Here is a 55,066-nt window from a genome sequence, read left to right on the forward strand (position 1 = left end):
GTCCCGCTCGGTAGGACCGGGGACGTAGTTGCCGGTTCGCGTGCCGAGCAGGAGGGCGTAGCTCACCGAGATATCGGCAGCAGTGAATCGGTCGCCGGCGAGATAAGGGCAGTCCGCGAGGCGGCGGATAACCAACCCCAGCCGGCTCTCGAAGGTCTCGAGAGCCCAGCAGGTAACCCGGGCATCTCGCTCGGCTTCGGGCGCCAGTTGGCGACCGACAATGACGGCGTTCATCGGCCCGGCGAGCCCGGCCTCGCCCAAGTGGAGAAATTGCAGATAGGAAGCGAAGGCGGGATCGTCCGGGGTGACGGCAAGCGAACCTGAGCCGTGGCCAGCGAGCAGATACTCAAGAATCGCGATCGATTCGACCATGATCGTCTCGCCGTCGTGCAGTACGGGAATGAAGCCAGCGGGGTTGATCGCGAGGAAATCGCGATCATTCTCGACTGCGAGCAGATCGACCGGGCGCAGCCGATAAGCCAATCCCAATTCCTCGAGCAGCCAAACAACGCGGAAGCCACGACCTTCGCCATAGACGGTGAGCATGGTTGAGCGTTCCTGGTAGATGTACTAACTCGCAGAGGTAAGCCTGCCGCGCAACGGATGATCGATGGCGCGGCGCGAGGGGACATTTGAGGGCAATTTCTGAATATTAGAAAAATACACCTGAGTTGCCCGACGTGTCAAGCTGCTTGGTCGAACCTCGGCCGCCGCCGGCTACTTTGCATGGGGTTGTTTTCGATATTTTGACAGCGCCCTGCTGCGACGGCCCCATAACTTCATCTTGCTTTAGCCGGAGCCGCCCGGCTCCAGCGCTTCGCCGAGTTCGAGCGGATGCGCCATCGTCTCATGCAGCGCGTCCTTGTCGAGCTCGCCCTCGGAGAGGCTGATCACGACGCAGGCGACGCCGTTGCCGATCAGGTTGGTGAGCGCGCGGCACTCGCTCATGAACTTGTCGATGCCGACCAGGATGGCGATCGACTGGATCGGAATGTCGGGCACGATCGACAGCGTCGCGGCGAGCGTGATGAAGCCGGCGCCGGTGACACCGGAGGCGCCCTTCGAGGTGATCATGGCGATGCCGAGGATGCCGAGTTCCTGCCAGATCGTCAGATGGGTGTTGGTGGCCTGCGCCAGGAACAGCGTCGCCAATGTCATGTAGATGTTGGTGCCGTCGAGATTGAAGCTGTAGCCGGTCGGCACCACGAGGCCGACCACCGAGCGCGAGGCTCCGAGATGCTCCATCTTCTGGATCATCTGCGGCAGCACCGTCTCCGACGACGAGGTGCCGAGCACGATCAGGAGCTCGTCCTTGATATAGGCGATGAAGCGGATGATCGAAAAGCCCGCCAGCCGCGCGATCGCGCCCAGCACGATCAGCACGAACAGGATGCTGGTGAGATAGAAGGTCGCGATCAGTGCCGCCAGGTTCACCAGCGAGCCGAGGCCGTAGGCACCGACCGTGAAGGCCATCGCGCCGAACGCGCCGAGCGGCGCGACGCGGACGATCATCCGGATGATGCCGAAGAACATCTTGGACGCCTTGTCGATCGCCTCGGCGATCGGCTCGCCGGGCTTGCCCATCAGGGCAATGGCAAATCCCGAGAGGATCGAGATCAGCAGCACCTGCAGCAGGTCGCCGCGCGCCAGCGCACCGAAGAAGCTGTCGGGAATGATCGCCATCAAATGCGCGACGATGCCCTGCTCCTTCGCCTGCGTCACGTAAGTGGAGACCGATTTCGGATCGATCGTGGCGGGGTCGATGTTGAAGCCACGACCGGGTTGCAGCAGCTCGCCGATCAGCAAGCCGACCGCGAGCGCGACCGTCGACACCGCCTCGAAATAGATCAGCGCCTTCAGCCCGACCCGGCCGACGCGCTTGAGGTCGCCCATCGAGGAGATGCCGTGCACCACGGTGCAGAAGATCACCGGCGCGATCATCATCTTGATCAGCGCGATGAAGCCGTCGCCGAGCGGCTTCAACTGCTTGCCGAGGCCGGGATAGAAATAACCGATCAAGACGCCGGCGGCGATCGCGATCAACACCTGGATGTAGAGGATTTTGTACCAGGGCTGATGCCTGTGATGGGCGGCGGGCTTGATCGCGTCTGTGGTCATGAGGTGCCCCGAGCTAGGATTTGACACAACGAGTGGTGCCATCTTGGCGGAGCCGCGCGCAAGCGACAATGGCCATTCGCGCCCGCCGCGAGCGCACACGAATCTGTCATAGACTACAGCCGGCTCGCATCCGGAGGCTGAGATGGAATTCACCGCACTGTTTCTCGCCATCACCATTGCTATGCTGGTGGCTTGGCGAGGCCCGCGTCCGGTCGCGGTCGGACTGTTCGCGGTGATCCTGGTCGCTTGCATCGCGACCTTCCTGCACCACGCCACCGATCGTCTCACGCTGTCGTTCTGAGACAAGCCATGACCGACACGCAGGCAGTGACCCTCAATGCCCTCGCGCTCTATGGCCTTGCGCTGTTGCTGGCCGCAGCCTTTGCGGCGCAGCTCGTGCTGCACGAGCTGCCCTGCCCGCTGTGTTTGCTGCAGCGCATCCTTTTCGCGCTGCTGGCGATCGGACCAATCCTGAACATCCGCTTCGGACCGCGGCCGAGCCATTATGCCCTGTCGTTGCTGACGGCTGTCCTTGGCGCCTCGGTGTCGACCCGGCAGGTCCTGCTGCACATCCTCCCCGGCGATGCCGGCTATGGGTCAGCGCTGCTCGGCTATCATTATTATACGTGGGCGCTGATCGGCTTCATCGCGGCGATCGTCCTGCTCGCCGCCATGCTGCTGTTCGACCGCCAGTTCGACCACCGCGCGGCGCCGGGCACCTCGCCCGGCAAATTCGCACAAGGTGCAGTGTGGCTGGTGGTCGGGCTGACGGCGCTGAACGTGCTCTCCACCCTGCTCGAATGCGGCCTCAGTGCCTGCGCCGACAATCCCGCCGTCTATGAGCTGCTGAAGCAGGCGAGTTAGGGGCGCTTCGGAATATTCAACCCGCGCTCCACCGCCGGCCGCTTGAGACCGCGCTCTAACCAGGCCGCAACGTCCTTGAACTGGTCGAACTCGACGAGCTCGCGCGCACCGTAGAAGCCGATCAGGTTGCGCACCCAGCCGAGCATCGAGATGTCGGCGATACTGTATTCATCGTCCATGAACCACTGCCGCCCGGCAAGATGCGTTTCCATCACGCCGAGCAGGCGCGCGGACTCGGCGACATAGCGCTCAAGCGGCCGCTTGTCCTCATAATCCTTGCCGGCGAATTTGTGGAAGAAACCGACCTGGCCGAACATCGGTCCGATGCCGCCCATCTGGAAATGCACCCACTGGATCGCCTGGTAGCGGCGCGCGGCATCCGCCGGCAACAGCTTGCCGGTCTTCTCGGCGAGATATTGCAGGATCGCGCCGGACTCGAACAGCGGCAGCGGCTTGCCGCCCGGACCGTTGGGATCGAGGATCGCCGGGATCTTGCCGTTCGGGTTCAGCGACAGGAACTCCGCCGTCTTCTGGTCGTCCTTGTTGAAGTCGACGAGATGAACCTCGTAGGGCAGCCCGATCTCCTCGAGCATGATCGAGACCTTCACGCCGTTCGGCGTCGGCAGCGAATAGAGCTGCAGGCGGTCCGGATGCTGGGCGGGCCAGCGCTTTGTGATGGGAAAGGCTGACAGATCGGTCATGTCGACATTCTTTGCACGGTTGTTGTTGGCTGGCTAATGTACGGAGCTCATTGAAAGCCGCAAGGTCTGCAACCGGCCATGAACGATCAACAGACAGAGACAACGCTCGGCCCCTCCGACGACGAACTCGCAACACATCCGACCGTGTTCGCGGCGGATGCGTTGGCGGGTCAGGTGGTGGTCGTATCCGGCGGCGCCGGCGGCATCGGCCGCGCGATCGCATGGCTGTTTGCCCGGCTCGGGGCGCATGTCGCGATCGCCGGACGCAGTGCCGACAAGCTCGATGCGCTCGTCGATCATCTCGGCCGTCGGGGCTTGAAGGCGTCGGCGCATGTCGCCGACATCAGGGATCCCGACGCGGTCAATGCGATGTTCGACGCGCTGTGGGCCGCGCATGGCCGTATCGATCATCTCGTCAACAGCGCCGGCGGCCAATTCCCGCAAGCCGCGATCGATTTCTCGATCAAGGGCTGGAACGCGGTCATCAACACCAACCTCAACGGCACCTGGTACATGATGCAGGCCGCGGCGCAGCGCTGGCGCGACCGCAATCATCCCGGCAGCATCGTCAATATCGTCGTGGTCACGACGCACGGCCTCTACGGCATCGCGCACACGATCGCGGCACGCTCCGGCGTGATCGGCCTGTCGCGCGCGCTCGCGGTCGAATGGGCGCCGCTGAACATCCGCATCAATTGCATCGCGCCGGGCGCGATCGAGTCCGAGGGCTGGAACGTCTACAGCGAGGCGGCGCGCGCCGCCTATCCACGTTCCAACCCGATGATGCGTCCGGGCACGCCCTGGGACATCGCCGAGGCCGCCGTCTACCTCGCCGCGCCCTCCGGAAAATTCATCACCGGCGAGACGCTGACCGTCGACGGCGGCGGCCAGCATTGGGGCGAGACCTGGACGACCGGTAAGCCCGACTACTTCAAGGGCGACGAATAACGCTGGCATGCGCCGCCTACAGCTCCCTCGATTATTTGCCGTCGTCGAAGCTGACGATGACAGCGGCATTCGCAATCAGGATCGGGTCGTTACCCACATCGGATGGAATCTCGAGCCCGCCTGCGATCGCCTTCACGGTCTTGGTGCCATAGGGCAGTTCCCTGGCGACGGCTTCGGTATCGACCGCTTCGGGATTCGGCACGGCGATCGTGACGTCGACGAACATGTCGTTGGCGGTCTTGCCGAGCATGCGGAAGAAGCCGAGGCTGGAATGGCGGATCGCATCCGAAACCGCACGCTTGGCGGCCTTGGTGGCATCGCGGCCGTGGACGTCGACGCCCATGCCCATTTCGGTGATACAGCGCACGCGTGTCATGAAACTTTCCTGTTGTCGTTGGCGTGAGAGACCTTCACTCCTTCGCCCCCGGCACGCGCGGCGTCAAGCCGGGCCCCTCGCCTCGCTGACGCCGTCGTGATCGCCGCGCGCCAGCATCCATGCCGCAAGACCGGCAAGGATCGCAGCGCCAACCACCATGACGCAGGCCGCGCTCCAGCCCCACGCCGAAACGACCGCGCCGACTGCGATCGGTGCGGTTACCTGGCCGAAATTGCTGCCCGTCATCAGGAGGCCCATCATGACCGGCACCATCGTCGCCGAACGCGCCGCCGCGGGTGCGCTCGCCAGCAACGTCGCGGGGATCAGGCCACCCGTCGCGGAGAACAGCAGGCACAGAATGAATGCGCCCCTGCCGCCGAGCACCGGCAGGAAAATACCGAGCGCGGATGCGCCCATCACGACTGCCGCAACTGCAATCAACCCAGTCCGGCTCACACCGCGCGCGAGCAGATTTCCGGCTGCGAGATTGCCGACGACGTTGGCGGCCGCCGCCAGCGCACTGAGTCCGCCGGCGCTCTGGCTGGAGACGCCGAGCCGCTCGGTCAAAAGGATCGGCAGGAAGCTGAACACCGCAAAGAACATCAGGCTGTAGAGCCCAAACAGCACCATCAGAAGCGCCGGCGTGCGGCGCCGCGCCAGCGCGGTGGCCTCGTGCATCAGGCCGGCGCGCGCCGGGCCGGTCCGCGATGCCACCTCAGGCACGATGACGCTGGCAAGGACGAACAGCAAGGCGGCAAAAGCTGCACTGGCCCACCAGATCGCGCGCCAGCCGTCGAACATCGGCCCAGCGACCAGAGCCAGCGCGATCCCGAACGGCATCACGCAACTCCACACCGCCATGGTGACGTCGCGCGCGCTGACATCGACGACACGATCCAGCAGGACGGGCGATGCCACCATCACCAGCAGGAAGCCAAGCCCTTCCAGCAGGCGCGATCCCAGCAGCACCGCAAGCTGCGGCGCCAGCGCGCCCGACGCCGCGCCGAGCGTAATGGCCGCAAGCCCGCACAGCAGCACCCTGCGCGCGCCGACCGCGGCGATCACGACGCCCGCCGGAACGCTGCCGACAAGCCCCAGCACCGCAAAGATGCCGGCAATCGTTCCGACCGCAGCGAGGTCGATGCCGAGGTTTTGTTGCAGCATCGCCGCGGCAATCGGCACCTTGCCGACCTGGAGGGCGGCGCCGATCCCGCAACCGGTCACGACGGCGACCGTCGTCCATCGCCTTGCCTCGCTCTGCTGCACCACGGCCGTCTCGATCGTCATGCGTCCACTCCGCCAGTTCGGCCACCACAGATAGCGGTTCCCGATCATCGACAGGAGTGATATGTTTTGCATCCATTTGATCGATTTCATAGATCATGCTCGATAACCTCACGCTCGACCAGATCCGGGTCTTCGTCACCATCGCCGAGAGCGGCAGCTTTCGCGCCGCCGCGACGAAACTGGCGCGGGTGCAGTCCGCGGTCAGCCATGCCATCGCCAACCTCGAGGCCGAACTCGGTCTCGTGCTGTTCGACCGCTCCGGCCATCGCCCGGCGCTGACGGCCGAAGGCAAGGCACTGCTCGGCAACTCGCGCGACCTGCTGCTCCGTGTCGATGCCATGCGGGCGCGCGCGCACGGCCTCGGCGAAGGAGTGGAATCGGAACTCTCGCTGGTGGTCGACACGCTGTTTCCGATCGCCGCGGTCGGTGCAGCGCTGACGGAAATGCGCTCAGCCTATCCGTCCGTGAGCGTGCGGCTCGCGGTCGAACCGATGGGCGGGCCGATCGCCGCCCTGACCGAACGGCGCAGTGCCCTCGCCGTCACGGTCGGCGAGGATTTTCGCGATCCCCGCCTCGCGCTCGATGCGATCTGCGCCGTACAGATCATCGCCGTGGCCTCCGCGGGCCATCCGCTCGCGCGCCGCGGCCGCAAGAGCGTCGCCGACCTCGCCGATCATCTGCAGATCGTGCTGTCGGATCCGACGCCGCTGTCGGAGGGCCGCAGCTTCGGCGTGCTCTCGCCGCAGATTTGCCGGGTGAGCAATCAGGACACCAAGCACGCCATGATCCTGGCCGGGCTCGGCTGGGGCCGACTGCCGCTCTGGCAGGTCGCGCGCGATCTCCGCGATCGCCGACTGGTGCGGGTCGAAACCGGCGCACTCGGCCGCAACGCGGCGCTCGCGATGGAGGCCTATCTGGCGCACCGGCTCGACGAACCGCTCGGCCCCGCGGCGCGTGCATTCGCGGATGCGTTGACGCGGATCGCCGCGCAAGGCGGCGCGCCGGCGCGCAAGACGAGAGCGCGCAAGCAGCGCTGAAGTTCTCTCGGCGCGATCATTTCCCTTGTTGACATCGACCAAGACGAGGCGTATGTCCCGCAACCTTCGCGAGCGCTGTCGCTCGCGATCAAACATGAGCACGATGATGCAATACGGATTTGAAAAATTCCGCAGACTGTCGAACGGCCTTCGGCCGAACGATAGCGTGTGCCCGGCTCATGGGAGCGATCTCGCATAATGCGAGGTCGACAGTCCGCCTTAAACGGACCCTCCCGAGCCAGCCGCTCCGGAGGGTTTTTTGTTGTCCGAAGCACGGCTCATCTGAACTGCCCGGCGCAAAGCCGGAACGGGAGACCCGGATCCCGGGGCTCGCGCGGAGACGCGCGTGCCCAAGCGCGCGGGGCCTGCCGGAGGGAACAAGGCGATGAGCCGGACACCGATGGCAGAGCGAGCTCCAAGGAGTTCGCAACGGCGGCGCGTCGACAGCGCCGCGACGAAATTTTTGAAAACGGTTGGCCGCATCGCTGCGGCTCAACCGACGCTGGTGGTGAAGATGTCGGATACTTCGCTCAACTGGAAAGAGCGGGTTCGAATCCCGCCTTTGACACACGCACCGGGATGCGGCCTGGCAAAGGTCCGCACGCGGCCCGGCGCAGTTTCTCGCCCGCAAGGCGAGGCGCTGCGTTGTCGTCACTGACACCGATATCGCCCGTTCCCCAGCGTACCTATCAATGGCCGGCGTCGATGCGCCGGTCTGGCGGTGGTGAAGATGTCTGTTACTTCGCGGTAAGGCACTTCGGTGCCGAGCGGGTTCGAGGCCCGCACGCCGAAAGGCGGTTCGCCCGCAAGGGCAGCAACAGCATCGCTTGTTCCCCGCCAACCCTCTCCACGCCCCGTGGTGAAGATCGCTGTTACATCGTTTCCCACACGAGAGGTCGCGGGTTCGAATCCCGCCCGGTGTCATGTGCACCGGTAGCTCAGCGGATAGAGCGCTACCCGGCGGGCCTTGGCTTGCCGGGGTCTCAGCAATCGCCTGTTCCCGGGTCGTGGTCTTCAATCGCCGGCATGATCCCCGCGCAAACGCGTCGTGTTTGTCGCGAGGACCGCGCCGACAGCCGGTGGTGAAGAGCGCTGTTACTTCGTGATCGCAGGGTCGAGGGTTCGAATCCCTCCGGACGATCTTCGTCCGTAGCTCAGTGGATAGAGCATGCGAAGCCCGCATGGGCAGTGCAGGCTCGCTTGTTCCCCGGCAGCGCTTTCAAATCCAAACTCACCCAGAAAGGAGGCCATCATGGCCACGATCAACAAGATCATGCGCGCCTTCACCCGTGAGGGCGCGCGCGGACAGCGCTTCACGCCCGAGATGGAGCTGCGGCGTGCGCTGCTGAACTGCCTCCTGTGGGAGAACCAGTTCTACGAGGACGGGGTGGCGATCGCCGATCGCATCAAGGCATTGGTGCCGACGGTCGATCCGGAGCGGACGGCCGAACTTGCCATCGCTGCGCGCGAGACCATGAAGCTCCGGCATGCGCCGTTGCTCGTGGTCCGCGAGATGGCGCGGCATGCGACGCATCGCGGCCTCGTCGCCGATACGCTCGCCCGCGTGATCCAGCGCCCCGACGAAATGACCGAGCTGCTTGCGATCTACTGGGCGGATGCGCTCGGCCCGCAGCAGCAGCGCAAGCGTCAGCCGGTCTCGGCGCAGATCAAGAAGGGGCTGGCGCGGGCGCTCACCAGGTTCGACGCCTACCAGCTCGCGAAGTACGATCGCGACGGCGCGGTGCGGATCAAGGACGTGCTGTTCCTGGTTCACGCCAAGCCGAAGGGCGCCGCGCAGGAGACCGTGTGGAAGCAGCTCGTCGACGGCGAGCTGGCCTCGCCCGACACCTGGGAGGTTTCGCTCTCGTCCGGCAAGGACAAGCGTGAGACCTTCGAGCGGCTGATCGCCGAGAACAGGCTCGGCGGGCTGGCGCTGCTGCGCAATCTGCGCCTGATGCAGAAGGCGGAGGTGCCGCGCCGGACCATTGCGGACGCGATTGAAGCGATGCGGACTGATCGTATCCTGCCCTACCGCTTCATCACGGCGGCGCGTTATGCGCCGGACTTCGAGCCCGAGCTCGAGGCCGCGATGCTGAAGTCGGTCAAGGACTACGCGCGGCTGGTCGGCCGCACGCGGCTCCTGATCGACGTGTCGGGATCGATGTTCACTCCGCTCTCGGCCCAGTCCGAGATGACGCGGGCGGAAGCGGCCTGCGGACTTGCGATCCTCGCCCGCGAGGTCTGCGACGAGGTGGAGATCTTCACGTTCAGCAATGAGGTCGTGAAGTTGCCGCCGCGCCGCGGCTTCGCGCTGCGCGATGCGATCATCGGCTCGCAGCCGCATGGCGGGACGTATCTCGGCAAGGCGGTGATGGAGATTGACCGCAAGGGCGATCGCCTGATCGTCTTCACCGACGAGCAGAGCCATGACCAGGTGCCCGCGCCCAAGGGACGCGGGTACATGGTCAACGTGGCGTCCTACCAGCACGGTGTCGGACACGGCCCGTGGACGCGGGTCGACGGCTTCTCCGAGACCGTGATCGCCTGGATCGCGGCGTCGGAAGCGACGATGCACTGACCTGCGTCACACAACAACGGACCCGGACGCGCGGACCACCGCGCGCCCGGGTCTTTTCACGAGCGGCAACCAATATATTTGTGATCGCCCGGCGGCGATCTTCATCACGAGGTCGAGAGCCCTCACGCCAACTCCTCGTCATTTTGCTGCGGTTCATCTCGGCCGGCAGACAATGTGCGCAATCAACTGCGGTTCCAGAGGGACTCGTGTGCCCATGCCGATCAGCCGCCGGCGAGCGCTCATGCTTGCCTCGTTTGCCGCAGCGAGCCCGTTGCTCGGCAGCGAAAGCCGTGCCGAACCGACGACCGTTGCCGGCGCGGCCACAATTGACATGGCCACCTTCACGGCCACCTCCGGCGGCGACGCCGACGTGGCCTTTGCCAAGGCGCTGGCCGCCATCGCCAAGGCAGCGGCTGATGCGAGCAAGGCGGGACCGGTTCACATCGTCCTCAATCTGGAGAAGAACGCCAGCTACCGGATCAAGCGGCCGCTCGCGTTCCGGCAATTGCACGGCTTCGAGCTCAACGGCAATGGCGCACAGCTGATCAACACGGCACGTAGCGGGACTTTCGCGATCTCGGGCTGCAACCGCCTCACCATCCGCGATCTCACCATCGACTACGATCCGCTGCCCTTCACCCAGGGAACGATCACCGCATTCGACAAGCAAGCGGTCGACATCACGGTGAAGATCGACCCCGGCTATCCCGATGATGCCGCACTGCTGGCCACCTTTACGGATGGCTTCTTCAAGGTGATGGACCGCCGCAACCGCGCGCTGAAGACCGGCGCCAGGGATTTCCTCTCCCCGGCCCATGCCACGCGCCTCGGCGACGGCCAGATCAAGGTGCATCTGCGATGGAGCGCGAACGATCGCTTCCCGAGCCAGCTGCCGATCACGGTCGGTGACGTCGTCACCATTGCAAATAGCGGCGCGCAGGCCATCGCCGTGGACTCCAGCGTCGCCACCAGCCTGATCGACCTGAAGCTGCTGGCTTCGCCGGGCATGGGCATCATCGAGAACAGCGGCGAAGGCTCGATGATGCTGCAGAAAGTCTCGGTCGTTCCGGGACCCCGGCCGAAGGGCGCGACGACCGACCGCCTGATCTCGACCAACTCCGACGGCTCGCACTTCACCGCGGTCGCGCGCGGGCCGACCATGGAGGACTGCAGTTTCGCCAACACCTCCGACGACGCCATCAACGTGCACGGCTTCTACTACTATGTCGTGGCGAAGACCGCGGCGCGGCGGTTTCTGCTCAGCCCGAAATGGGACGTCGGGCTTGCGGCCGGCGACGATGTCGAGAGCTGCGACCATGCGACGTTTCGCTCCCTCGGACGCGGCAAGGTCGCGCAATTGACCAAGCGCCATGCGCCGGAGCTGAAGGCGAAGATCGCCCAGCTCTGGAAGAACCGGAGCCCGACCACCCAGCCGGACCTGATCTACGACGTGGTCCTGCAGCAGGACCTGCCGCTCAAGATCGGCGATGCCATCAGCTCGCTGACGCACGTCGGATCCGGCGCCACCGTGCTGCGCTGCAATTTCCACGCTTGCGGCCGCGTGCTGATGAAGGCGCCGAACGCCATCGTCGAGAACTGCCAGTTCACGTTCTCGACCGGGGTCGCGCTGCAGGCAGGCAGCGACATCGGCTTCTGGTCGGAGTCGGGATTTGCCGAGAACCTCGTGTTCCGCAACAACCGCTTCAGCCACTGCGTCAACGGCGCCAATGAGCTGACCAGCGGCAGCGGCACGCTCGGCACCATCTATGTCGGCATGGTGCCGCCGGAAGGGGCCAAGGGATTTCAGGACAATTTCCAGAACCGGCGCGTCATCATCGAAGGCAATCACATCGACGATTCCTACATCTACGCGATCTTCGTCAGTAATGCCGACGGCGCCAAAATCGCCGGCAACGTGATCGGCCAGACATTCCTGCGCGGCGGCGCGTTCGGAGCCGGCGACTTCTTCCACATCAAGCCCGCCAGCGCGATCTTCGTCGGCCGCGCCAGAAACGTCGAGATCAGCAACAACGTCGCCGCACACGGCCGGATCGCGACCAATGCCGTCGCGATCGATCCCAGCTGCGACAAGCACACGGTGCGTCTCGCCGGCAACAGGCTGGCCTGAGCGAGCACAACGCCGCTCAGGGCGTCATGCCGAGAGCCCGCCACATCGCGCGGATGATCCGGAACGAGCGCGCGTCGCCGACGAGGCCTCGCTGCATCCGGTTCATCGCATAGGCGAACGTCATCCGCGCATCGGTATCGACCAGCACGAACGAGCCGCCGCCGCCCGACCAGAACAGCGTGTTGGGGTTGGGCGGCACCAGGCTGAGGATCGGGCTCGGCAGACCGAAACCGAGGCCGAAGCGGACGGAGATGCCGCGCATCACGAGGTCCGGGCCGTCGATCTGTACCTCCAGCGCCTTGCGGCAACCGGCCTCCGACATGATCCGCTTTCCTTTCGCGATGCCGCCGGTCGCGAGGACGGTCTGGATGGCGGCGATCGATCGCGCGTTGCCATGACCGTTCACCGCCGGGATCTCGGCGCCGCGCCAGGCGCGCGTGCGGGTCGAAGGCACGTCGGTACGGGTGTCGCTGAAGGTGATCCTCTGAATCGTCGTCATCTCGATATCGGTCGCGGCCGCTGACGGCAGGAATGGCACCACATCGGCGACGCGATGGTCTTCCGATGCGGGCAGGCCTATCCAGAAATCCGCATTCAAGGGAGCCGCGATCTCCTCGCGAAACACCGTGCCGAGCGTCTTACCGGTAATGCGACGAACGACTTCTCCGATCAGGAAACCGAAGCTGTAGACGTGATAGCCCGACGCGGTGCCCGGCTCCCAGAGCGGCACTTGGGCGGCAAGCGTCGACGTCGCCTTGTCCCAGTCATAAAAATCCTCGCCCCTGATCGCTGGATGCCAGCCTGAGAGGCCCGCCGAGTGGCTCATCAGCTGCGCCACGGTGATATCGGCCTTGCCGCCGGCTGCGAATTCCGGCCAGTAGCGCGCCACCGGTGCCGCGAAGTCGAGCTCGCCGCGGTCGGCGAGCCACAACGCGGTCAGCGCGGTCATGGTCTTGGTGATCGAATAGACGTTGACGATGGTGTCGCGCGTCCAGGGCCGCAGCTCGGCCTCGTCGGCAAAACCGCCCCACAGATCGACCACGGTCTCGCCGTCGATCGTGGCGCAGAACGATGCGCCGAGTTCCTCCCCGTCGACGAAATTAGCCTCGAACGCCTCGCGCGCCGCCGAAAACCGCGCGTCGGCAAATCCGTCTGATGTCGCAACTGTCATGGCTGTGCTCCCCGCTCCGTCCCCAGGCTTTGAGGGAGGCGGGACATACGCGGTGAGAGGCGCGCCTGACAATTCTTGAACTGAACTGTTTCGTCCCCATCTATTTGAGTAGAGACCTTCCCCTTCAGTCCCACCCTAACCCTGCTTCTGCAGCACCGTGATGTGCAGACGGCGGCGGATCTCCATGCCTTGACGGCGGTAGAGCGCAATTGCCGAGACGTTGCTGGTGAAGACGTGCAGGAACGGGATCTCGCCGCGCGCCACGATCTGGCGGCCGACCGCCGACAACAGCGCCTGCGCATAGCCGCGGCCCCGATGGTCCGGATGCACGCAGACCGCGGTCATCTCGGTATGGTTCCCCGGCTTCATCCGTTCCCCGGTCATCGCGACCAGCTCGCCGCCATCGCGGATGCCGAGAAAGGTGCCGAGCTCATGCGTCCGCGCGCTGAACGGTCCAGGTTTTGTCATTTCCGTCAACGCCATCATCGCGGGAACGTCGGCGGCGCCGAGCGTGACGATCTCGACGCCGGGCAGAGAGAACTCCGCCGGTGTGCCGATCATCTGCTCGCCGGTCTCGGCCAGCAGCACCTTGAACTCCGGCGGCACAGGGACAGGATCGGGCGTGAACAGCACCGCGATGTCAGGTCCCGACAGCAGCGCGCCGAGCGCGGCAAAACTATTGGGCGACATGTCGGCCATGTCGGCGAAGGGGGCGATCGCGACCGGAAAGCGCCTTGCCTCGGCGCCGCCCTCCGCCAGGTCTCGTTGCCGCGTGGTCAGCGCACTCCAGATCGGACGATCAAGCGGATGGATCGGAGGGACTTCGGACATGCGGCGCTTCGCTCCTGATTTTCCTCGAACAGAGCAAGAAGCGCCGCCAAAATCCAGCGTGGCGTGATGCCGTTGCGGCTCACAATCACGCCAGCAGGATTTCTTCGCCGTGCCGGACCGATCCTCAAGCCACCTTCAGGCAGAGCTCGGTCCCGCCCTTGAGCGGCAGCGTGATCGACACGAAGCCATTTTCGGGATCGCGCACGAACTCCAGGAAATCCGCCTCGGCATTGTCGTTCATGACATAGCCGCCGACGCGAAGCTGCGGGGCAACGATCTCGATCACCTGGCGCGCCAGCGTCGGTCCCTTGTCGCCCGGCCAGCCGTCGATCAGGATGAAGTCGACGGGACCACCGAGATCGCGCAGCGTCTGGCGCGCATCGCCCTCGCGGATCTCGGCGTAGTCGGCAAGGCCGGCCTCGGCAAGATTGCGCTTCGCGGCTTGGACCTTGGCCGGCACGATCTCCGAGCCGATCACGGTGCCGCCGCCATTGTCGCGCATCGCGGCTGCGAAATAGAGCGTCGACATTCCGACGGAGGTCGCGAACTCGGCGACGCGTTTGGCGCGCAGGCCGCGGCACAGCAGATAGATCAATTCGCCCTGCTCCGGGTGGATCGAGAATCCCTGTTCGGCATAGTCGTTCGGATCGCGGCTCATCGTCGGATTGCCGCGAGGACCGCCGGCGGCCGGCGTTCGGCGCGTGGCCTGCAGCCGCGCGATGACGGCGGCAATGCGGGCGTCAGCAATCGCGCTGTGCGGTTCAGCGTTGTACATGAAGGATCTCCCTTGCGATTGCGTCATTGCTGCAGGATTTCAGCGGCAGCGCGGTCGAGGATCTTGGCGATGCGGCGCGCCTCGGCGGCATCGCAGCCGCGCTTCTGGCGCAGCGCGCTCTTCAGCGCATGGCGCGCGCGGTGCACATCGTCGGACGCTCCGCTATCCAGATCGCTGACGCCGGCGAAGGCTTCGCGCACCTCCTCCATGCGGCCGCCGATCCGCGACAGTGCTGCGAGAATGGTGTCTGCGGTGGCGCGGTTCTCGGCGAGATGCGCCTTGCCCTGCTCGGTAATGTTGTAGAGCTTGCGCGCCGCGTCCTGGGTGACGCTGGCATGGCCGATCTCCTCGAGGAAGGTCAGCGCCGGATAGATCACGCCCGGGCTCGGGCTGTAGAAGCCGTCCGACCGCTCCTCGATTTTCTTGATCAGCTCATAGCCATGCGCCGGCTGCTCGCCGAGCAGCGCCAGGATCACGAGTTGCAGGTCCTGCGACGAGAGCCGCCGCGATCCCGGAAAGTCGCCGCCGCCACCCCGCCCGAAGAAGCCATGGCCGCCGCGGCCAAAGCGATGGCCACCCCGGCCATGCCGTCCCATGGCGAAGAACCCAAACCGGAATCCGTCATCGTCCCGGCCGCCAAACATCGATCGTCTCATTGTCATTTCCTTACTTAAAACATATCTTACGATATATCTACAGATGGATTGGCGACAACCCACATTTTCGTGAGCTCCCGCGGACGAAGCGGCGGCTGGAACCGGCCCGGGATTGCCGGCTCACGCCGGGCTTGTCGATGATCGCGCGGCTGGCATATGGCTTTGAAGCCCTCCAGCCCCTCCGATTCATGCGTCCCAAAACCTTCGAAGCTCATTGCCTGCGCCTGCCCGCCGCCACCAAGGTGGTGCAATGGGAAGGCACGTCGGTGTTCAAGGTCGGCGGCAAGATGTTCGCGCTGGCCGGCGGCTTCATCGAGACCACCGGCGGCTTCATGTTCAAGACCTCGAACATGGCCTATCAGCTTCTGATCGAGCAGGGCCTGGCGCGGCCGGCGCCGTATCTGGCACGTGCCAAATGGGTGCAATTGATCGGCAACGACGCCCTGCCCGACGCCGAACTCAAGGCCTATCTCGATCAGGCGCATGCGCTGATCGCAGCCAAGCTGACGCGGAAGTCGCGCAAGGCGCTCGGGCTCGACTGATCGGCGCAGCCGTGACGCTGTTCAGCCACCCAGCGGCTTCTCGGAATCGCCCGACAGCAATTTCGGAAACAGCTCCTTGAAGGCGAACTTGTCGTCGCCCTTGGCGCGCTCGAAGCGCAACACGACGTCGAACCGGCTGCTCTCCCATTTGGTGGGCGGCTTGCCCTTGCTGACCGGGATCAGCGGCAGGATGTCTGCGATGATCGCCTTGTGCTCCCAGCACAGCAGCACGACGCCCTTCAACGCCAGCACCGCCTGCATCAGCGCCGGCTCGTCACCCTTGCCGAAGCCTATGTTCGGCGTCAGCTCGCGGCGCGCAGCGAGCGCCGAGATCGTCTCGGCCGGACGGCTCGACGGCGGCTGATTGGGCGTGGTGCCTGGCGTCGCGGCGTAGATCGCGTCGGGCTTGGCATAGTCACCGCCGGTGAGATCGGTGCCGAACAACGCGGTCCACGCGCCGGCGCGCTGCCAGCCGCGGAGCACCAGCGACTCGGTATCGGACACGCCGTCCGCGGTGAAGCCCGGCCCCGGCCAGGACTCGCCCGGCTTCTCGGCATGACGGATGATGAAGAGCGTGAGGGCGTCCATGGCAGCCTCGCGGAACAGTTGCATGATTGGAAATAATTTCGGACAGGTTGATCCTATCCCCGATCAGGCCTCCGCTTCATGAACGGCGTCACAATTTGCGAAAACTCGACCGGTACTGCGCGGGCGACACGCCGAGCCGCTCGGTGAACACGATGCGCATGCGGTCGGCCGAGCCGAAGCCGCTATCGAACGCAACCGCCTTGAGCGGCCGATCGCTGCCCTCGAGCAGCCGGCGCGCGGCGTCGACCCGCGCGCGTTCGACGAATTCATGCGGTGTGATGCCGGTCTCCTGCGCGAAGCCGCGGCCGAAATTGCGCACGCTCATGCCGACGGCCTCGGCCAGCGATTGCAGGGTGTGGCGCTCGCCGACACGCTGCATGACATGCGCCTGCGCGCGCGCGATCGGCGAATCCTCGTCGACCGGCGCGGTGAGATAGGGGCTGAACTGCGACTGCCCGCCCTGGCGTTGCGCCACCACGACCAGCCGCTTGGCCACCGCGACCGCGACCTGCGGCCCATGGCGCTCTGCGACCAGCGCGAGCCCGAGATCGATGCCCGCGGTGACGCCGGCGGAGGTCATCAGTCTGCCGTCGCGAATATAGATCCGGTCGAAGATCACCTCGGCGGCCGGAAAGCACGCCGCCAGACGCTGCGCGTTCTGCCAATGCGTCGTCACTTTGTGGCCGTCGAGCAGCCCGGCATGGCCGAGCGCGAAAGCGCCGGTGCAGATCGAACCGTAGAGCTCGGCGCGCGCGGGCGCGCCGCGCAGCCACTGCGTCAGCGCCGGATCCGGCTCGGCATCGGGCAATGCCGGCCCACCTGCAACCAGCAGGATGTCGAATTTCTCGTTTGCCTCATCGAAACTGAGGTCGGCCGATATCTTCATGCCGTTCGATGCGCGCAGCGGTTCGCGGCTGGCGCCGACCAGCACCGTCTCGTAGCCGTCGCCATCGGCGACAAAACCGTTGGTCTCCGCGAACACATCGACGGGACCGGCGACGTCCAGCGCCTGCACCCCTTCGTGAATCGCGATTGCCACCTTCTGAACCGCCATACCCTCTCCCTGCCCGCTGGCGCGAAACGATGTCTCGTTGGCCCGATCCGGCGGCGCACGAGCGTTGCGGGATCAGGCCGAGACGGGCGACAAACACACCACGGATCACGCCACCAAGCGATCCGAACTCACCGCAGAGACGAGCGCCGGCGCCCCGCGTGTTTCGCACGCCACGGCATCGTCTTGCCATATCGAGGAGCGTCTTGAAATGACCGAGATCATCGCCGGCATCCGTGTACCCGACAGCGCCATGGCGCGTGCCGCGACCCAGCTGGTGCGCGATACCGAGGACGACCTGCTCTACAACCACAGCCGCCGCGTGTTCTTCTGGGGCGCGCTGACCGGCAACCGCCGCAAGCTGAAGTTCGATCCCGAGCTGCTCTATATCGGCGCCATGTTCCACGACATGGGCCTCACCGCCAAACATGCGAGCCCCGATCTGCGCTTCGAGGTCGACGGCGCCAACGCCGCACGCGACTTCCTCAAGGGCTACGGCGTCGCCGAGCGCGACATCGAGGACGTCTGGGCCTCGATCGCGCTGCACACCACGCCCGGCATCCCCGAGCATATGCGTCCGACCATCGCGCTGGTCACCGCCGGCGTCGAGATGGACGTACTCGGCATCGCCTATGACGATTTCTCGCATGAGCACCGCGACCATGTCTGCGCGCACCATCCGCGCGAGGCGAACTTCAAGGAGAACATCATCGATCATTTCGCGGCCGGCACCATTAAGAAGCCGCTGACCACCTTCGGCAACGTCAAGGCCGACGTGCTGGCGCTGAAGGACATGAACTACACACGGGTGAACTTCTGCTCGATCATCCTCGGCTCGAAATGGCCGACATGACGCCGCGCCGAATTTCAATCCGAACCGCGAAGGAGAAGACTATGACCATCGCCGTCAACACCGGCTTCGCCGAGGCCGAGCGGACGAACATCGCGGCGGCGCTCTCGACGGTTCTCGCCGACACCTATGCGCTGTACCTGAAGACGCATGGCTACCATTGGAACGTCACGGGTCCGACGTTCCAGGCCCTGCACACGCTGTTCGAAGGGCAATATCGGGAGGAATGGCAAGCGCTCGACGATATCGCCGAGCGCATCCGCGCCCTCGGCGAACTGGTGCCGCAGACCTATTCCGCATTCGCCAAGCTCACGGCGATCAAGGACGGATATGCCAGCCTCGACTCGGAGGCGATGGTGGCCGAACTGCTGCATGACAACGAGACGGCCGTGAGGACCATCCGCGATGCTTTCACCGTCGCCGAGTCGGCTGGCGATCAGGCGACGATGGACATGCTTAACGTCCGCACCACGGCACACGAGAAGCACGCCTGGATGCTGCGCGCGACGCTCGACGTCAAATGAGCGAACGGACTGAACCGCACCAGCGTGGCGGTTCAGCCGTGCGGACCGCGGTCGGGGCCTGGAGCTCGCCCCGCTGCCGCGAGCGCGAGCCTGGCAAGGTAGTGCGTCCAACCCCTGCTATGGCTCGCGCACTGCTCCGCGTTCGGCAGGCCGCTATGGGTCATCCGCAACAGCGTGCCGGCGTCCTTGTTGATCAGGTCGATCTCGATCAGGCTCGATCCCGGAGGGACCTCCGCGCCGCCCTCCCAGCCAAAGCTGTAGGCGAGACGGTGCACCGGCACGACTTCGCGGAACGCGCCGCGCGCGGCGCGGTCGCGGTCGTTACCGAGGCCCTTCAGCAGATAGAGCCCGCCGGGATGCAGCTCGGTCTCGGCCTCGAGCCCCATCCAGCTCACGATCTTCTGCGGATCGGTCAGGAAGGCGAACACGGTTGCGGGCGGCGCTGCGATCTGGATCTCGCGTTGAACGATGAAGGCTTCAGTCATCGATCCTTCCTCCATTGACGGTGGGTCTTCAGGGATAATTCGTGACAAGGGTGGCGCATCAACTCCATGATGGGGTGATGCGATTGTCCTCGACACTGAGCTGGCTGGTCGACGCCGCGGCCGAGACCGCGGGCGCCAACCGGTTGCTGGCGGATCTGGGTAGCCATCTTATCACGGATCGCCTGCCGCTTGCCGGCGGCGCGCTGACGCTCGAAGTTCCACACCCGCTGATCGCCAGGCGCACCTGGCTGTGGCGCGCCGGCAATGGCGAGGTCATCGAGGCGCTCGGGTTCGCGCCGGAACAACCGTTTGCCATGCCCGGTATGGTCGGATCCGGCGATGCGGGCCGGCGCTGGCTCAATGGCCTCGCACCCGGCCCGATCCACGAGGACACGATCGGAACGCGGCCGGATGGCCCGACCCTCGGCTGGATCGGGACCCGCGCCTTCACGCCAACCGAGACGGATCAGTTGCGCGAGGCGGCGCGCTTCACGGCCGCACCGCTCGCCGCGCTCGCGGCGCGCGCGACATTGACGGCGGCGCTGGAGGCCTATCTCGGGCGGCGCAGCGCGGCGCGCGTCCTGGCATCGCCGTTGCGGCGCAACACCGGCGAAACCATCCGGGCGGCGCTGCTGTTTGCTGACTTGCGCGGCTTCACCGCGCTCTCCGAAAGCCATCCGCCTGCCGAGGTGATCGCAGCGCTCGATGCCTGGTTCGACCGCATCGCCGGCGCGATCCACGCCTTCGGCGGCGAGGTGTTGAAATTCATCGGCGACGGGCTGCTCGCGATCTTTCCGGTCACGACCAGCGCGCGCAGCGCATGCGAGGCTGCATTGCGCGCGGTGTCGGCGGCGCGCGTCGGCATGGCGCATCTCGATACCGAGCGGCGCAAGCACGGCCTGCCGCCGCTGCCGTTCGGCGTGGCGCTGCATCTCGGCGAGGTGCACTGGGGCAATATCGGCGCCGCCGACCGCCTCGACTTCACCGCGATCGGCGCCGCGGTCAATCTGGTCAGCCGGCTGGAAGGCCTGTGCAAGCCGCTGGAGCAGACCGTGCTGGTCTCGGGCGCGCTCGCCGCCGAGACCGAGATGCCGCTGGTCGCGCTCGGCACCCATGAGCTGCGCGGCATCGCACGGCCCTGCGCGGTCTTCACCCTGCCGGGGGGATGAGCCGGTCATCGGAACAGGCGCAGCCACGGCGCCAGATGAAATGCGCTCATCAGCGCGTACATCGGGACCATCCCCTGCAACGAGAACGGTCCCTGCATGGCGCCGCAGATCATGTCAGCCGGCGCCAGCGCGGCCACCAGCGCCATCACAGCGAAGGTCGGCGCCGCCGCCAGCGACAGCCAGCGCGCGACCATGGCACCGCGGCCGCCGAACCGACCCTTCAACCAATCCTCATGTGTCTCGATTCCGGTCGTCATTCGATCTCTCTGGAGATGATCCATGTCGTCATGTGCTAGGTTAGAGCCGGGCCTCGGAGGGCGAGAGTGACAAGTGTGTCGGGATTCGAATGGATTCGCTGATTACGGCTGCGGCGCGCGCGCTCGCGGCGGGTGATCCCCTCGGCGCACTGAAACGGGTGGCCCTGCGCGACGATGCGCCGGCGCTGGCCCTGCGCGGCATCGCGATGGCCCGGCTCGGTGATTTCACCCGCGCCAAGGAGCTGTTGCGGCGCGCGGGCCGCGCCTTCGGCCCGCGTGAAGCCATCGCGCGGTCCCGCTGCGTGGTTGCCGAGGCCGAAATCGCGCTGGTGTCGCGCGACCTTTCCTTTCCGAGGAAAAGCCTCGCGGCAGCGCGCGCAACGCTCGCGGCGCGTGGCGACGCGCTCAATGCCGCGCATGCCGGCTATCTCGAAATCCGCCGCCTGCTGTTGATCGGGAGCCTCGATGCGGCCGAGCGCATGCTTGATGACCTCGACCCGGCACCCTTCCCGCCGGCGCTGCGGGTCGGCCATGAACTCGTCGTCGCCGGGATCGCGATGCGGCGGCTGCGTACGACGCCAGCTCGAGAAGCGCTGGCACGGGCAAGGGATGCCGCGCGCCGCGCCGGCATCGCCGAGCTTGCGGCCGAAGTGGAGAGCACCGCGAACCTGCTCGCCACGCCGGCGGCGCGCCTGATCGCGCGCGGCCACGAGCGGCCGCTGCTGCTCGAGGAGGTCGAGGCCCTGATGGGTTCGAAGGCGCTCGTCGTCGATGCCTGCCGCTACGTCGTGCGCGATACCGGCACCACGGTCTCGCTGACGCGGCGGCCGGTGCTGTTCGCGCTCGCCCGCGCGCTGGGCGAAGCCTGGCCGCAGGACGTGTCGCGCGGCACGCTGATCGCGCGCGCATTTCGCGGCAAGCACGCTGATGAATCACACCGTGCGCGGCTGCGGGTCGAGATCGGACGGCTGCGCCGGGCCTTGCGGCCGCTCGCCGATCTCAGCGCGACGCCCGACGGCTTCGTGCTGGAGCCGCATGGCCGCCGCGAGGTCACCGTGCTGGCGCTGCCGGTCGAGGAGGAACACGCGGCGGTGCTGGCCTTCCTCGCCGACGGCGAGGCCTGGTCGAGCTCGGCGCTATCGGTGGCGCTGGGGGCGAGCCAGCGCACCGTGCAGCGCGCGCTCGACGCCTTGGCCGCCACGGGCAAGGTGCAGTCGGTCGGCCGCGCCCGGGCCCGGCGCTGGATGACGCCCCCGGTGCCGGGATTCACGACGACGTTGTTACTCCCCGCTCCGCTGCCGAACGGCTAGAATCAGACAGCCATCACAGGAGCGCCGCATGAAGAAGTCCGAGGCCGAGATCATTCGGGAATATGCGTTCGAGGGCGTCGAGAGCGTGGGCGGCGTCAGCTTCGACGGCGAGCAGGTCTGGTTCGCGGCCGGTGGCCGGCTGGTCGCCTTCGATCCTGACAGCGGCAATACCACCCGCACCCTCGATATCGCGGCCCACGCCGGCACCGCCTTCGACGGCAAGCACCTCTATCAGATCGCCGAGGACCGCATTCTGAAGATCGAGCCGAACAGCGGACGCGTGGTGTCGACGATCCCCTCGCCCGGCGGCGGCCGCGACTCAGGTCTTGCCTGGGCGGAAGGCTCGCTGTGGGTCGGCCAGTATCGCGACCGCACCATCGTCCAGGTCGATCCCGAAACCGGCAAGGTTTTGCGCACCATCGAAAGCAACCGGTTCGTCACCGGCGTCTCCTGGGTCGATGGCGAACTCTGGCACGGCACCTGGGAAGAGGACCAGAGCGATGTCCGGCGCATCGATCCGCAGACCGGCGAGGTGATGGAACGGCTCGAGATGCCGCAGGGCGTGTTCGTCTCCGGGCTCGAGTCCGACGGCAAGGACCGGTTCTTTTGCGGCAGCGGCTCGACCAACAACAAGGTGCGCGCCATCCGGCGGCCGAAGCGCAGCCGCGCGTGAAGCGGTTGGCTTCACGCGCGCACCGGACTTACGCCGGCGCGGGCACCGCTGAGGACCGCGCCGCCGGCATCGGCCGGAACGTCATCATGATCAGGAACGCGCCGAGGCCGACGGCCCAGGAGCCGACATAGAGCCACGTGTAGCTCGCAAAGGTGTCGTAGATCAGGCCGCCGGCCAAAGGTCCGGTCGCCATGCCGAGGCTGCCGGCCATCGCGGTGCCGCCGATCACGGTGCCCAGCATCCGCAGCGGGAAATTCTCGCGGATCAGCACGGAGTACAGCGGCATGGTGCCGGCATAGATGAAGCCGAAGATCGCCGCGACCGCGTAGAACGCGGCCAGCTCACGCACGAAGACATAGCCGAGCGCGCCGAACGCCTGCGCCAGCAGCCCCAGCACCAGCACGCGCTTGGCACCGAAGCGATCGCCGAGCAGGCCGAAGGCGATGCGGCCGCCCATCCCGGCGAGCCCTTCCACGCTGTAGATCGTCACCGCCGCGACCATCGGAATGCCGCAGGTGACCGCATAGCTCACCGTGTGGATGATCGGCCCGGAATGGGTGGCGCAGCAGAAGAAATTGGTCGCGATCAAGATGATGAATTGCGGCGAGCGCAGCGCCTGCGCCAGCGACATCGGCGGCTCACCGTTCGTGCTCGCCGCTTCAGCGTGGCCGCCTTGCAGCGCCGGCGGGCGACGTACGAAGAGCGAGACCGGGATCATGATCGCGCCGACCACGCCTGAGATGATCAGCATCGACGTCCGCCAGTCATGGTAGGAGATCAGCCAGGCCGCGAGCGGCGACATCGTCATCGGCGCCATGCCCATGCCGGCCGACACCAGCGAGACGGCAAGGCTGCGATGGGTGTCGAACCAGCCGGTGACGCAGGCCATCATCGGGGCGAAGATCGCCGCCGTGGCCGCGCCGACCAGCGCGCCGAACAGAAACTGAAATGCCAGCAGCGACGGTGCCTGGCTTGCCAGCGCAAGGCTTGCCGCCAGCACGATCGATCCGGTCAGCACCACCGGGAGCGGCCCGAAGCGGTCGGACAGCGTGCCCCAGATCATGCTGGTGAAGGCCATCGCGAGGAAGCCGATCGTCATCGCGCTGGAAATGCCGGTCACCGACCAACCGGTCTCCCGCGCCATCGGCTGCAGGAACACCGGCAGCGAGAACATGCCGCCGATCGCGACGCAGCCAAGCAGGCCGCCAGCCGCGACGATCACCCAGCGATAGGTCGAATTGGCCATTCCGGAACTCCCATGCAGTGCGCTCTGGCTGAAAGACGAACGGACCTGGGTGGAACCGACAGTGGACGACCGCCCTGGCTCACTTTTTTGCGACCGTGGCAGCCTTCAAGGCTCATGCGCGGCCTACCCTCACCGGCCAGCCAGACTGCATCCGGGCTGCGGCGCGATCTCGCCAAGCGGCCGGACCTGCACCAGCTCGGTACCTTGCGTCCTGGCGATGAACATGTTCATCGCCGCGTGGTGATCCTGGCCGAGCGTCACGGGGCCGGTCGGCGACGCAATGACGAGCCCCGCCATCGCATCGATGATGGCCTCCTTGTCGAGCTTGCCGGCCTTCTCGACCGCGGCCTTGAGCGCGATCAGGGTGTTGTAGTGCGTCATCACGTAGTTCGACACCGCGACGCCCGGGTTCGCCGCGGCGCGCGCCTTGGCGACAAACGCCTTCACGGCTGGATCCTCGCTCGCTGCGACCGCCGGCACGACGGTGACCATGTTCTGGCCCTTGCCACGGAAGATGCCGAGATCAACCTCCGACAGTCCGAGGAACGCGACGGTGATCTCCTTCAGCAACCCGGCCTCGTCAGCTTGCCGGACGAAGTCCATGCCGTCGCCCTTCAGCGCGAACAGCAGCACCTTGGCCCTGCTCGCCGCGACCTCCTTGATCAACGGAGAAAAGTCAGTCTCGGTCCCCAGCGTGTATTTCGTCCCGACCACCGTGCCGCCGAGTTTCTCGATCAAGGGCTGCGCGATGCCGAACATCTGATGCGGCCAGACCCGGTCGGCGCCGAGCAGGAAATAGGTGTTGCCGAAGGTCTGCGTCATGTAAGGCAGCAGCTGGCCGAGCTCCTGGTTCGGCACTGCGCCGAACGAGAACAGATAGCGGCTGCATTTGCCGCCCTCATAATTGGTGGCGTAGAGCAGCGGCGTCTTCGAGCTCTCGGCAAGCGGCACCAGCGCATTCAGATTGCGCGAGGTGATCGGACCGACTACCGCCAGCACGCCGTCCTTCTCGACCAGCGAACGCATGGCCTCGGCGGCCGACTCCGGCCGCGTCTTGTCATCGGCATAGATCACTTCGACCGGCCTGCCGAGAATGCCGCCCGCCGCGTTGATGTCCGCGGCGGCAAGATCGAGCCCGAGCCTGGCCTGCTGGCCATAGAGCTCGACGCCACCGGAGAACGGCAGCACCGCGCCGACGCGAATCGGTCTGTCGGATTCCGCCGCGTGCGAAGGACTTGTGCCCGCCAGGCAGACGAGAAGCAGCGACGCCATGCAGATGATCGGTCGTCGCGACATACGTCTTCCTCCTATCACCCCGGCCGAGCGAACCGGCTCAACATCTCATGGACGTCATAAGTCATGATCGCAAGCAGCGCCGCAAGTCCGAGATAAGCGGCCCCGTATTCGAGCTTGGTCTGAAGCGGAACGCCGTAGTAGGCGATGTTCTCCGGAGCATGAGGATCGTAGCGCCACGCCTGCAGCAACTGGGGGGCGGCAAGGATCGCGACGATCAGGAGCATCGGGCTCGGCCGGTACAGCATCAACGCCAGCAGGATCGGCACCCCAACGAACCAGATCCGGGGGCTGAGCACCGCCGTCACCCTGCCGCCATCGAGCGGCGACACCGGCAGCAGATTGAACAGATTGAGGAACAGGCCCGAATAGGCGATTGCCAGCAGAAGGCCGCTGTCTTCGGATCGTGCCAATAGATAGACCGCCAGCGCTGCGACCGTTCCGGCCACGGGACCTGCGATCGCGACATAGGCCTCGGTCTCGACATCCTCCGGATGGTCTTTCAGTGCGATAAAGGCGCCCATGAATGGGATGAAAGCCGGCGCTCCGACATCGAGGCCGCGTTGCCGCGCGGCAACGTAGTGCCCCATCTCGTGCGCAAACAACAATGCAATGAAGCCCGCAGCGTAGCGCCAGCCCCATATCGTGGCGTAGACCGCGAGCGACAGCAGCATGCCGCCGCCGCTGGCAGCGAGCTTGCCCCATTTGAGACCCGAGAGAAGAAGAACCAGCAGCGCCTTCACGTCACGTCACCACCCACATCGGTGCGCGGCTTGCGACGGAAGAACTTCATGATGCCGGCGCCGAATGCCGCAACGGCGAGCAGGATCACCTTGGCGAATTTCAGGACAAACGCCGTCACGATCGCCAGCAGCCCGAGCTTCTTGGCGGCGACCCCGCCGATCAGAGCAGCGAGGCCGTATGCGGCAACGCGATCGGTGCCGGCGCTGAAATCCTCGTAACGCTTGCCCTCATTGTAGGACAGGTCGCCGAGCAATTCCCGCGCGACCGGCTTTTCGCTCTCGATGCGATCGGAGTTCGACAGCAGGTTCAGGCTGAAATAGCCGTCTCGTCCGAGCGCATAGGTGTTGAAGTTGACGCCCTTGGGCTGGTTATCGGGCTGTCCCTTGTCCTTGCCCAGCATCGACCACACCAGGCGGTGCGCTCCGGCATCATAGGCCGGCGGCTGAATCCATCCCACCACCTCCAATTCGGGGAAGCCGCGCGCGACGCGATCCTTGTTGCTCTCCTCCACGCCTTCCTTGATCCCGCTCAGGAGCTCGTCGGCATTCCAGTTCTTCGCATCGTCGTCCTTGATGTAGCCTTCCTTGACGTAGCGAATGACCACGATCCACTGATCGTTCTGGCGCGTGCCGACGACAAGACCAATAAAGGTCTCGTCGTTGACGAGATTGCCGAGCGCGCGCAACACGCGCGTCCCCTCGGTCTTCGGGACGAAGAAACGTCCCTCCGGTAGCTTCAGCCTGGCTTGATCGATCAGCGTCACGTCTGCGGGACCGGCGGTGCCGGCCTGACTCGCGGCCTGCCAGGCGGCAACCAGTTCGGCTTTTCGTGCGGCTTCACTCGGCGGCGAGCTCTGCCCGAATACCGGTAACGCCGCGAACAGGACCGCCAACATGATGGCTGCGACGGAAATCAACTTTTGCACGAGCGCGCCCCTCTTGATCATGAACTGGACCGGGTGTCCGGTAACAACCCTAAATAGCAGTGTTAGACGACAAACTGCATAAGGGATCGGCGCTTTTCCAAGGCGCCGCCCTGCTCCAATATCGCCGGTCGCGCCGGCCCGAATGCGGAATCGCTTCACATCACGAAAGCGCGGCGCGATCACACCAACCGCTCGTGTGCGCCACTTGACATTCAGAGGTTGCAGGCGTATTTCGGCGGCCCTCGCGAGCTCCATGTTCGCGAACCATTGCGAGCAAGCCAATGCAACCGAAACCGCAGCACGGATACGAACAGATCCGCCGACGATCAGCCAATCTACGGCCGATCGTCTGTGCATGCCCGGTTCATGGGAGCGGTCTCGCTTAAGCGCGATCGACAATCCGTAAGTCACGGACCCTCCCGAGCCAGCCGCTTCGGAGGGTTTTTTGTTGCCCACGCGCGGTCTGGTCGAACTCCGGCAGCGACAATGCCGAATGGCCGCGCGGAATGCGCGGCTGATCCAGCTTCAGCAGGAGCCAACACAATGCGACGACCTGATCCCTACCAGGAGCGCGCCCGCGAACTCTGCCTCGCCGCGGGCATCGATCCGGATTCCCGCATCGGCGAAGGCCGCGGCCAGCCGGCCTGGTGCCTGTATCGCGATGCCGCCCGCAAGGAGAAGCTTGCGCGCGAGGCCGATGCGGCCTCGGCGGAGATTGCGATGCTGCGCCCGCAGGAGGAGCGTTTCAAGAACGCGCCGCTGAAGGTGTTCGGCGAGCACGACCCGGCGACCATCAAGCAGATGCGCAACTGCATGGCGGTCGGCAACGTCGTGTCCGGCGTAATTTGCGCGGACGGCCATCTCGGTTACGCCCAGCCCGTCGGCGGCGTGATCGCCTACGAGAAGCAGATCAGCATCTCCGGCGTCGGCTTCGACATCGGTTGCGGCAACATGGCCGCGCGGCTCGACGTGTGCTTCGACGACATCCGCGAAACCGTCCCGACCATCATTCGCGACGTCGCCAAGGTGATCTCCTTCGGCATCGGCCGGAAGAACATCGAGAAGGTCGAGCACGCGCTGTTCGACGACGGCGACGCCTGGCGCGAAAGCGATATGGAGGCCTACCGGCAGAAGGCGATCGGCCAGCTCGGCACGGTCGGCTCCGGCAACCACTATGTCGACCTGATGCGCGACGAGGCCGGCTTCGTCTGGATCGGCGTTCACTTCGGAAGCCGCGGGCTCGGGCACACCAGCGCGACCCGCTACCTCAAGGCCGCCGGCGGCAAGGACGGAATGAACGTTCCGCCCGCCATCGTCGACGAGGATTCCGAGCTCGGGCGCCGCTATATCGCCGCGATGCAGCTCGCCGGGCGCTATTCCTATGCGGGCCGCGAGTGGGTCGTGGATCGTGTCCGCCAGATCATTGGCGGCAAGGTCACCGATTCCGTGCACAACCACCACAACTATGCCTGGCGCGAAACGCATGACGGCAAGGATTTGTGGGTGGTGCGCAAGGGCGCGACGCCGGCCTTCCCCGGCCAGCGGGGATTTGTCGGCGGGTCGATGGGCGATGATGCCGTCATTCTCGAGGGTGTCGATAGTCCGGAGGCGAAGGCCTCCCTCTACTCGACGGTGCACGGCGCCGGGCGGTTGTTCGGCCGTAACGAAGCCAAGCGCCGCTTCACGCGCGAGGAGATGGACCGCTGGCTCAACGAGCGCGGCGTCACGCTTATTGGCGCCGATCTCGATGAAAGCCCGATGGCCTATCGGCGTCTGCCGGACGTGCTTGCACGGCACGCCGGGACGGTGAAGGTGCTGCACACGCTGCGGCCGTTTGCCGTGGCCATGGCGGGTGAAGGCGAGTTCGATCCCTGGAAGGATTAACGCGAGGCGTACGCGCCTCGCTCGGGTGCGGTGGCGAAATGGGAACGCTGCGGTCTGCAAAACCGCCATGAGCCGGTTCGACTCCGGCCCGCACCTCCAACGCTGTTGCATGCGCTCGCCCCAACGCTAACCTGATCGCGCCCGTCGAGCGATCTCCGGGTAATCCCCCAGACATGCAAGTGCCGTCAGACGTTCCGCGACCGCGGGACGCCACTCTGCTTTCTCCGTTGCAAGGAAAGGACCTCCTCTTGAACAGTCGCTTCGTCCTGATCTCCGGCTGCTCCGGCGGAGGAAAATCGACCCTGCTGGCCGAATTGCGCGCACGCTGCTATCCGGTCGTCGAAGAGCCCGGCCGCCGCATCATCGCCGATGAGCTTGCATCCGGCGGTAACGCCCTGCCCGGGATCGATACCGCGGCCTTCCTACGCCGCGCCATTGACGTCGCACTTCAGGATATGGCGATGGCCAAAGCCCATTCCGGATGGGTGTTCTTCGATCGCGGCCTCGTCGACGAGGCATCGGCGCTGGAAGCCATGACGGGCGAGCCGGTGCTGCGCGCGATTTGCTCCGTCCGTCGCTACCACGCACGCGTGTTCATGACGCCGCCGTGGCCGGAGATCTACGTCACCGACGCCGAGCGACGGCACGACTTCGAGGCTGCGACGGCCGAGTATCGGCGGCTGATGCAAGCGCTCCCCATGCTCGGCTACGACGTCATCAGCCTGCCGAAGATATCACCATCAGCGCGAGCCGATTTCGTGCTGGCGACGCTTGCTCGCACACCCGGATCAGACGACTGCTCCGTTGACGATTGATGCAACAGCCCACGCGGTGCGAGACGTCATCTACCGGCGATCGGCGCGATCGCAGCCTGTCCGCTTCGCGTCAGGCTGCCGCACCGATCGACGTCGAACAACGGATCGCCAGTCCACGAATAATACATCAGTCCAGAGAGACGACGCTCGCGCACCCGCTGCGCGAAATCACCCATCATCTCCTGCACCAGCGCGCTGCGGGCCGCCTCGTCCGCGGCACAGGCCTTGTTGCCATAGCTGAACCCCCACTCGGTGATCCAGCACGGCTTGCCGCCAGCCGAGCCGGCGGCGGCGCAGACCGGCTGAACCAGCGCCGCGAGGCGTTGCGCGCGATGGATCGCCGCCGCCTTGTCACCGGGATGATCGGCCCAGGGATAGGTGTGGAGATTGTAGGCATCGACGAGCCGGTCGAGGCCGTTGGCGCGCATGAAGGCGATAGTCGCGCCAACGCTTACCCCGTCATACCGCTTTGCTGTCGGCCACGGGCCTTCCTCGACAATGTCGACCAGGCTGGTCGGCAGCAGCGGCGTCTGCGTGTTCAGCCGGGAATGGTCGCGCACCTGCTTCAGCGCCGCCAGCACCTTGAGATATTGCAGGTAACCTTTGGCGACCCTCTGCCCCTCCTTGTCGTGGCTGAGATCGTTGAGACCGAGCACCCGGCCCTCGCCAGGAAGGCTGAAGTCTGGGTTGCTGCCGGCCATGTTGATCTCGTTCTCGAGTTCCAACGCGGCAAGCACGATGCCGTCGGCATCAAGCTTGTCGAGCAATTCCTGGAAATACGCCCTCGATAGTTCCGGGCTGAGCGTCGAGATCGGCGGCCCTGCCGACATGCCCGGAAACTCCTTGGCCTGATATGGCCGCCGCGCTGCGTCAGGCGGATAGAGACCGTGGAGAATAAGATCGACCGCTATATTGTGGGCATGGGCGCGCACGATGAAGCCGAGATTCTTGTCGAGATCCTGCTGATACATGCCGAATCGAATCACACGTATGCCCGCAGCCGCGATCCGGGCGAGCGCGGCTTCCTGCTCCGCGTCACTAAACTGCAATGGATGCACGAAATTGACACCGCGGGTTGCGTCCTGGCCACGGGCCATCAGCGGTGCGAGCAGCAGGATCAATGCTGCGAGGAAGGTGCGTCGTTGCACTTTACGCATTGGCGGCTCCGGCCATTTAGTCTTGCCGGCCACATAGCACTACACCCGGCACGCCGTCCGCACGATGGAGAGCACCTCGCACGAACGTGACGGAGCTTCGCCGGCAGCGAAACGGTCGCCTTCTCAGAACGACGTCCCGCCGCCGAACCTGAACTCCTGCACGATGTCGTATTTGCCCTTGGTGATCGGCACAGCGTAATCGAAGCGCAGCGGCCCGAACGGCGAGGCCCAGATCAGGCCGACACCGACCGAGGTTCGCACGACATTCTCATCGTCGTATTGGAGACCGCATTTGCAGGCAGCCGTGTTCACCTCGCCGGTCGCAGCCCATGACGTCGGACCTTCATAACCCCACAGCGAACCGGCGTCCGCATAGACCGCCCCCTTCAGCCCAACCTCGGAGGGGAGGAACCAGAACGGCATCTGCAACTCCATCGACGCACCCCAATATTTGGTGCCGCCGAGCGCATCGCCGACCGCCCCGAAGCTCGCATAGGTGATGTCGCGCGGCCCGATGCCGTTGGTGGCAAAGCCGCGCACGAGGTTCGGCCCCATCTGGAAGTGATCCAGCATCCGTAGATCATTGTCGCCGACCTTGGTGAGCAGGCCGCCCTGCAGATGGATCAGCCCGATCAGGTCGGACACCAGCGGCGTGTAGTATTTGGCGTCGACCGCGCTCTTCAGATACGTCACGTCGCCGCCGACGCCGGCAAAATCCTGCTTGAAGTCGACCAGCAGGCCGTCGGTCGGGTTCTTGTTGTTGTCGAGCGTGTTGTAGGTCAGCGTATAGCCGATCGCCGAGGTCCAGGTCGCGCCGGCAGCCAGCTCCTTGCGCACGGGCAGGGTGGATTCGCCGTCGCCGTAGCAGCCATATCCATAGAGCCCTGATGAGACCGAGTTGGTCGGATCGACACCGCCGAGCACGTCCTTGATGTAAGCAGGCGTCGGATTGAACGCGAGCGACGTGTTGGAGGCGTTGTTGTTGCAGTTGTTATAGGCGCTATCGAGCGAGATTTCCTGCTGATACAGCGAATAGCGCAGCTGGAGCGTCAGATCCTCGCGCAAGGCGAGACCCAGCCGCGGCGCGAACCCGATCGTCTTCACGCCATAAGTCGTGTAGGAGGTCGGCAGCTGCTCCTTGTAATAGGCATCGAGCCCGAGCGCGACGCGGTAATCGAGCAGGTACGGCTCGACAAAGGACAGCGACAGGCCGCGCGAGTACTGGCCGTAGCTGACCGTAGCCTTCGCGAACAGGCCGCGGCCGAGCAGGTTGCGTTCGGAGACGCTGACCTCGGCGAGCGCGCCGTCGGTCGTGGAGTAACCGCCCGAGACCGAGAAGTCGCCGGTCGACTTCTCCTCCAGATCGACGATCAGGACCACGCGATCGCTCGATGAGCCGGGCTCGGTGGTGATCTTGACCGTCTTGAAGTAGTCGAGATTCTTCAGCCGCCGCTCGGCACGATCGACCAGCGCACGGTTATACGCATCGCCCTCGGAGAGATCGAACTCGCGCCGGATCACGTAGTCGCGCGTGCGGCCGTTGCCGCGAATATCGATCCGCTCGATATAGGTGCGCGGCCCCTCCTCCACGCGGAACACGATCCCCACGGTGTGGGCCTCGAAATTCCGGTCGCCGTCCGGACGGACCACCGCGAAGGCGTAGCCGCGGCGCGACGCTTCGATCTGCATGTCCTCGACCGACTTCTCGATCGCCTCGACATTGTAGAGCGAGCCTTCGCTGACCCGCGAAAGCGAGCGCAGGATGCTCGGATCGAAGCCTGCAACGGTCGAGCGGAAGCTCACCGTCGCAACGCGGTACTGCTGTCCCTCATCGATCTTGAAGGTGACCTGAAAACCCTTGCTCTCGCGGTCGTACTCGGCGAGCGCGGCCACGACCTGCACGTCCGCATAGCCGTGCTTGAGGTAGAACCGGCGGATCAGGTCGCGGTCGGCCTCGACGCGATCGGGATCATAGATGTTGGCGCTACCGAGAAAGCTCAGGAAGTTCGTCTCATGGGTCTTGATCACGTCCTTCAGGCGCGCCGCCGTGAAGCTGTTGTTTCCCATGAACTCGATGGTCTTGACACCCGTCTTGGCGCCCTCGTCGACAGTGAAGACGAGATCGACGCGATTGTTCGAGCGTTCGATGATCTCAGGCGTGACCCGCACGTCGTAGCGGCCGGAGTGGCGGTAGATCTCCGCGATCCGCAGCGCGTCCGACTGCACCATCGGCCGCGACAGCGTACCTCGCGGCTTGGACTGCACCTCGGCCGAGAGCTGCTCGTCCTTGACCTTCTTGTTGCCCTCGAACGCGACACGGTCGATCACCGGGTTCTCGACGACCGAGACGACGATCCGCCCGCCCGCATGATTGATCTTGACGTCCTGGAACAACCCGGTCCCGACCAGCTCCTTCAGCCCGTCATCGATCGCAGCCTGATCGAGATGGCCGCCCGGCCCCGGCCTGAAATAGGAGCGGATGGTCTCCGCCTCGACCCGCCGGTTGCCTTCGATCGCGATCGCATCGACCGATTGGGCCGCCGCCGGTGCCAACAACAGCCAAGTCACTGACCAAGTCACTGACGTCGCCGGGATCGAAAATCCCGTCAGCACAAGCGCCGCGACCAAGCCCCGCCACATCTTCATTCCACACCTCGCGAACCAGTCGTCCGTTGTGGCGGGATGGTGATGGCTGCGGTGTGGCTGCCGGATTGCGGGATTATTTCCAGTGATTGGCGACTGTGAGCGCTGTGCGATGCAGCCCCGGTCCCGGCTTTGTTTCCGGCCGCGCGCGCCGCTTACAGTTCAGAAACACTATGCTTACGAAAAGGCGCAATGCCGCCCACAAGCGATGCGCATGCTGGTCGATTGGTGGCTAAGCCAGCGCGCTGCAATGCGCGCAAATGACCTGATGACGAGGCCCAGTCGCAAACCATGCTCGCACATACCCCGAAGATCCTGGTCGTCGAGGACGATCTGCCGACCAGAGACTTGATTGCCCGCTACCTGCGCGACCAATCGTGCCTGGTGGCCACCGCCTCGAACGGCAAGGAAATGGATCGTTACCTTGCCGGACACTCCCTCGATCTCGTCGTGCTCGACCTGATGCTGCCGGGAGAGGATGGACTGACGCTGTGCCGGCGCCTTCGCGGCGACTCGACGATTCCAATCATCATGCTCACGGCGAAGGGCGAGGACCTCGACCGGATCCTCGGGCTCGAGATGGGAGCGGACGACTATCTCGCCAAACCCTTCAACCCGCGCGAACTGCTGGCGCGGATCAATGCGGTGCTGCGCCGCCAGGCCCAGGCTGGTCTTGCCGGACGCTCCGGCCAGAGCGCCGTGCGCCTGCGCTTCCAGGATTGGACCATCGATCTTCGCCTGCGCGAACTGCGCGATCCCGACGGCGCCCAGGTCCCGCTGACCAGCGCGGAGTTCGACCTGCTGCAGGCCTTCTGTGAGCGGCCCGGCCGGATCCTCACGCGGGACGGCCTTTTGACCATGACACGCAGCCGGCCAGCCAGCCCATTCGGGCGCAGCATCGACGTGCTCGTCAGCCGGCTTCGCCGCAAGCTTGATACCGGCGAAGGACCGTCGGTGATCAGGACGGTGCGCACCGGCGGCTACATCTTCACGCCGCATGTGGAGGATGCATGAGCTGGACCCGCAGGATTGCCGCGCTCTTCAGCTTCCACCGGATCAGCGGCCAGATCGCCGCGCTGATCCTGCTTTCGCTGGTGCTGATCCACGCGCTGATTGGACTTTATTTCACCAGCCAGAAGCCGAAATCGTTTGCGGACAGGCCGATCCATCAGTTCCAGCTGGTTGCCAAACTCCTGGCCGAGACGCCTGCGGCCGAGCGCGCGACGCTGTTGCAGGCGGCCGATCGGGCGTTTCCCCGGCTGCATTTCACATTGCGCGACGCAGCTCCAGGCCTGTCTGACGATGCGTCGTCCGGAGTATCAGGCGTCGACGATGTCGACCTGGAGTTTTCCACGAAGACCGCGCCGGCGGTGGTTCGGCTACCCGATGGAACCCTGTTCGAAGCGACGATCGGCCCGGCGAAAATCCCGCCGTTCTTCGGCGCCTTCTGGCTGAGCACATTCCTGTTCCTGTTCGTGAGCGTCACGCTGCTCGGCGTGTGGGCCGGCCGCGCACTCAGTGCTCCGCTCTCGGCATTTGCCCGCGCCGCCGAGAACTTCAGTATCAGCCAGGCGGCTGCGCCGCTTGCCGAGACCGGCCCGCAAGAGATCCGCGCCGCGGCGGTCGCACTCAATCGGATGCGCGAACGCATCACCACCCTGATGAATGACCGCACGCGCATGCTCGCCGCCATCAGTCACGATCTGCGAACGCCGATCACCCGGCTGCGGCTCAGATCCGAATATATCGAGAACGACGCCCAACGCGCGGAGACCCTGCACGACCTCGACCAAATGCAGGCCATGCTGGAATCGGTGCTGTCGTTCCTGAGCGGCGGCAGCGCGGCGAAGCCGACCCTCGTGAATGTGGCCGCGCTGCTGCAGACGATAGCCGAGCAGTTCTCCGATTGCGGCCATGTCGTGCGCTACCACGGTCCGACCAGGGCCTCGCTGTTGATCCGCCCGAGCGATATCAGCCGGACCGTGACCAACCTGGTGGAAAATGCCCTACGGTTCGGCAGCGAGGTCGATATCCGGCTGACCGCATCCGCCGATCACGCCACCATCGACGTATCGGACGACGGCCCGGGGATTCCGGAGCACCGCCGGGCCGAGATGTTGAGGCCTTTCGCCCGCGGCGACGAGGCCCGCACGATGGATGAGAAAAGCGGCTTCGGACTCGGCCTGTCGATCGCTCAGGCCATGGTGTGCGGCCACGGCGGCGAGCTGTCCTTGCACGACAATGCACCGCACGGCCTTCTTGTCCGGATCAAATTGCCAGGGGCGGTGCATCCTGGATCGGATCGAAGCATGGCAAGCCCGCCTCGCCCCGCGCTTCGCGCGCTCGTGTCGGGGTAGACCGAAATTCAGGACCGCTTGCCCCTGCCGCTCGGCCGCTTCTGGTCGGTTCCGGTATCCTTTAGTTCGTCCGGCGCGACACGGCAGTCGCCGTTCTTGTCGTTCTGCAGAATGAACTCGTTCGGCTTCTCGACGAATTCGCGGCGGGTAATCGTGCCATCCTGGTTCTCGTCGAAATAGCCGAAATCCGCATCGGCGAGCGCGCTGCCGGCGCGACGAACGCCCTCGAACTCCGCCGGGGTGAGATGTCCATCGTGATTGCGGTCGGCGCGATCGAACAGCCGCCCGAGATAGGCCTTCCACTCGTCGCAGGTGTAGACGCCATCATGATTGGCGTCCCAGATTTCGGCCGCGACCGCCGGGGAACGATCGCCGCCCGCGCGCGGCGAAGGCTGCGCTCGATCCGGTGAGACCGGTTGCGCCACGGCAGGCGGCACCGCCGTACAAAGCAGACTTGTCGTCGCGATTATCCCGCAGACGAATGGCAACTTTCTGCGCAAGCTCTACTCCGTGTCATCCGGAACCAGAGCGGAGTTGCCGGTTGCGCCGTGGCGAAAATGCGGAACGACGCGGCGCGGATACAGCACGTTACAATTTGCTCCGGCAGCACGTTATGGGCTACCGGCGCGCCGCTGCCGCAGCATCAGGTCTTCTTCGAATCGCCGCGCGTGTGATGCAGCAGATTGTCGCGCAGCCTGACCACGCTCTTCTGCACGATGGGAAATTCGTCGCCGAGCCCGGTGGCGTCGACCAGCGACGCGTTGATCTCCTTGTCGAGCAGGCGCCGGCCGGCTGCCGTCAGGCTCACCCGCACCTGCCGCTCATCGGCGGGATCGCGGACGCGGCTGATGTAGCCGCTCTGCTCCAGCTTCTTGAGGATCGGCGTCAGCGTGTTGGACTCCAGGAACAGCTTCTCGCCGAGTTCGCTGACGGTCTGCTCGTCGGCCTCCGACAGCGCGATCATGGCGATGTACTGGGTGTAGGTCAGGCCGACCGCGTCGAGGATCGGCTTATACGCGCGGCCGAAGGCCAGATTGGCCGAATAGACCGCAAAGCACAGAAAATTCGACAGTTTTCGGCCCTTGGTCTCGGCCTTGGCGGTGCGGGTCACGGGCGTCTCCGGAGTTTGTGAAGTTCGCCCAATATAAATCGTATCCGATTAAATCGGAAGTGCTTGACACGGTCCATTGCGGGGACTATTTCAACTCGCATCCGATTAGATCGGATGCGATATACATCCAACCAAAGGAGCTCGCCATGACCGCCAATGCAAAGGTTCTTGTCACGGGAAAGACCCACGTCACCGCCGGCCCGACCGGCGCCGCCCGCTCGCGCGACGGCTTCCTCGACGTCAAGCTGCCGCAGCCGCACCCGGCCGCCGAAAACCTGTTCGCCGCCGCCTGGTCGGCCTGCTACATCGGCGCGATCCAGCTCGCCGCCGGACAGCGCAAGGTCAAGCTCGCGAGTGAGCCCGAGGTCGACGCCGAGATCGATCTGAACCAGGCCGGCAGCTCGTTCTTCCTGAGCGCCCGCCTCAACGTCCGCGTTCCCGGCGTCGAGCGCGAAATTGCCCAGGAGCTGATCGAAGCCGCGCACGGCATCTGCCCTTACTCCAAGGCGGCGGTCCACGGCAACATCGACGTCACCACCACCCTCGTTTGAAACACGCGGATGACGACCTCCGACGCGGGCCGGCGCCTTGCCGGTTCGCGGTCGGACAAGTCCAGAAGACAAACCCCGGAGTTCAAAATGACCAGCAAGCTGATGACGGCGACGCGCCTGCTCGCAAGGGCGGCCCTGATCGCCGGAAGTTTCCTGACGATACCGACGGCCCAGGCGCAGCAGCAGGCCGGCATCACGCGAACCGACCTGCAGCGCCATGACCTCAGCGCTCCCGGACGCGAAGCCGTCCAGGTGCGTGTCGACATCGCGCCCGGCAAGGCATTCGGCCGCCATACGCATCCCGGCGAAGAGATCATCTATGTGCTCGCCGGCACGCTCGAATACGATGTCGACGGGAGACCGCCGGCAACGCTCAAGGCGGGCGACGTGCTGTTCATCCCCGCCGCCACGATCCATGCAGCAAGGAACGTCGGCAGCGTCACCGCCAGCGAGCTTGCGACCTATATCGTCGAGAAAGACAAGCCGCTGCTGACCCTCGTGAAGTGAATGCCGCCTGCCCGCCCCTGTCCCGGGGCGGGCGCGGCGACATCAGGTTCACTTGCTGCCCTGAGCTTCCGCCTGCCGCACCGGCCGCGCGTTGAAGATCAGGAAGCTGACCGCGGCCATGATCCAGACGCCGATGCCGCCATAGAGCATCACCCAGCCAAAGCCGCTCGCCAGTGCCTGATGCACGACAGGGCCGGTCAGCTCCGGCGCGGATGCGGCGTCACCTGCCGCGATCCGTTCCGCGATGCTGCGGAGCTGCGCGCCGTCCAGCGCAGGCAACACGGCCTTCAGATGCGCCAGCACGCCGCTCGCCAAGATGAAACCCATCAGGGCGATGTTGACCGAAAGCGAGACCATGCGCGCGCTCATGTCGATGCCGGAGGCCATGCCGGCGCGGTCGCTCGAGACCGAGCTGGTCGTCGTGTTGGTGACCGGCGTATTGGTGATGCCGAGGCCAATTCCGGCGATCAGGCATCCCGGCAGCATCGTCAGCCAGTCGGGCTGTGCTGTGGCGCTGCCGAACTTCATCAGCATGAATCCGGTGCCGATGGTGAACAGGCCGGCCGGAATGATCAGACCCGGCTGGTAGCGCAACGACAGGCGCTCCGCGAAGGGCGGCATCACCAGCGTCGGTAGCGTGTAGGCGAGCAGCGCGATGCCGGCGGACACGCTGTCATAGCCAAGGCCCGCATGAAACCAGATCGGCAGATAGATCATGAAGGGCCAGTAGCTGAGGTTCATCGCGGCCGAGCCGACGATCGAGCCGGAGAACGCCGGGATCCGAAACACCGAGAAGTCGAACATCGGCCGCCGGCTGACTCTCTCGGCAACGAGGAACGCCATGAAGCTCAGCGCGGAGACGCCGAGGATCGCGAGTCCCTTCGGGCTGACGAAGCCGAGATCTGGCCCCTGCGTGACGTAGAAGGCGAGGCAGAACACCGCGAGCGACATCGTCACGATGCCGGCGACGTCGAGGCTGCTCGCCTTCGGGTCCTTCGATTCATGGACGCCACCGATCGTGAGCACGAACGCGACGGCCGCGAACAGCACGTGGACGAGGAATACCCATTCCCAGCTCAGCAGTGCCACCACAGCACCGCCGATGATCGGGCCGAAGCCGAGACCGATGCCGAAGATCACGCCCCACCAGCCCCAGGCGACGGCGCGCAGCCGGCCGCCCTGGAATTCGTGCGACAGCACGGCGATCTGGCAAATCAACAGCGCGCCGCCGCTCAGCCCCTGCAGCAACCGGGCGATAATCAGCATTTCGACGCTCTGGGCGACACCGCAGATCAGCGAGGTGACGCCGAATGCTGCGATCGCAACCAGGAAGATGCGCTTGCGCCCATAGCGGTCCGCCACCGTCCCGATCGCCATCAGCACCGTGGTCACCGCGATCGTGTAGGCGTTCATGATCCATTGCAGCGCCTTGAAGTCGGCGTGCAGCACCCGCTCCAGCGTCGGCAGGATCGCGGGGATGCTGGAAATCTCCAATCCAAACATCAGGCAGGCAAGGCATACGGCGGACAACACGACGGCGCCGCGGCGGCTCAGCTCGGTAGACATGATCAGGCCTTTTGTTGTGGCAAGCCAACGGCATACCGCACGCTGTTGCCAGGGTGCTGGCAGCAGCGTCGGTCGATCGACTCACGATGTATTGAGGCAGCAGCGGCGGAAATCGGGTGGCCACAGCGCTTCACAGCCGAAAGCTAGTCACGGCTTGAGCATTGTTGAATTGGATGACTAGATATTTCAGAGACAACAATTCCGGATGACTGACATGACCACGCTCGACGTCGACGCCGTAAAGGCTTTCGTGACCATCGCAGATCTCAAGAGCTTTACCCGTGCCGCCGCCGCGCTCGGCACCACGCAAGGCGCGATCAGCGTGAAGCTGAAACGGCTGGAGGACCGGGTCGGCCAGAAACTGGTCGAGCGAACGCCGCGGCTGGTGCGCCTGTCGGCGCAGGGCGCGGTGTTCCTCGAGTCCGCGCGCGCCTTCCTTGCCGCGCACGATCGCGCCGTCGCTGGGCTGTCGTCCGTTCGCCGCCGTTTCTCATTGGGGATCGCGACCCATGTCGGCGCGCCCGAGCTTCCGACCTTGCTGGCGCGGCTCAATGCGCATGATCCGGCACTGACGATCGAGGTACGGCTCGACGATGCCCGTGACCTGCTGGCGGCCTTCGATCGCGGGACGATCGACGCAGTGATCGTGTTCCGGGACGACGACCGGCGCGACGGCGAGGTTCTGGGGCCCGATCATTTCGGCTGGTTTGCCACGCCGGACTTTGTCCATCGCGCCGGCGAGCCATTTCGATTGGCAGCCTCCTCGCCGTCTTGCGGCATCCTCAACACCGCCACGCATGCGCTCGACACGGCGGGGCTGCTCTGGACCGAAACCTTCCTGGGCTGCGGAGCCTTTGCCGTCGCCGAGGCCGTCTCAGCGGGCCTCGCGATCTCGGTGTTCTCTCGCCGGGTCGTCCCGCCGGGCGCGGTCGAGGTGACCGAGAAGTTCGGCCTCCCCGCGCTGCCACCATCCGAGATCATGCTGCTGTCGAAATTGTCGGACGCGAAGTCGCGTGCGACGCTGAAGACATTGGCAAGTGCCTTTCGCGCACATCATCGTCCGCCGGCCGATCGCCCGGCAAAGGATCTCCGCATCGTCACGGAAGCGGCGGGATCCTGATCGATTTGCGCGCCCTGCCCGCTATCGCCGCGCACGGCCGGCTCGCCTTCCCTCGAACAGCGCGCGCTCCGATGCGAGCGCCTTGGCCAGAAAATCGAGCGTGGCGCGGATGCGCGCGGTGCGCTTGAGATCGTCATGTGTCAACAGCCACAGCGCCGATCGCGGCTCGGCGAGCGCCTTGGGTGTCAGCCGGCGCAGCGCGGGCGCGAGATCGCCGACATAGCAGGGAAGCAACGCAAGCCCCAATCCCGCGGCCGCGGCATCGCGCAGCGCCGGAAGCGCATCGACGCGGCAAGCGACACGCGCCGAGCGCAGGTTCTCGCGCATCCAGCCGGCGATGACGGTCCCCGCCAGCGCATCGTCGAGTCCGATCCAGTCATGTGCGGACAAATCCTTGTCGTCACGCCGGGCGAGATAGGCGCGCGATCCGTAGACCGCATGGGCAATATCGGCAACGCGTCGCCCGACCAGCAGTTCAGACGGCGCCGGCGTCGGTCGGATCGCGATCTCGGCCTCGCGGCGCGTCAGGTTCGCCATCGCGTTGGAGATGATGATTTCCGGCTGGATCTCCGGATGCGCTGCGCGCATCGCGGGAAGATGCCGCATCAGCACTGCGCCGAGCGTATCCGTCGTCGTGATCCGGACCGGGCCTGACGGCCTCAAGTCCTGCCCCGCCAACCTGCGCTCGAGCGCGAGCACCTCGTCCTCGAGCCGGGCTGCCGACGCCGCCGCGGTCTCGCCGGCCGGTGTCGGCGCGTAGCCGTCCCGGAAGCGCTCGAACAGCCGCGTTCCGATCGCTGCTTCGATCGTGCCGAGGCGGCGGAACACCGTCGAATGCGTAACGCCCAGTCTGCGCGCCGCCCCGGACAGGCTGCCTTCCCGCGCGACGGCGAGGACGAGGCGAAGATCATTCCAGTCGAGCAGGCTGTGCATTTTTGCAAACTCAATTAGCAATTTTCGCGAATACCTTATCACAAACGGACAGCCCATCTTCCCGAAAAATTCGACCGTCGGACGCACCTCGTGTGCCGCGCCGACAATGCAGAGGAGCTGGCGGGTGACAAGCGAGACCACCGAGACGTTGCAATTGCACGACGCGCGGCCGGCAACGGTCGATCCGCGGCGATGGCTGGCGTTGCCCGTGCTGCTCACCGGCGCCTTCCTGCCGATCCTCGACTTCAACGTCGTCAACCTCGCGCTGCCGGCCATTCGCGACAATCTCGGCGCCACGCCGAGCGAGGTGCAGTTCGTGATCTCGGCCTATGCTGCGACCTACGCGGTGTTCCTGATCACGGGCGGCCGGCTCGGCGACCTGCTCGGGCGGCGGCGCATGTTCCTGACCGGCGTCGCCGGCTTCACGATCGCATCGGTGCTGTGCGGCGTTGCGTGGTCGCCGGACGTGCTGGTCGCCGGGCGGATCCTGCAAGGCCTCACCGCGACCGTGATGGCGCCGCAGGTGCTCGCCTCGATCCGCGTGCTGTTTCCGGCGGCCGAACAGGGCCGCGCGCTCGGCTTCTATGGCGCGACGTTCGGTCTTGCCAACATCTGCGGCCAGGTGCTGGGCGGCGTCCTGGTCTCGGCCCATCCGTTCGGACTGGCCTGGCAGGCGATCTTCCTCATCAACGTACCGATCGGCCTCATCGCCTTCATCGGCGGACTGCTGTTCCTGACCGACTCGCGTGCCGAGCATGCGCAACGGCTCGACCTCGGCGGCGTCATCCTGCTGTCGCTTACGCTCGGCTTCCTGGTCTATCCGCTGATCGAGGGAAGGGAATCCGGCTGGCCGGCCTGGATCGTCGCGATGCTGCTGGCCTCTCCGCTGATGCTCGCCGCCTTCGTCCGCTTCGAGGCGCGCCTGAAAGCCCACGGCGGCGACCCGCTGGTCGCGCTACATCTGCTGCGCAACAGCGATTTCGTCATCGGGCTGGTGATGGCGCTCGCCTTCTACATGCTGTCGTCGTTCTATTTGACCTTTGCGGTCTACCTGCAGAGCGGGCTGCATTTTTCACCACTGGCGGCCGGCCTCGCCACCCTGCCCTTTGCCTCCGGCTTCTTCGTGAGTTCGCTGGTGTCGTCGCTGGTGATGCACTGGCTCGGCGTACGCACGCTGACGCTGGGCTTCGCGCTCCAGGTCATCGGCTTCGGTGTCGTGATGCTGTCGGTCAGCGGCACGCTGCCCCAAAGCGTTGAATTCGGCCTGATCTGCGGCGGGCTCGGCTTCGGCACCGTGATGCCGTCGGTCATCAAGGCGGTGATCGGCAGCATCGACCCGCGCCACGCCGGGCTGGCATCGGGGATGATGATCTCAACGTTCCAGATCGGCGCTGCACTCGGCGTCGCCGTGATCGGTGGCGTCTTCTACAGCCTGCTTGGGCCGCATCCGCAGGCCGACGACTATGCGCGCGCCTTCACGATCGCGCTCGGTTGCAATGTCGCGCTGCTGGCGCTCGGCGGCTGGCTATCGCTGTGGCTGCCGCGCGAGCCGGCGGCTTGAATTGAGACGAGGACAATTCCATGAATGCCCCGTTATACGACGCGTCGGTTCCGGTGTTCCGGCAGATGCTCGACGCACTCGCCGATCTCCTGCGCAAGGGCGAGGCTCATGCCCGCGAACGCGGTCTCGATCCCGACGCCGTGCTCGCGGCGCGGCTGGCGCCCGACATGCTGACGCTGGTCGGCCAGGTGCAACGGACCAGCGATCACGCCAAGGGCGCCGCCGGGCGGCTCGCCGGTCTCGAGCCACCGCCCTTTGCCGACGACGAACAGACCCTCGCCGCGGCCTACGCACGGATCTCGCGAACGCTCGACTACATCGACACGATCCCGGTTCAGGCATTCGACCGGGCGGCGGAACGCATCATCACCCTGCCGTTTAGCGTCCCGCCAATGCCGGCAGCGCGCTATCTGTACGGCTTCGCGCTGCCGAGCCTGTTCTTCCACGTCACGACCGCCTACGCCATCCTGCGCCATCGCGGCGTGCCGCTCGGCAAGCGTGACTTCCTGGGCAAATTCCTCTCGGAGTGACCTCTATTTCTTCGCGACTTCACGAAGCGTTGTGTAGACCCACTCCGCCCCCTGCTTGATGGCCTCGACGCCGATCCTTTCGTCGTTGCCATGCATCCGGCTCAGGATGTCGTCGTCGAGCGGATAGGGATAGATGCCGTAGACGGGCACGTTGCGCTCGCGCCAGGCGATGGCGTCGGTCCCTGCTTCGAACATCGTCGGCACCAGGACGGCGTCCTTCCAGACCCGCTTCGCGTTGCGATCCAGCGCCGCATAGAGCTCGGTATTGATGGGTGACGCCGGGATCTTGGAACGCATCAAGTAAGCGTCCCGCGCGTCCTGTTGCGACAGCGACGTTACGATGCTGACGTCGATGCCGGGATCGCCGATCACACGCTTGATCTCCTCGATCATCTGATCCGTGGTGGTGCCCGGCAGCAGCCGCGTATTCACGACCGCCTTGGCGTCGCCGGGGATGACGTTGGGCTTGATGCCAGCGTCGATCATGATGACGACCATGGTATCGCGCAGCAGCGCGTGCAGCAGCAGGCTGTCCTTGGGATTGTCGGCGACCAGCTTCTTGCCGGCCGCGTCGAGATCGCCCTGATCCTTCGCTGCCAGTAGCTGCTTGATATCGGTTGCCGTCTGTTCCGAACTGATCGGAAGCAGCGCCTTGAAATAGGCTTCGGTCGCCGGCACCAGCTTGACGGACGGATCATGTACCGCGAGCTTGGCCAGCGCCGCGATCAGGCGGTCGTTGGCCATCGCCCCCGCCGGGAACGGCCGTGAGGAATGACCGGAGGGACCGGTCGCCTTCAACGCAAACGTCGCCGAGAGCTTCTCCGCCGTCGTGACATTGATCTGGTGCACCGAGCCGTCGCGCTCCTGCAGCACATAACCGCCTTCGTTCAGCGCGAACTCCGCTTCGATCTTGTCCCAATGATCCTTCGCCAACCACACCGTGCTGTACTGGCCCTGCTCCTCGTCGGCCTCGGCGAGGAAGATCACGTCGCGCGACAGCGGCGTCTTCTCCTCCGCGAGCCGCATTACCGCGCTGGCGAAGACGGCGAGCCCACCCTTGAAGTCCATCGCGCCGCGCCCGTAGACGAAGCCATCCTTCTCGACGCCGGCGAACGGCTCCACGGTCCATTTCTCGCGCTCGACCGGAACGACATCGGCATGCGCCGCCAGCAGCACCGGTTTCCGCGAACCGTCACCGCGCAGCCGCGCGATGAAATGCGCGGCCTTGCCGTTCGGGGCGACGAAGATGTCCACCTCGGCGCCGAGCGGCGCGAATTGCGACTTCAGATACTCGGCAAGCGCCCGCGTATCGCCCGGACCGTTCGAGGTATCGAAAGAGATCAGCTTCTTAAGCAACGCAACCGTCCGGTCGCCCGGCTGCTCGGCAAACGCCTGCCCCGCTCCGGCACAGGACAGCAACGCGGCAAGGGCCAACGCAACGATGCGGGTCTTGGTCGGCGGCACCATGTTCTTCTTCCTCCCTTATCTGGTTTTGAAACAGGATAACTTGCGCCGCTCACCTCAGCGAGTCCTCGAGCTCAGGAAGTTCTGGGGAACATCACCTTCAGCATCGCGGCCGCGAGCAACGTCGTCACGGCAAGGCCGGTGGAGAGATAGAGCGCGCTGGCATCGCCGTACCGGTCGATCACGATTGCATAGACCAGCGGCGCAGCCGCGGGCAGGATGAAGCTCGGAACGATGAGCCGGCCGACCAGCGTGCCATAGCTGCGATGATCGAACAGGATCAGCGGCAGCGTTCCCCTGGTGATGGTCAGGATGCCATTGCAAGCACCGTAGAGCAGCGCGAAGGCGATCCCCATCTCCTTCGACGTTCCGCTGAACAGCCCGGCGATGAACGACAGCGGCATGATCAGGCACGCCATCAAATTGAGCGCGAGCGGATCGAGCCGTGCACCGAACAGGACTTCGCAGAGACGCGCGGCGGATTGCCCGATGCCCCGGAGCGTCGCGATCCATACCGCCACCGTGACGGTGAGCCCGAGCCCGGCGAGCACCGCGATCATATGCGCGGACATGCCGGCATTGAGGAAGTTCGCGCCGGTCATGATCACGGCATAGAGACCACCGGCCGCCGCAAGCTGCCGGCCGCTGGCGGCGCGTGGTGGCTTATGTGCCGGCGCTGCCGAACCCGACACGACGGCAAACCGCTTGTTCGGGATCAGCAGATGCAGCGGGATCGTCAGCAGTGCAAAGCCGGCATAGCCCAGCACGGCGATGCGCCAGCCGAACTGTTCCGAAAGCATATGGCCGAGTGGCCAGAACACGGTGGCCGCCAGGCCCCCGAGCAAGGTGATCCCGGACATCGCGCGGCGCGCCTCCGGTCCGCCGATCCGGGCCAGCGCCGCAAACGCCGCATCGTACAGCGTCAGCCGCATGCCGAGGCCGAGAACGATCCAGGACGTGAAATAGGTGCTGATCTGATGCGAGACGGCGAGACCGGCGCAGCCGAGCGCGTTGATCACGGCACCTGCGACCATGACCTCCCGGCCGCCGCTTCTATCCACCCATCTTCCCGCAAGCGGTGACGCCACGCCCATCACCAGCAGCGCCGCTGCGAATCCACCGTAGACGATGTCACGCCCCCAGCCGAGATCCGCGGCGATCTGCTCGCCGAAGCCGCCGATCAGATAGTAGGTCGCGCCCCACGAGATCAGTTGAGCCAGCCCGAGGGCGGCCACGACGCGGCGGGCGATCACCGTGGCAGTTCCCTCTCCGCGGGAAGCGTCGAGGCGCCAGTCCCAAGCGGCCGCTGCATCAGCACGGTGTCGACCCATTGCCCGAGCTTGAAGCCGACCGATCTCAGCGTCCCGACCATCTCGAAGCCCATGCGACGATGCAGCGCGATCGATCCGGCGTTGCCGCTGTTGCCGATCACCGCGATCATTTGCCGCCAGGGCCCCACCTCCGATCGTTCGATCAGCGCCTGCAGCAGCGCCGCGCCGACGCGGCGGCCGCGCAAGGCTTCCGACACGTAGACCGAGTCTTCAATGGTGTTGCGATAGGCAGGCCGCGGCCGGTACGTGGTCGCGTAGGAGTAGCCGGCCACGCGCCCATCGACATCGGCCACGAGATACGGCAGCCCCGCGGCCAGCACGGCGGCGCGGCGCTCGAGCATCTCGTCGAGCGTCGGTGGTACTTCCTCGAAGGTCGCCAGCCCGTTGAGCACGTGGTGCGCATAGATGTGCTGCACCTCAGCCATGTCGACCTCTGTGGCATCACGGATCACGGTGTCTTCGCTGTACCTCATCGTTCCACTCTCGCCTTGCGGCATCATGCCCGTGCTTGGACGGCGCGTCGGTGCTGGCTGCGGGCACCATGTATTGATCTCGACATCGCTGCGCGACAACCCGACATCCGCAAGCAGGCGGTCGTCGAGTTCGCGCAGCGCCTGCCAGCGGCGAATCCGCGAATGTGGCGAGACCGTGAGGTAACGCCCGAGCTCGACGATGACGCCGACAATGGATTTGAGGCCGGACAATGCCTGCTCCCGATCTGGCCGAAGCCGTCGCTTGCCGGACTATGCGCCCTGGTCTTATATAAGGGAAGCTTTGACACCTTATGCGCAGCATAAGAGATACTTTGATGAAGAACCTCAACCTCGACTATCTCGAAAGCTTCGCCGTCGTGATCGATTCCGGCAGCTTCTCCGCCGCGGCCGAGCGACTGCAGCTGACCCAGCCCGCGGTGAGCCTCCAGGTGCGCCAGCTCGAGCGCAGCCTGAATGCGACCTTGATCGAGCGCGTCGGACGACGCGCCAGGCCGACGGCCGCCGGCGTCGCCTTGCTCGCGCACGCGCATCAGATCAACGCGGCGGTGACATCGGCGATTGACGCCGTTGCGCAGCAGACCACGGGAACAGCAGGCCGCGTGCGGCTCGGCACTGGTGCGACCGCCTGCATCTTCCTGCTGCCGCCGATCCTGAAGGAGCTGCGGGCCGCACTGCCCTCGCTCGAGATCACGGTCACGACTGGCAACACCGCGGAGATTGCGCGGGCGGTCGAGGACAACACGATCGACATTGGGCTGGTGACGTTGCCGGTGTCGGGGCGCAGCTTTGAGATCACCCCCGTCATGAATGACGAGTTCGTGCTGATCGCGCCGCACGACATGAAGCTGCCCGCGCGGATCACGCCGGAGGTGCTGGCGACCCGGCCTGTTCTGCTGTTCGAACCCGGCGGCAATACGCGACGCACCGCGGATGAATGGCTGGCGCGCGGCGGCGTCTCGCTGAAACCGTTGATGTCGCTCGGCAGCGTCGAGGCGATCAAGGAGATGGTGCGCGCCGGCCTCGGTTGCGCGATCCTGCCCGGCATGGCGGTGCCGGCCAAGACCAAGCAGCGCGACTTGATCGTCCGGTCGTTGTCGCCAAAGCTCCACCGCCGGCTCGCCGTCGTGATCCGCCGCGACAAGCGCCTCGATCGCGGGCTGCGGCAGACGCTGTCGGCGCTGAAGGCACTCGCGGCCACGAAGCACGACAGCCGCTAGAGCTCCAGGGAGGACGCCGGGCGTCCTCCCTGCTCCACCCCGTCAAGTCGCTTTGCGCTCCTGCTCCGCGATCTTGCGGAACGCGGCCTCGCCGGCGTCGGTCACGGCTGCCCACTTCGCGTTCGGCGCGGCTTCGGCCTCGTAGTTGTCGTGCCAGTTCCACCATTTGTAGGTCGGGCCCTGGGGATAGCCTTTCGGCGAGTCCTCCCAGAGCTCCTGACGACCGAACGGCGTGATGTCGAGATAGCTCCACACCGTGCCCATCGATTCATCGCCGCGGCTGTTGACGAGATAGGTGCGGAAGATCCGCTCGCCGTCGCGGATGAACACGTTGTGGCCGTGCCATTCGGCGACGCCGAAGTCGGCATCAAAGCTGTCGGTGATCGTGTACCACGGCATCTCCCACTCCATCCGCGCCTTCAGCCGCGCGATATCGGCCTGCGGCGCGCGCGAGGCGTAAGCCAGCGTGGTGTCGCGCTGGTTCAGATGCGAGAGATGACCGACCTGATCGGCGCCGAGCGAGCAGCCGCGGCAACCGTGATCCGGCCAGCCGAACACGCCGGGCTCGAAGAACGCGCGGTAGATGATCAGCTGCCGGCGGCCCTCGAACAGATCGAGCAGGCTCGCCTTGCCGTTCGGTCCATCGAAGACATACGCCTTCTCGACCGCCATCCAGGGCATCCGCCGCCGCTCGGCGGCGAGCGCGTCGCGCGCCCGCACCTGCGCCTTTTCCTTCACCAGCATCTCGAGGCGCGCCGCCTCCCACGCCTCGCGCGACACCACGGGTGGCGTCTGCATCCCCACCAGTCCGCCGCGATCGTTTTCAGCCGATTTGCTCATGATGATCTCCGTCTTTCGAATTGGACGAACTCCGCGACCACGGCGCAGTTCCCGCGCCGAGGCCGTTCGTCATTGGCCATGCCGCAATCTGGCGCAGCGGCGACGGATGATGGGAGTGACAAGTGTGTCGGGATTTTTCGCGCAGGCGCTCCGATGCTCCGATGCTCCGATGCTCCGATCTCTTTGCAATATACTTGCACTTTGCAAGCATATGTGCGAGCCTCCGGCCATGAAACAAGCTGCTCCCGCCGCCAATGACGGCTTGAAGCTCAGCGCCTGGCTGCCCTATCGCCTGTTCCTCGTCGCCGCGCAGGTTGCCCGCCCGCTCGAGAGCTTTTACAGCGAGACATTCGGATTGAGCCAGGCGGGCTGGCGTATCCTCGCCGTGATCGCCGAGCGCGATGCGGCCAATGCCTCCGAGATCGGCCGCGCCTGCGCGCTCGACCCGTTCGCGGTCAGCCGCGGCATCGGCCAGCTCGTCGAACTCGGCTTCGCAATGCGGCGGCCGGGCAAGACCGACCGTCGCTTCGCCGCGGTCAGCATCACCCGCAGCGGCCGGACCGCCTTCAACCGGATCGCCGCATTGGGCAGCAGGATCGAAGCACGGCTGCTTGCGCGCCTCTCGGAGAGCGAGCGAACAACACTTGATTCCGCCCTCACCCGGCTCGAGGGGGAAAGCGCGCGGATCGACGCCGTCGGCTGGCGCGCGCTGCTCGACGATGCCGTAACGCCATGACGGCCGTGCTGTTCGCGCTGACCGCACTGCTCTGGGGTGGCGGCGCACTGGCCACCGCGATGCAGGCCGGCGTCGCGCCCGCACCGTGGTCGGTCGCGCTGCGCATGGTGCTCGCGGGCCTCATCCTGCTCGGCTACGGCCGGCTGCGCGGCGTGCCGCTTGCGATCCCGCGCAAGCATCGGCCGGCCGTCGCGTTGCAGGGCCTGCTGTTCTTCGCCATTGCCTTCATCGGCTTCTATGAAGCGACCGCGCGGATGCCGAGCGGACTTGCGGCGCTGGTGCTGTCGACATCGTCGCTGTTCGCGGCGGTGATCGCGTGGGCCGCGCTTGGCGTCCCGATATCCCCGAGCTTTGTATGGGGTGCGCTGTGCGGCATCGTTGGCCTCGCAATCATCTTCCTGCCCGGCGCCACCGCGCATGGCGCCGCGCCGCTCGCGGGCCTTGCCTGGGCGCTCACGGCGGCGATCGCGACCGGCGCGGGGACGACAGTCGGCGCACGCAACCAGCGCGCCGGACTGCCTGTCGTCGCCGTGCTCGCCTGGGGCGCATTCGTCGGCGCAGCGGCGAGCGCGCTCTGGGCCGTCGCGACCGGCACGCCGTTTGCCGCCGACGTCTCGCTCTCCTATGTGACAAGCTTCCTCTACCTCGCCGTCGCGGCCTCCTGCATCACCTTCATGCTCTATTTCGAGCTGGTGCGCCGGCTCGGTCCCGGCCGCGCCGCCTATACGCTCGCGCTGGTGCCGCTCGTCGCCCTCGTGCTGTCGGCGCTGTTCGAGCATCTCGCACTGGGCTGGCCGGTGCTCGCCGGCGCCGCCGCGATCCTTGCCGGCAACGTACTGGTGCTGGCGCGGGCCTAGAACAAGTTTGCCTGGCTGACGACGCGGCGCGACAAAGCCGATCGACATCACGTCACCCCACTCCTCGCGGCGCGCAGGATGATCGCGCGGGCCTGCCGGCCTTCCGGTGTCGGCATGGCCGCGTAGTTGTGCGGTTGCCCCTCGCGCAAGTGAAGCTCGACCGGAACCCCCGCGGCGCGTGCCCTTGCGGCGAGATCGATGCTGTCGGGATAGAGAAGATCGCAGGTCCCCGAGAAGACGATCATCGGCGCAAGGGCGCGGAAATCTCCGTTCAACGGGCTGACATAGGGATGAGCAATATCGAGATCGCCGGCATAGAGTCGTCCGGCCTCGCGAATCCCCGGAATGTCCTGGATCGGGTCGCGCGCGGCGGCCATCGCCTGCTCCGGGCGATCGACTGCCGCATTCACCCCGGGCGAGATCAGCACAAGTCCATCGGGCTGCCGATCGCCGCGGTCGCGCAGCCATTGCGTGGCCGCCAGCGCCAGTCCGGCTCCCGCCGAATTGCCGATCAGCGTGACCTTCGCAGGTCCGGCCTCCTCCAGAAGCCGACGCAGCAGTTCGCCCGTCGCGGGCACGACGTCCTTCGCAGTGGCGCGCGGCGCCAACGGATAGATCGGAACGACGCAGCGGATGCGCGCGCCGCGGGTCAGTTCGCCAATGAAACGCCAATGGGCACGAACGATCTCGTGGATATAGCCGCCGCCGTGCAGGAACATCACGAAGTTGCCGGCATCGGGACCTGCCGACGGCGCCGTACGGTAGACCGGCCAGCCGGCTTCCTGTCCCAACACCACGTCGACGCCACGGCCGAGCCCGTTGGGCTCATGCGACGCCGGCCGCAGCGCCAATCTGCGCACCTCTTCCTGCACGGCGGCGGCGGATGCCAGTCGCTTCTTGATCGGAAGCAGCCGCAGCAGGCGATTGATGCATTGGCTCTGCCAGCTCGGCCTGTCATCAGCGGACGTCCATCCGGGCTGACGTGACCCACCTCGAACTCCCTCGGCGGTTGACGATATCGGTCCCTGGCTCATGACGACGTCCCGCATCAGTTACACGTTCGACAATCGCCGGCGCCCCTGTTCAGGCGGTGCCGGGCGGGACTATAATGCGAGCGATCGCTCGTATTCGCTACTCGCATTCGAGAACGCAGGACATGGCGCGAAAGCCGGCCACCAATCCCCGCACGAAACCGCGGAAAAACGCCTCACAGCAGCGGTCGCGCGCCATGGTTGACGCGCTGGTCGAGGCGACCGCTCGCATTCTCGTCCGTGAGGGTTTCGACAAGGCGAGCACCAACCGGATCGCCGAGGTCGCGGGCGTCAGCGTCGGCTCACTGTACCAATACTACCCGTGCAAGGAGGCGCTGGTTGCCGCGGTCATCGATCGTCATAATCAAGAGATCATGCAGGTGGTCCGCGTGGCGTTTGCCGAGGTCGCGACGCAACCGGTCGAACCGGCGGTGCGCCGGATGGTCGCCGTGGCGATCGAGGCCCATCGCATCGACCCGAGGCTGCATCGCGTCCTTGCCGAGCAGATCCCGCGCACCGGACGCCTGGAACACGTGGAGGCTTTCAACCGTGAAGCCCATGCCATGTTCAGGACCTACCTCGACAGCCACCGCGACGAGATTCGCGCGATCGATCCCGCCCTCGCGGCCTTCATGTGCGTGACGTCGATCGAGGCACTGGCGCATACCGCCGTTCTGCATCGCCCCGAGACACTGTCCGACCGGGAAGTCAGAACACTGGTCGACGAGACCACGCGCCTGATCGTCGGATATCTGCAATAGCCGTCGCACGTCGCCGCAGCCGAAGCCGAAGCCAGCCGACAATTGACCCGGAGACATTATCTGACTAAAGTCAGATATATGCTCGACCCAGTTTCCCGCGTCCGCCGCTTCAACCGTGCCGTGACCTCCGCCGTCGGCGCGCTCGACACCTCGTTCCTCGGCCGCGGCCGGCCGCTCGGCGCGGCGCGCGTGCTGAACGCGATCGGGCACGGCCGCGCTGACGTCGGCGAGATCAGGGATTATCTCGGGCTCGATTCCGGCCTGATGAGCCGGCTGTTGCGCAGCCTCGAGGACGAGGGGCTGATCGAAACGACCGCGCACGGCGACGATGCGCGCCGGCGCATCGCGAAGCTGACGCCTGCGGGCAAGCGCGAGTTCAACGCCTATGAGGCGATCTCCAACCGGCAGGCCAAGGACTTCCTTAGCCATCACACCCAACGCGAGGCGCTGCTGGCGGCAATGGATTTGATCGCGTCTGCGCTCGGACGCGACGGCACCGCCCTGCACGAGATGGACCCGCGCAGCGAGCCGGCGCGCTACTGCCTCGGCGAATATTATGCCGAGCTGGCGCGACGCTTCAAACAGGGTTTTGACGTCAAGCTGTCGCGCGATCCCAATGCCAAGGACATGGTGCCCCCGCGCGGCAGCTTCATCGTGGCGATGTCTGACGGCTTGCCGATCGGCTGCGTCGGGCTGAAGGGCAGCAGCGGCGACTACGCGGAGATCAAGCGGCTCTGGGTCGCGCCAGCCGCGCGCGGGCTCGGCCTCGGTCGCCGCCTGATGGACGCGGCCGAGCACGCCGCGCGCGAGCTAGGCATCGCGGTGCTGCGGCTCGATACCAACAGCGCACTCGCTGAAGCCGGTCAGCTCTACCGCAGGACCGGCTGGACCGAGATCCCGCGCTTCAACGACGACCCCTACCCCGATCTGTTCTTCGAGAAGCATCTCTGAACGGCGCATCTCGCGCGGCTGCTGCATGCGCATGTTGTCCAGCGCCGTGCGCTGGCCTATGACGCTGACATGACCATCCGCCCCATCGTCCGCTATCCCGATCCACGGCTTGCGCAGCCGGCCGAGCCTGTCAGCCTGTTCGACGACACGCTGCGCGAGCTGGCGCACGACCTGCTTGAGACCATGCATGCGGCGCCGGGCATCGGCATCACGGCGTCGCATATCGGCGTGTCGCTTCGGGTCGTGGTGCTCGAGCTCGATGCCAGCGAAGGGCCGCGGATTTATGTCAATCCGGAGATCATCTGGGCGTCGCCGGAAATGATCCTGCACAAGGAAGGCAGCGTCTCGATGCCCGGCGTCACCGACGAGGTCGAGCGCCATGCGCGGGTCCGCATCCGCTATCAGGATCTCGACGGCAACATGCAGACCGAGGAGTCGGACGGGCTGCGCGCGGTGTGCCATCAGCACGAGATCGATCAGCTCGACGGCGTGTTCTGGATCAGGCGCTTGTCCCGCCTGAAGCGGGAGCGCCTGATCAAGCGGTTCGAGAAGCTGTCGCGCACGTAACTCGACCTCACCCTCCCGCCGTCAAATCCTTCGCCAGCGCCATATAGGCCGGCAGCGTCACGGGGTCGCAGCATTGCCGGCGGCGTGGTGCGAGGCGTAACGCGCGATCACCATCTCGGCCTTCGGATCGATGTAGATGCCCTGGCCGTGCACGCCGCGCGCCATGTAGGCGCCGTGCGCATTGTGCGTCACCCACCACTGATTGCGGTAGGAGGCGCCGGGCAAGGTGGTGTAGCCGGCCGGCTTGAACTTTTCGGGATCGCCGCCGCGCGCGATGTCCTCGACTACCGTTGACGGCACGATCTGGCGGCCGTTGAAACGGCCGTGATTGCGGATCGTCTCGCCGAAGCGGGCGAGATCGCGCAGCGTGGTCGACAATCCGCCGCCACCGCTTTCGGTGCCGATGCGATCGACGTGATAATGCGCGTCCTCCTCCGCGCCCATCGGGGCCCAGATCCGCTCGGAGAGCAGATCGGACAACGTCATGCCGCTGGCGCGCCGGCAGATGAAGGCCAGCACGTCGGTGTTGACGGTCTTGTAGGCGAAGGCCTTGCCGTGCTCACCCTGCTTCTGCTGCGCGCAGAGGAAATCGAAGATGTTGGTCGCGCCTTCATAGCCCGGCGGAATCGGCGCCATGCCGTTGGCGCGCCGCAATCCCCACACATCGGAATTCCTGTCGGTATAGACCTCGGTGTATTTGAGGCCCGTGGTCATATCCATCACCTGGTGCACACGCGCATCGCCGAACGCGCTTACCTTCAGCTCCGGCACATAGTCGGTCACCGGTGCCTGCGGATCGATCTTGCCCTCGGCGACCAGCATGCCGGCCAGCACGCCGGTGAACGACTTCGTCACCGACATCGCGATATGCGGCTTGTGCGGCTTCAACGCGCCGAAATAGCGCTCGTAGATCAATTTGCCCCGGTGCAGCACGGCGATGCCGTCGGCATAGCTC

General features: G+C 65.6%; 55 protein-coding genes, 1 tRNA gene and 1 pseudogene (2 of these 57 running past the window's edge). 28 read left to right on the forward strand and 29 right to left on the reverse strand.

Annotation, left to right across the window (positions count from 1 at the left end; translation table 11 throughout):
• Positions 1 to 546 carry the 5' portion of a glutathione S-transferase family protein gene (locus Q0030_RS06035; RefSeq protein ID WP_298363978.1) on the reverse strand. 96 nt of this gene lie to the left of the window's left edge, so only the first 546 of its 642 coding nucleotides appear in the window; its start codon is at positions 544 to 546; its stop codon lies beyond the left edge, outside the window.
• Positions 547 to 789: 243 nt separating this feature from the next.
• A complete protein-coding gene (locus Q0030_RS06040) occupies positions 790 to 2,118 on the reverse strand; it encodes a dicarboxylate/amino acid:cation symporter (protein ID WP_298363982.1) in 1,329 nt (442 codons plus the stop codon).
• 142 nt (positions 2,119 to 2,260) lie between these two features.
• Here Q0030_RS06040 and Q0030_RS06045 point away from each other — a divergent pair, with 142 nt between their 5' ends.
• On the forward strand, positions 2,261 to 2,419 hold the full coding sequence (locus tag Q0030_RS06045) for a DUF5993 family protein (RefSeq protein ID WP_298363985.1): 159 nt from the start codon (positions 2,261 to 2,263) through the stop codon (positions 2,417 to 2,419).
• A gap of 8 nt (positions 2,420 to 2,427) precedes the next feature.
• On the forward strand, positions 2,428 to 2,982 hold the full coding sequence (locus Q0030_RS06050) for a disulfide bond formation protein B (protein WP_298363987.1): 555 nt from the start codon (positions 2,428 to 2,430) through the stop codon (positions 2,980 to 2,982).
• On the opposite strand, the gene Q0030_RS06055 is transcribed toward Q0030_RS06050, so the two are convergent.
• A complete protein-coding gene (locus Q0030_RS06055) occupies positions 2,979 to 3,683 on the reverse strand; it encodes a glutathione S-transferase N-terminal domain-containing protein (protein ID WP_298363991.1) in 705 nt (234 codons plus the stop codon). The genes Q0030_RS06050 and Q0030_RS06055 overlap by 4 nt on opposite strands.
• Positions 3,684 to 3,761: 78 nt before the next feature.
• Here Q0030_RS06055 and Q0030_RS06060 point away from each other — a divergent pair, with 78 nt between their 5' ends.
• Positions 3,762 to 4,631, forward strand: coding sequence for an SDR family oxidoreductase (locus Q0030_RS06060; RefSeq protein WP_298363995.1), 870 nt, complete (start codon positions 3,762 to 3,764; stop codon positions 4,629 to 4,631).
• A gap of 31 nt (positions 4,632 to 4,662) precedes the next feature.
• Here Q0030_RS06060 and Q0030_RS06065 read toward each other — a convergent pair whose 3' ends face one another.
• Positions 4,663 to 5,007 carry a Lin0512 family protein gene (locus Q0030_RS06065; RefSeq protein WP_298364001.1) on the reverse strand — a complete coding sequence of 115 codons (345 nt, stop codon included), beginning with the start codon at positions 5,005 to 5,007 and terminating at the stop codon, positions 4,663 to 4,665.
• 63 nt (positions 5,008 to 5,070) lie between these two features.
• Positions 5,071 to 6,294, reverse strand: coding sequence for an MFS transporter (locus tag Q0030_RS06070; RefSeq protein WP_298364003.1), 1,224 nt, complete (start codon positions 6,292 to 6,294; stop codon positions 5,071 to 5,073).
• A 95-nt stretch (positions 6,295 to 6,389) separates the two neighbouring features.
• Between Q0030_RS06070 and Q0030_RS06075 the strand changes: the two genes are divergently transcribed.
• From Q0030_RS06075 to Q0030_RS06085, 3 genes are all read left to right on the forward strand, one after another.
• Entirely contained in the window at positions 6,390 to 7,331 is a 942-nt protein-coding gene (locus tag Q0030_RS06075) for a LysR family transcriptional regulator (protein WP_298364005.1), read from the forward strand.
• A gap of 1,252 nt (positions 7,332 to 8,583) precedes the next feature.
• Positions 8,584 to 9,909: a TROVE domain-containing protein gene (locus tag Q0030_RS06080; RefSeq protein WP_298364011.1), complete on the forward strand. Its 1,326-nt coding sequence runs from the start codon at positions 8,584 to 8,586 to the stop codon at positions 9,907 to 9,909.
• A gap of 241 nt (positions 9,910 to 10,150) precedes the next feature.
• Positions 10,151 to 12,037: a right-handed parallel beta-helix repeat-containing protein gene (locus Q0030_RS06085; protein ID WP_298364014.1), complete on the forward strand. Its 1,887-nt coding sequence runs from the start codon at positions 10,151 to 10,153 to the stop codon at positions 12,035 to 12,037.
• 16 nt (positions 12,038 to 12,053) lie between these two features.
• On the opposite strand, the gene Q0030_RS06090 is transcribed toward Q0030_RS06085, so the two are convergent.
• The 4 genes from Q0030_RS06090 to Q0030_RS06105 form a co-directional block, all read right to left on the reverse strand.
• Entirely contained in the window at positions 12,054 to 13,208 is a 1,155-nt protein-coding gene (locus tag Q0030_RS06090) for a serine hydrolase domain-containing protein (RefSeq protein ID WP_298364016.1), read from the reverse strand.
• 135 nt (positions 13,209 to 13,343) lie between these two features.
• Positions 13,344 to 14,039, reverse strand: a complete 696-nt coding sequence (locus Q0030_RS06095; protein WP_298364017.1) for a GNAT family N-acetyltransferase — start codon at positions 14,037 to 14,039, stop codon at positions 13,344 to 13,346.
• A 124-nt stretch (positions 14,040 to 14,163) separates the two neighbouring features.
• A complete protein-coding gene (locus Q0030_RS06100) occupies positions 14,164 to 14,814 on the reverse strand; it encodes a class I SAM-dependent methyltransferase (protein ID WP_298364023.1) in 651 nt (216 codons plus the stop codon).
• Positions 14,815 to 14,837: 23 nt separating this feature from the next.
• Positions 14,838 to 15,458 carry a PadR family transcriptional regulator gene (locus Q0030_RS06105; protein WP_298364598.1) on the reverse strand — a complete coding sequence of 207 codons (621 nt, stop codon included), beginning with the start codon at positions 15,456 to 15,458 and terminating at the stop codon, positions 14,838 to 14,840.
• Between the two features lie 200 nt (positions 15,459 to 15,658).
• Between Q0030_RS06105 and Q0030_RS06110 the strand changes: the two genes are divergently transcribed.
• Complete coding sequence (locus Q0030_RS06110; RefSeq protein ID WP_298364025.1) at positions 15,659 to 16,012, forward strand: MmcQ/YjbR family DNA-binding protein; 354 nt, start codon at positions 15,659 to 15,661, stop codon at positions 16,010 to 16,012.
• Positions 16,013 to 16,033: 21 nt separating this feature from the next.
• On the opposite strand, the gene Q0030_RS06115 is transcribed toward Q0030_RS06110, so the two are convergent.
• Complete coding sequence (locus tag Q0030_RS06115) at positions 16,034 to 16,600, reverse strand: histidine phosphatase family protein (protein ID WP_298364026.1); 567 nt, start codon at positions 16,598 to 16,600, stop codon at positions 16,034 to 16,036.
• A gap of 88 nt (positions 16,601 to 16,688) precedes the next feature.
• Positions 16,689 to 17,654, reverse strand: coding sequence for a GlxA family transcriptional regulator (locus Q0030_RS06120; RefSeq protein ID WP_298364028.1), 966 nt, complete (start codon positions 17,652 to 17,654; stop codon positions 16,689 to 16,691).
• A gap of 208 nt (positions 17,655 to 17,862) precedes the next feature.
• On the opposite strand from Q0030_RS06120, the gene Q0030_RS06125 reads away from it, so the two are divergent.
• The gene (locus Q0030_RS06125; protein ID WP_298364030.1) at positions 17,863 to 18,504 is read left to right on the forward strand and encodes an HD domain-containing protein; all 642 of its coding nucleotides are present in this window, start codon (positions 17,863 to 17,865) and stop codon (positions 18,502 to 18,504) included.
• A gap of 41 nt (positions 18,505 to 18,545) precedes the next feature.
• Positions 18,546 to 19,025, forward strand: coding sequence for a Dps family protein (locus tag Q0030_RS06130; protein WP_298364033.1), 480 nt, complete (start codon positions 18,546 to 18,548; stop codon positions 19,023 to 19,025).
• A 32-nt stretch (positions 19,026 to 19,057) separates the two neighbouring features.
• Here the strand turns inward: Q0030_RS06130 and Q0030_RS06135 are convergent, their stop codons facing one another.
• Positions 19,058 to 19,510 (reverse strand): SRPBCC family protein, encoded by a 453-nt coding sequence (locus tag Q0030_RS06135; RefSeq protein ID WP_298364036.1) that lies wholly within the window; start codon positions 19,508 to 19,510, stop codon positions 19,058 to 19,060.
• A 77-nt stretch (positions 19,511 to 19,587) separates the two neighbouring features.
• Between Q0030_RS06135 and Q0030_RS06140 the strand changes: the two genes are divergently transcribed.
• Positions 19,588 to 20,679, forward strand: coding sequence for an adenylate/guanylate cyclase domain-containing protein (locus Q0030_RS06140; RefSeq protein ID WP_298364039.1), 1,092 nt, complete (start codon positions 19,588 to 19,590; stop codon positions 20,677 to 20,679).
• Between the two features lie 5 nt (positions 20,680 to 20,684).
• Here Q0030_RS06140 and Q0030_RS06145 read toward each other — a convergent pair whose 3' ends face one another.
• Positions 20,685 to 20,873: a hypothetical protein gene (locus tag Q0030_RS06145; protein WP_298364601.1), complete on the reverse strand. Its 189-nt coding sequence runs from the start codon at positions 20,871 to 20,873 to the stop codon at positions 20,685 to 20,687.
• 152 nt (positions 20,874 to 21,025) lie between these two features.
• Here Q0030_RS06145 and Q0030_RS06150 point away from each other — a divergent pair, with 152 nt between their 5' ends.
• Together Q0030_RS06150 and Q0030_RS06155 are read left to right on the forward strand one after the other, a co-directional pair.
• A complete protein-coding gene (locus Q0030_RS06150; RefSeq protein ID WP_298364042.1) occupies positions 21,026 to 22,246 on the forward strand; it encodes a helix-turn-helix domain-containing protein in 1,221 nt (406 codons plus the stop codon).
• Positions 22,247 to 22,274: 28 nt separating this feature from the next.
• Positions 22,275 to 22,919, forward strand: coding sequence for a glutaminyl-peptide cyclotransferase (locus Q0030_RS06155; RefSeq protein WP_298364047.1), 645 nt, complete (start codon positions 22,275 to 22,277; stop codon positions 22,917 to 22,919).
• A gap of 28 nt (positions 22,920 to 22,947) precedes the next feature.
• On the opposite strand, the gene Q0030_RS06160 is transcribed toward Q0030_RS06155, so the two are convergent.
• The 4 genes from Q0030_RS06160 to Q0030_RS06175 all read right to left on the reverse strand — a co-directional run bounded on the left by Q0030_RS06160 (position 22,948) and on the right by Q0030_RS06175 (position 27,538).
• The gene (locus tag Q0030_RS06160; RefSeq protein ID WP_298364050.1) at positions 22,948 to 24,165 is read right to left on the reverse strand and encodes an MFS transporter; all 1,218 of its coding nucleotides are present in this window, start codon (positions 24,163 to 24,165) and stop codon (positions 22,948 to 22,950) included.
• Between the two features lie 129 nt (positions 24,166 to 24,294).
• Positions 24,295 to 25,461 (reverse strand): substrate-binding protein, encoded by a 1,167-nt coding sequence (locus Q0030_RS06165; RefSeq protein WP_298364053.1) that lies wholly within the window; start codon positions 25,459 to 25,461, stop codon positions 24,295 to 24,297.
• A 14-nt stretch (positions 25,462 to 25,475) separates the two neighbouring features.
• Entirely contained in the window at positions 25,476 to 26,201 is a 726-nt protein-coding gene (locus tag Q0030_RS06170; protein WP_298364056.1) for a site-2 protease family protein, read from the reverse strand.
• Positions 26,198 to 27,538 (reverse strand): DUF2167 domain-containing protein, encoded by a 1,341-nt coding sequence (locus tag Q0030_RS06175; protein WP_298364059.1) that lies wholly within the window; start codon positions 27,536 to 27,538, stop codon positions 26,198 to 26,200. The genes Q0030_RS06170 and Q0030_RS06175 overlap by 4 nt, the downstream gene beginning before the upstream one ends.
• Positions 27,539 to 27,670: 132 nt before the next feature.
• Between Q0030_RS06175 and Q0030_RS06180 the strand changes: the two genes are divergently transcribed.
• The 3 genes from Q0030_RS06180 to Q0030_RS06190 all read left to right on the forward strand — a co-directional run bounded on the left by Q0030_RS06180 (position 27,671) and on the right by Q0030_RS06190 (position 29,826).
• Complete coding sequence (locus Q0030_RS06180) at positions 27,671 to 29,011, forward strand: RtcB family protein (RefSeq protein ID WP_298364061.1); 1,341 nt, start codon at positions 27,671 to 27,673, stop codon at positions 29,009 to 29,011.
• Between the two features lie 24 nt (positions 29,012 to 29,035).
• Positions 29,036 to 29,110, forward strand: a tRNA-Cys gene (locus Q0030_RS06185).
• A gap of 149 nt (positions 29,111 to 29,259) precedes the next feature.
• A complete protein-coding gene (locus Q0030_RS06190) occupies positions 29,260 to 29,826 on the forward strand; it encodes an AAA family ATPase (protein WP_298364067.1) in 567 nt (188 codons plus the stop codon).
• Positions 29,827 to 29,852: 26 nt separating this feature from the next.
• Here the strand turns inward: Q0030_RS06190 and Q0030_RS06195 are convergent, their stop codons facing one another.
• Both Q0030_RS06195 and bamA read right to left on the reverse strand, forming a co-directional pair.
• The gene (locus Q0030_RS06195; RefSeq protein ID WP_298364070.1) at positions 29,853 to 30,983 is read right to left on the reverse strand and encodes a hypothetical protein; all 1,131 of its coding nucleotides are present in this window, start codon (positions 30,981 to 30,983) and stop codon (positions 29,853 to 29,855) included.
• A gap of 123 nt (positions 30,984 to 31,106) precedes the next feature.
• Positions 31,107 to 33,629, reverse strand: a complete 2,523-nt coding sequence (gene bamA / locus Q0030_RS06200) for an outer membrane protein assembly factor BamA (RefSeq protein ID WP_298364073.1) — start codon at positions 33,627 to 33,629, stop codon at positions 31,107 to 31,109.
• Between the two features lie 288 nt (positions 33,630 to 33,917).
• On the opposite strand from bamA, the gene Q0030_RS06205 reads away from it, so the two are divergent.
• Together Q0030_RS06205 and Q0030_RS06210 are read left to right on the forward strand one after the other, a co-directional pair.
• A complete protein-coding gene (locus tag Q0030_RS06205) occupies positions 33,918 to 34,640 on the forward strand; it encodes a response regulator (protein WP_298364075.1) in 723 nt (240 codons plus the stop codon).
• Positions 34,637 to 35,983: an ATP-binding protein gene (locus Q0030_RS06210; protein WP_298364078.1), complete on the forward strand. Its 1,347-nt coding sequence runs from the start codon at positions 34,637 to 34,639 to the stop codon at positions 35,981 to 35,983. Before Q0030_RS06205 ends, Q0030_RS06210 begins: the two co-directional genes overlap by 4 nt.
• An 8-nt stretch (positions 35,984 to 35,991) precedes the next feature.
• On the opposite strand, the gene Q0030_RS06215 is transcribed toward Q0030_RS06210, so the two are convergent.
• Together Q0030_RS06215 and Q0030_RS06220 are read right to left on the reverse strand one after the other, a co-directional pair.
• Positions 35,992 to 36,408: an EF-hand domain-containing protein gene (locus Q0030_RS06215; RefSeq protein ID WP_298364081.1), complete on the reverse strand. Its 417-nt coding sequence runs from the start codon at positions 36,406 to 36,408 to the stop codon at positions 35,992 to 35,994.
• A gap of 218 nt (positions 36,409 to 36,626) precedes the next feature.
• A complete protein-coding gene (locus Q0030_RS06220; RefSeq protein WP_298364085.1) occupies positions 36,627 to 37,094 on the reverse strand; it encodes a MarR family transcriptional regulator in 468 nt (155 codons plus the stop codon).
• Between the two features lie 146 nt (positions 37,095 to 37,240).
• On the opposite strand from Q0030_RS06220, the gene Q0030_RS06225 reads away from it, so the two are divergent.
• Complete coding sequence (locus tag Q0030_RS06225) at positions 37,241 to 37,645, forward strand: Ohr family peroxiredoxin (protein ID WP_298364087.1); 405 nt, start codon at positions 37,241 to 37,243, stop codon at positions 37,643 to 37,645.
• A 102-nt stretch (positions 37,646 to 37,747) separates the two neighbouring features.
• Positions 37,748 to 38,152, forward strand: a complete 405-nt coding sequence (locus Q0030_RS06230) for a cupin domain-containing protein (RefSeq protein ID WP_298364603.1) — start codon at positions 37,748 to 37,750, stop codon at positions 38,150 to 38,152.
• A 48-nt stretch (positions 38,153 to 38,200) separates the two neighbouring features.
• On the opposite strand, the gene Q0030_RS06235 is transcribed toward Q0030_RS06230, so the two are convergent.
• The gene (locus tag Q0030_RS06235) at positions 38,201 to 39,718 is read right to left on the reverse strand and encodes an MFS transporter (RefSeq protein WP_298364089.1); all 1,518 of its coding nucleotides are present in this window, start codon (positions 39,716 to 39,718) and stop codon (positions 38,201 to 38,203) included.
• Between the two features lie 214 nt (positions 39,719 to 39,932).
• On the opposite strand from Q0030_RS06235, the gene Q0030_RS06240 reads away from it, so the two are divergent.
• On the forward strand, positions 39,933 to 40,838 hold the full coding sequence (locus Q0030_RS06240; RefSeq protein WP_298364099.1) for a LysR family transcriptional regulator: 906 nt from the start codon (positions 39,933 to 39,935) through the stop codon (positions 40,836 to 40,838).
• A 21-nt stretch (positions 40,839 to 40,859) separates the two neighbouring features.
• On the opposite strand, the gene Q0030_RS06245 is transcribed toward Q0030_RS06240, so the two are convergent.
• On the reverse strand, positions 40,860 to 41,771 hold the full coding sequence (locus Q0030_RS06245) for a LysR family transcriptional regulator (protein WP_298364101.1): 912 nt from the start codon (positions 41,769 to 41,771) through the stop codon (positions 40,860 to 40,862).
• A 124-nt stretch (positions 41,772 to 41,895) separates the two neighbouring features.
• Here Q0030_RS06245 and Q0030_RS06250 point away from each other — a divergent pair, with 124 nt between their 5' ends.
• Together Q0030_RS06250 and Q0030_RS06255 are read left to right on the forward strand one after the other, a co-directional pair.
• Positions 41,896 to 43,332, forward strand: coding sequence for an MFS transporter (locus Q0030_RS06250; protein ID WP_298364104.1), 1,437 nt, complete (start codon positions 41,896 to 41,898; stop codon positions 43,330 to 43,332).
• Between the two features lie 20 nt (positions 43,333 to 43,352).
• Positions 43,353 to 43,862: a DUF1993 domain-containing protein gene (locus Q0030_RS06255; RefSeq protein ID WP_298364108.1), complete on the forward strand. Its 510-nt coding sequence runs from the start codon at positions 43,353 to 43,355 to the stop codon at positions 43,860 to 43,862.
• Between the two features lie 3 nt (positions 43,863 to 43,865).
• Here the strand turns inward: Q0030_RS06255 and Q0030_RS06260 are convergent, their stop codons facing one another.
• From Q0030_RS06260 to Q0030_RS06270, 3 genes are all read right to left on the reverse strand, one after another.
• Positions 43,866 to 45,329: a M20/M25/M40 family metallo-hydrolase gene (locus Q0030_RS06260; RefSeq protein WP_298364114.1), complete on the reverse strand. Its 1,464-nt coding sequence runs from the start codon at positions 45,327 to 45,329 to the stop codon at positions 43,866 to 43,868.
• A 71-nt stretch (positions 45,330 to 45,400) separates the two neighbouring features.
• The gene (locus Q0030_RS06265) at positions 45,401 to 46,579 is read right to left on the reverse strand and encodes an MFS transporter (protein ID WP_298364115.1); all 1,179 of its coding nucleotides are present in this window, start codon (positions 46,577 to 46,579) and stop codon (positions 45,401 to 45,403) included.
• Positions 46,576 to 47,361, reverse strand: a complete 786-nt coding sequence (locus tag Q0030_RS06270; protein ID WP_363323432.1) for a GNAT family N-acetyltransferase — start codon at positions 47,359 to 47,361, stop codon at positions 46,576 to 46,578. The genes Q0030_RS06265 and Q0030_RS06270 overlap by 4 nt, the downstream gene beginning before the upstream one ends.
• Before the next feature lie 104 nt (positions 47,362 to 47,465).
• Between Q0030_RS06270 and Q0030_RS06280 the strand changes: the two genes are divergently transcribed.
• Positions 47,466 to 48,368 (forward strand): LysR family transcriptional regulator, encoded by a 903-nt coding sequence (locus tag Q0030_RS06280; RefSeq protein ID WP_298364117.1) that lies wholly within the window; start codon positions 47,466 to 47,468, stop codon positions 48,366 to 48,368.
• A 42-nt stretch (positions 48,369 to 48,410) separates the two neighbouring features.
• Here the strand turns inward: Q0030_RS06280 and Q0030_RS06285 are convergent, their stop codons facing one another.
• Complete coding sequence (locus Q0030_RS06285; protein WP_298364119.1) at positions 48,411 to 49,208, reverse strand: DUF899 domain-containing protein; 798 nt, start codon at positions 49,206 to 49,208, stop codon at positions 48,411 to 48,413.
• A 229-nt stretch (positions 49,209 to 49,437) separates the two neighbouring features.
• Between Q0030_RS06285 and Q0030_RS06290 the strand changes: the two genes are divergently transcribed.
• Positions 49,438 to 49,944 carry a MarR family transcriptional regulator gene (locus tag Q0030_RS06290; protein WP_298364122.1) on the forward strand — a complete coding sequence of 169 codons (507 nt, stop codon included), beginning with the start codon at positions 49,438 to 49,440 and terminating at the stop codon, positions 49,942 to 49,944.
• A complete protein-coding gene (locus Q0030_RS06295) occupies positions 49,941 to 50,801 on the forward strand; it encodes a DMT family transporter (RefSeq protein WP_298364125.1) in 861 nt (286 codons plus the stop codon). Before Q0030_RS06290 ends, Q0030_RS06295 begins: the two co-directional genes overlap by 4 nt.
• Positions 50,802 to 50,848: 47 nt before the next feature.
• On the opposite strand, the gene Q0030_RS06300 is transcribed toward Q0030_RS06295, so the two are convergent.
• Entirely contained in the window at positions 50,849 to 51,835 is a 987-nt protein-coding gene (locus Q0030_RS06300; protein ID WP_298364134.1) for an alpha/beta fold hydrolase, read from the reverse strand.
• A gap of 122 nt (positions 51,836 to 51,957) precedes the next feature.
• Here Q0030_RS06300 and Q0030_RS06305 point away from each other — a divergent pair, with 122 nt between their 5' ends.
• The 3 genes from Q0030_RS06305 (at position 51,958) to Q0030_RS06315 (ending at position 54,111) form a co-directional block, all read left to right on the forward strand.
• Complete coding sequence (locus Q0030_RS06305) at positions 51,958 to 52,593, forward strand: TetR/AcrR family transcriptional regulator (protein WP_298364137.1); 636 nt, start codon at positions 51,958 to 51,960, stop codon at positions 52,591 to 52,593.
• A 78-nt stretch (positions 52,594 to 52,671) separates the two neighbouring features.
• Positions 52,672 to 53,544, forward strand: coding sequence for a bifunctional helix-turn-helix transcriptional regulator/GNAT family N-acetyltransferase (locus tag Q0030_RS06310; RefSeq protein WP_298364140.1), 873 nt, complete (start codon positions 52,672 to 52,674; stop codon positions 53,542 to 53,544).
• 69 nt (positions 53,545 to 53,613) lie between these two features.
• Positions 53,614 to 54,111 (forward strand): peptide deformylase, encoded by a 498-nt coding sequence (locus tag Q0030_RS06315; RefSeq protein ID WP_298364143.1) that lies wholly within the window; start codon positions 53,614 to 53,616, stop codon positions 54,109 to 54,111.
• 7 nt (positions 54,112 to 54,118) lie between these two features.
• On the opposite strand, the pseudogene Q0030_RS06320 reads toward Q0030_RS06315, so the two are convergent.
• Positions 54,119 to 55,066 (reverse strand): annotated as a pseudogene (locus Q0030_RS06320) (serine hydrolase) (it continues 311 nt past the right edge of the window).

Origin of the sequence: uncultured Bradyrhizobium sp. (genome assembly GCF_947648125.1) — a bacterium.
Lineage (GTDB): Bacteria > Pseudomonadota > Alphaproteobacteria > Rhizobiales > Xanthobacteraceae > Bradyrhizobium.

What these genes read in the sequence shown, in the direction of transcription:
- Q0030_RS06195 (WP_298364070.1), bottom strand. Translation starts at nt 30,983, where the DNA reads ATGCGTAAAGTGCAACGACGCACCTTCCTCGCAGCATTGATCCTGCTG.
- Q0030_RS06210 (WP_298364078.1), top strand. Translation starts at nt 34,637, where the DNA reads ATGAGCTGGACCCGCAGGATTGCCGCGCTCTTCAGCTTCCACCGGATC.
- Q0030_RS06050 (WP_298363987.1), top strand. Translation starts at nt 2,428, where the DNA reads ATGACCGACACGCAGGCAGTGACCCTCAATGCCCTCGCGCTCTATGGC.
- Q0030_RS06145 (WP_298364601.1), bottom strand. Translation starts at nt 20,873, where the DNA reads ATGGTCGCGCGCTGGCTGTCGCTGGCGGCGGCGCCGACCTTCGCTGTG.
- Q0030_RS06155 (WP_298364047.1), top strand. Translation starts at nt 22,275, where the DNA reads ATGAAGAAGTCCGAGGCCGAGATCATTCGGGAATATGCGTTCGAGGGC.
- Q0030_RS06120 (WP_298364028.1), bottom strand. Translation starts at nt 17,654, where the DNA reads ATGGCGGTTCAGAAGGTGGCAATCGCGATTCACGAAGGGGTGCAGGCG.
- Q0030_RS06255 (WP_298364108.1), top strand. Translation starts at nt 43,353, where the DNA reads ATGAATGCCCCGTTATACGACGCGTCGGTTCCGGTGTTCCGGCAGATG.
- Q0030_RS06295 (WP_298364125.1), top strand. Translation starts at nt 49,941, where the DNA reads ATGACGGCCGTGCTGTTCGCGCTGACCGCACTGCTCTGGGGTGGCGGC.
- Q0030_RS06180 (WP_298364061.1), top strand. Translation starts at nt 27,671, where the DNA reads ATGCGACGACCTGATCCCTACCAGGAGCGCGCCCGCGAACTCTGCCTC.
- Q0030_RS06205 (WP_298364075.1), top strand. Translation starts at nt 33,918, where the DNA reads ATGCTCGCACATACCCCGAAGATCCTGGTCGTCGAGGACGATCTGCCG.
- Q0030_RS06075 (WP_298364005.1), top strand. Translation starts at nt 6,390, where the DNA reads ATGCTCGATAACCTCACGCTCGACCAGATCCGGGTCTTCGTCACCATC.
- Q0030_RS06085 (WP_298364014.1), top strand. Translation starts at nt 10,151, where the DNA reads ATGCTTGCCTCGTTTGCCGCAGCGAGCCCGTTGCTCGGCAGCGAAAGC.
- Q0030_RS06225 (WP_298364087.1), top strand. Translation starts at nt 37,241, where the DNA reads ATGACCGCCAATGCAAAGGTTCTTGTCACGGGAAAGACCCACGTCACC.
- Q0030_RS06160 (WP_298364050.1), bottom strand. Translation starts at nt 24,165, where the DNA reads ATGGCCAATTCGACCTATCGCTGGGTGATCGTCGCGGCTGGCGGCCTG.
- Q0030_RS06290 (WP_298364122.1), top strand. Translation starts at nt 49,438, where the DNA reads ATGAAACAAGCTGCTCCCGCCGCCAATGACGGCTTGAAGCTCAGCGCC.
- Q0030_RS06235 (WP_298364089.1), bottom strand. Translation starts at nt 39,718, where the DNA reads ATGTCTACCGAGCTGAGCCGCCGCGGCGCCGTCGTGTTGTCCGCCGTA.
- Q0030_RS06260 (WP_298364114.1), bottom strand. Translation starts at nt 45,329, where the DNA reads ATGGTGCCGCCGACCAAGACCCGCATCGTTGCGTTGGCCCTTGCCGCG.
- Q0030_RS06245 (WP_298364101.1), bottom strand. Translation starts at nt 41,771, where the DNA reads ATGCACAGCCTGCTCGACTGGAATGATCTTCGCCTCGTCCTCGCCGTC.
- Q0030_RS06300 (WP_298364134.1), bottom strand. Translation starts at nt 51,835, where the DNA reads ATGAGCCAGGGACCGATATCGTCAACCGCCGAGGGAGTTCGAGGTGGG.
- Q0030_RS06045 (WP_298363985.1), top strand. Translation starts at nt 2,261, where the DNA reads ATGGAATTCACCGCACTGTTTCTCGCCATCACCATTGCTATGCTGGTG.
- Q0030_RS06315 (WP_298364143.1), top strand. Translation starts at nt 53,614, where the DNA reads ATGACCATCCGCCCCATCGTCCGCTATCCCGATCCACGGCTTGCGCAG.
- Q0030_RS06040 (WP_298363982.1), bottom strand. Translation starts at nt 2,118, where the DNA reads ATGACCACAGACGCGATCAAGCCCGCCGCCCATCACAGGCATCAGCCC.
- Q0030_RS06080 (WP_298364011.1), top strand. Translation starts at nt 8,584, where the DNA reads ATGGCCACGATCAACAAGATCATGCGCGCCTTCACCCGTGAGGGCGCG.
- Q0030_RS06135 (WP_298364036.1), bottom strand. Translation starts at nt 19,510, where the DNA reads ATGACTGAAGCCTTCATCGTTCAACGCGAGATCCAGATCGCAGCGCCG.
- Q0030_RS06130 (WP_298364033.1), top strand. Translation starts at nt 18,546, where the DNA reads ATGACCATCGCCGTCAACACCGGCTTCGCCGAGGCCGAGCGGACGAAC.
- bamA (WP_298364073.1), bottom strand. Translation starts at nt 33,629, where the DNA reads ATGAAGATGTGGCGGGGCTTGGTCGCGGCGCTTGTGCTGACGGGATTT.
- Q0030_RS06090 (WP_298364016.1), bottom strand. Translation starts at nt 13,208, where the DNA reads ATGACAGTTGCGACATCAGACGGATTTGCCGACGCGCGGTTTTCGGCG.
- Q0030_RS06095 (WP_298364017.1), bottom strand. Translation starts at nt 14,039, where the DNA reads ATGTCCGAAGTCCCTCCGATCCATCCGCTTGATCGTCCGATCTGGAGT.
- Q0030_RS06105 (WP_298364598.1), bottom strand. Translation starts at nt 15,458, where the DNA reads ATGTTTGGCGGCCGGGACGATGACGGATTCCGGTTTGGGTTCTTCGCC.
- Q0030_RS06115 (WP_298364026.1), bottom strand. Translation starts at nt 16,600, where the DNA reads ATGGACGCCCTCACGCTCTTCATCATCCGTCATGCCGAGAAGCCGGGC.
- Q0030_RS06140 (WP_298364039.1), top strand. Translation starts at nt 19,588, where the DNA reads ATGCGATTGTCCTCGACACTGAGCTGGCTGGTCGACGCCGCGGCCGAG.
- Q0030_RS06305 (WP_298364137.1), top strand. Translation starts at nt 51,958, where the DNA reads ATGGCGCGAAAGCCGGCCACCAATCCCCGCACGAAACCGCGGAAAAAC.
- Q0030_RS06060 (WP_298363995.1), top strand. Translation starts at nt 3,762, where the DNA reads ATGAACGATCAACAGACAGAGACAACGCTCGGCCCCTCCGACGACGAA.
- Q0030_RS06065 (WP_298364001.1), bottom strand. Translation starts at nt 5,007, where the DNA reads ATGACACGCGTGCGCTGTATCACCGAAATGGGCATGGGCGTCGACGTC.
- Q0030_RS06240 (WP_298364099.1), top strand. Translation starts at nt 39,933, where the DNA reads ATGACCACGCTCGACGTCGACGCCGTAAAGGCTTTCGTGACCATCGCA.
- Q0030_RS06100 (WP_298364023.1), bottom strand. Translation starts at nt 14,814, where the DNA reads ATGTACAACGCTGAACCGCACAGCGCGATTGCTGACGCCCGCATTGCC.
- Q0030_RS06230 (WP_298364603.1), top strand. Translation starts at nt 37,748, where the DNA reads ATGACGGCGACGCGCCTGCTCGCAAGGGCGGCCCTGATCGCCGGAAGT.
- Q0030_RS06165 (WP_298364053.1), bottom strand. Translation starts at nt 25,461, where the DNA reads ATGTCGCGACGACCGATCATCTGCATGGCGTCGCTGCTTCTCGTCTGC.
- Q0030_RS06150 (WP_298364042.1), top strand. Translation starts at nt 21,026, where the DNA reads ATGGATTCGCTGATTACGGCTGCGGCGCGCGCGCTCGCGGCGGGTGAT.
- Q0030_RS06310 (WP_298364140.1), top strand. Translation starts at nt 52,672, where the DNA reads ATGCTCGACCCAGTTTCCCGCGTCCGCCGCTTCAACCGTGCCGTGACC.
- Q0030_RS06285 (WP_298364119.1), bottom strand. Translation starts at nt 49,208, where the DNA reads ATGAGCAAATCGGCTGAAAACGATCGCGGCGGACTGGTGGGGATGCAG.
- Q0030_RS06070 (WP_298364003.1), bottom strand. Translation starts at nt 6,294, where the DNA reads ATGACGATCGAGACGGCCGTGGTGCAGCAGAGCGAGGCAAGGCGATGG.
- Q0030_RS06125 (WP_298364030.1), top strand. Translation starts at nt 17,863, where the DNA reads ATGACCGAGATCATCGCCGGCATCCGTGTACCCGACAGCGCCATGGCG.
- Q0030_RS06280 (WP_298364117.1), top strand. Translation starts at nt 47,466, where the DNA reads ATGAAGAACCTCAACCTCGACTATCTCGAAAGCTTCGCCGTCGTGATC.
- Q0030_RS06055 (WP_298363991.1), bottom strand. Translation starts at nt 3,683, where the DNA reads ATGACCGATCTGTCAGCCTTTCCCATCACAAAGCGCTGGCCCGCCCAG.
- Q0030_RS06110 (WP_298364025.1), top strand. Translation starts at nt 15,659, where the DNA reads ATGCGTCCCAAAACCTTCGAAGCTCATTGCCTGCGCCTGCCCGCCGCC.